Origin of the sequence: Micromonospora sp. NPDC048843, assembly GCF_040649965.1 — a bacterium.
Classification (GTDB): domain Bacteria; phylum Actinomycetota; class Actinomycetes; order Mycobacteriales; family Micromonosporaceae; genus Micromonospora; species Micromonospora hortensis.
Map to the genome: position 1 here is coordinate 1 of NZ_JBEZGJ010000036.1, position 47,802 is coordinate 47,802.

49 protein-coding genes and 5 pseudogenes are annotated in these 47,802 nt (G+C 68.1%); 29 read left to right on the top strand and 25 right to left on the bottom strand.

Annotation, left to right across the window (positions count from 1 at the left end):
- Nucleotides 1-197: 197 nt before the first annotated feature.
- The 3 genes from AB0C20_RS11675 to AB0C20_RS11685 form a co-directional block, all read right to left on the bottom strand.
- Nucleotides 198-1,055: a PhzF family phenazine biosynthesis protein gene (locus AB0C20_RS11675; protein ID WP_357567884.1), complete on the bottom strand. Its 858-nt coding sequence runs from the start codon at nt 1,053-1,055 to the stop codon at nt 198-200.
- A complete protein-coding gene (locus AB0C20_RS11680; protein WP_357567885.1) occupies nt 1,055-1,579 on the bottom strand; it encodes a carboxymuconolactone decarboxylase family protein in 525 nt (174 codons plus the stop codon). The genes AB0C20_RS11675 and AB0C20_RS11680 overlap by 1 nt, the downstream gene beginning before the upstream one ends.
- Before the next feature lie 112 nt (nt 1,580-1,691).
- Entirely contained in the window at nt 1,692-1,988 is a 297-nt protein-coding gene (locus AB0C20_RS11685) for a helix-turn-helix domain-containing protein (RefSeq protein WP_357567886.1), read from the bottom strand.
- Between the two features lie 165 nt (nt 1,989-2,153).
- Between AB0C20_RS11685 and AB0C20_RS11690 the strand changes: the two are divergent.
- Both AB0C20_RS11690 and AB0C20_RS11695 read left to right on the top strand, forming a co-directional pair.
- Nucleotides 2,154-2,375: pseudogene (locus AB0C20_RS11690) on the top strand (hypothetical protein); the annotation flags it as partial.
- A pseudogene (locus tag AB0C20_RS11695) lies at nt 2,366-2,725 on the top strand (transposase); the annotation flags it as partial. The pseudogenes AB0C20_RS11690 and AB0C20_RS11695, both read left to right, overlap by 10 nt.
- A 280-nt stretch (nt 2,726-3,005) precedes the next feature.
- Here AB0C20_RS11695 and AB0C20_RS11700 read toward each other — a convergent pair.
- Together AB0C20_RS11700 and AB0C20_RS11705 are read right to left on the bottom strand one after the other, a co-directional pair.
- Nucleotides 3,006-3,997: pseudogene (locus AB0C20_RS11700) on the bottom strand (LLM class flavin-dependent oxidoreductase).
- Between the two features lie 581 nt (nt 3,998-4,578).
- Nucleotides 4,579-5,142 carry a helix-turn-helix domain-containing protein gene (locus AB0C20_RS11705; RefSeq protein WP_330438287.1) on the bottom strand — a complete coding sequence of 188 codons (564 nt, stop codon included), beginning with the start codon at nt 5,140-5,142 and terminating at the stop codon, nt 4,579-4,581.
- Nucleotides 5,143-5,224: 82 nt separating this feature from the next.
- Here AB0C20_RS11705 and AB0C20_RS11710 point away from each other — a divergent pair, with 82 nt between their 5' ends.
- Complete coding sequence (locus AB0C20_RS11710; RefSeq protein ID WP_330438286.1) at nt 5,225-5,938, top strand: SDR family oxidoreductase; 714 nt, start codon at nt 5,225-5,227, stop codon at nt 5,936-5,938.
- Between the two features lie 627 nt (nt 5,939-6,565).
- On the opposite strand, the gene AB0C20_RS11715 is transcribed toward AB0C20_RS11710, so the two are convergent.
- The 4 genes from AB0C20_RS11715 to AB0C20_RS11730 all read right to left on the bottom strand — a co-directional run bounded on the left by AB0C20_RS11715 (nt 6,566) and on the right by AB0C20_RS11730 (nt 9,961).
- Nucleotides 6,566-7,270 carry a hypothetical protein gene (locus tag AB0C20_RS11715; protein ID WP_330438285.1) on the bottom strand — a complete coding sequence of 235 codons (705 nt, stop codon included), beginning with the start codon at nt 7,268-7,270 and terminating at the stop codon, nt 6,566-6,568.
- A gap of 31 nt (nt 7,271-7,301) precedes the next feature.
- A complete protein-coding gene (locus AB0C20_RS11720) occupies nt 7,302-7,979 on the bottom strand; it encodes a response regulator transcription factor (RefSeq protein ID WP_330438284.1) in 678 nt (225 codons plus the stop codon).
- Nucleotides 7,976-9,052 carry a histidine kinase gene (locus AB0C20_RS11725; protein WP_330438282.1) on the bottom strand — a complete coding sequence of 359 codons (1,077 nt, stop codon included), beginning with the start codon at nt 9,050-9,052 and terminating at the stop codon, nt 7,976-7,978. The genes AB0C20_RS11720 and AB0C20_RS11725 overlap by 4 nt, the downstream gene beginning before the upstream one ends.
- A gap of 93 nt (nt 9,053-9,145) precedes the next feature.
- Nucleotides 9,146-9,961 (bottom strand): helix-turn-helix transcriptional regulator, encoded by an 816-nt coding sequence (locus tag AB0C20_RS11730; RefSeq protein ID WP_330438280.1) that lies wholly within the window; start codon nt 9,959-9,961, stop codon nt 9,146-9,148.
- Nucleotides 9,962-10,064: 103 nt separating this feature from the next.
- On the opposite strand from AB0C20_RS11730, the gene AB0C20_RS11735 reads away from it, so the two are divergent.
- The gene (locus tag AB0C20_RS11735; RefSeq protein WP_330438278.1) at nt 10,065-10,808 is read left to right on the top strand and encodes an SDR family NAD(P)-dependent oxidoreductase; all 744 of its coding nucleotides are present in this window, start codon (nt 10,065-10,067) and stop codon (nt 10,806-10,808) included.
- Nucleotides 10,809-11,266: 458 nt separating this feature from the next.
- The gene (locus tag AB0C20_RS11740) at nt 11,267-11,467 is read left to right on the top strand and encodes a hypothetical protein (protein WP_357567887.1); all 201 of its coding nucleotides are present in this window, start codon (nt 11,267-11,269) and stop codon (nt 11,465-11,467) included.
- A 386-nt stretch (nt 11,468-11,853) separates the two neighbouring features.
- Here AB0C20_RS11740 and AB0C20_RS11745 read toward each other — a convergent pair whose 3' ends face one another.
- Nucleotides 11,854-12,426 (bottom strand): TetR/AcrR family transcriptional regulator, encoded by a 573-nt coding sequence (locus tag AB0C20_RS11745; RefSeq protein WP_330438277.1) that lies wholly within the window; start codon nt 12,424-12,426, stop codon nt 11,854-11,856.
- A gap of 131 nt (nt 12,427-12,557) precedes the next feature.
- On the opposite strand from AB0C20_RS11745, the pseudogene AB0C20_RS11750 reads away from it, so the two are divergent.
- The 3 genes and pseudogenes from AB0C20_RS11750 to AB0C20_RS11760 all read left to right on the top strand — a co-directional run.
- Nucleotides 12,558-12,774: pseudogene (locus AB0C20_RS11750) on the top strand (transposase); the annotation flags it as partial.
- 468 nt (nt 12,775-13,242) lie between these two features.
- Nucleotides 13,243-14,196: an NAD-dependent epimerase/dehydratase family protein gene (locus tag AB0C20_RS11755; protein ID WP_357567888.1), complete on the top strand. Its 954-nt coding sequence runs from the start codon at nt 13,243-13,245 to the stop codon at nt 14,194-14,196.
- Nucleotides 14,193-15,083, top strand: coding sequence for an alpha/beta hydrolase (locus tag AB0C20_RS11760; RefSeq protein WP_357567889.1), 891 nt, complete (start codon nt 14,193-14,195; stop codon nt 15,081-15,083). The genes AB0C20_RS11755 and AB0C20_RS11760 overlap by 4 nt, the downstream gene beginning before the upstream one ends.
- A 222-nt stretch (nt 15,084-15,305) precedes the next feature.
- Here the strand turns inward: AB0C20_RS11760 and AB0C20_RS11765 are convergent, their stop codons facing one another.
- Both AB0C20_RS11765 and AB0C20_RS11770 read right to left on the bottom strand, forming a co-directional pair.
- On the bottom strand, nt 15,306-15,671 hold the full coding sequence (locus tag AB0C20_RS11765) for a VOC family protein (RefSeq protein WP_330438273.1): 366 nt from the start codon (nt 15,669-15,671) through the stop codon (nt 15,306-15,308).
- 170 nt (nt 15,672-15,841) lie between these two features.
- Nucleotides 15,842-16,330 (bottom strand): TetR/AcrR family transcriptional regulator, encoded by a 489-nt coding sequence (locus AB0C20_RS11770; protein ID WP_357567890.1) that lies wholly within the window; start codon nt 16,328-16,330, stop codon nt 15,842-15,844.
- 120 nt (nt 16,331-16,450) lie between these two features.
- On the opposite strand from AB0C20_RS11770, the gene AB0C20_RS11775 reads away from it, so the two are divergent.
- Nucleotides 16,451-17,497 carry an aldo/keto reductase gene (locus AB0C20_RS11775; protein WP_330438271.1) on the top strand — a complete coding sequence of 349 codons (1,047 nt, stop codon included), beginning with the start codon at nt 16,451-16,453 and terminating at the stop codon, nt 17,495-17,497.
- A gap of 203 nt (nt 17,498-17,700) precedes the next feature.
- Here the strand turns inward: AB0C20_RS11775 and AB0C20_RS11780 are convergent, their stop codons facing one another.
- From AB0C20_RS11780 to AB0C20_RS11800, 5 genes are read right to left on the bottom strand one after another with little or no spacing between them, the layout of a single operon-like run.
- Nucleotides 17,701-18,051 (bottom strand): DUF4387 domain-containing protein, encoded by a 351-nt coding sequence (locus AB0C20_RS11780; protein WP_330438270.1) that lies wholly within the window; start codon nt 18,049-18,051, stop codon nt 17,701-17,703.
- Nucleotides 18,044-19,423 carry an acyclic terpene utilization AtuA family protein gene (locus AB0C20_RS11785; RefSeq protein WP_330438269.1) on the bottom strand — a complete coding sequence of 460 codons (1,380 nt, stop codon included), beginning with the start codon at nt 19,421-19,423 and terminating at the stop codon, nt 18,044-18,046. Before AB0C20_RS11785 ends, AB0C20_RS11780 begins: the two co-directional genes overlap by 8 nt.
- Before the next feature lie 17 nt (nt 19,424-19,440).
- Complete coding sequence (locus tag AB0C20_RS11790; RefSeq protein ID WP_330438268.1) at nt 19,441-21,105, bottom strand: FAD-binding dehydrogenase; 1,665 nt, start codon at nt 21,103-21,105, stop codon at nt 19,441-19,443.
- On the bottom strand, nt 21,102-22,046 hold the full coding sequence (locus AB0C20_RS11795; protein ID WP_330438267.1) for a phosphoglycerate dehydrogenase: 945 nt from the start codon (nt 22,044-22,046) through the stop codon (nt 21,102-21,104). The genes AB0C20_RS11790 and AB0C20_RS11795 overlap by 4 nt, the downstream gene beginning before the upstream one ends.
- 14 nt (nt 22,047-22,060) lie before the next feature.
- Complete coding sequence (locus tag AB0C20_RS11800) at nt 22,061-23,332, bottom strand: MFS transporter (protein WP_357567891.1); 1,272 nt, start codon at nt 23,330-23,332, stop codon at nt 22,061-22,063.
- A gap of 95 nt (nt 23,333-23,427) precedes the next feature.
- Here AB0C20_RS11800 and AB0C20_RS11805 point away from each other — a divergent pair, with 95 nt between their 5' ends.
- The 4 genes from AB0C20_RS11805 to AB0C20_RS11820 all read left to right on the top strand — a co-directional run bounded on the left by AB0C20_RS11805 (nt 23,428) and on the right by AB0C20_RS11820 (nt 27,225).
- Entirely contained in the window at nt 23,428-24,117 is a 690-nt protein-coding gene (locus AB0C20_RS11805) for a GntR family transcriptional regulator (protein WP_330438265.1), read from the top strand.
- Entirely contained in the window at nt 24,114-25,196 is a 1,083-nt protein-coding gene (locus AB0C20_RS11810) for a tartrate dehydrogenase (RefSeq protein WP_330438264.1), read from the top strand. Before AB0C20_RS11805 ends, AB0C20_RS11810 begins: the two co-directional genes overlap by 4 nt.
- Before the next feature lie 199 nt (nt 25,197-25,395).
- Complete coding sequence (locus tag AB0C20_RS11815; RefSeq protein WP_330438263.1) at nt 25,396-25,965, top strand: WHG domain-containing protein; 570 nt, start codon at nt 25,396-25,398, stop codon at nt 25,963-25,965.
- Between the two features lie 84 nt (nt 25,966-26,049).
- The gene (locus AB0C20_RS11820; RefSeq protein ID WP_330438262.1) at nt 26,050-27,225 is read left to right on the top strand and encodes a GDSL-type esterase/lipase family protein; all 1,176 of its coding nucleotides are present in this window, start codon (nt 26,050-26,052) and stop codon (nt 27,223-27,225) included.
- Nucleotides 27,226-27,336: 111 nt separating this feature from the next.
- On the opposite strand, the gene AB0C20_RS11825 is transcribed toward AB0C20_RS11820, so the two are convergent.
- Both AB0C20_RS11825 and AB0C20_RS11830 read right to left on the bottom strand, forming a co-directional pair.
- Complete coding sequence (locus AB0C20_RS11825; protein ID WP_357567896.1) at nt 27,337-28,086, bottom strand: alpha/beta hydrolase; 750 nt, start codon at nt 28,084-28,086, stop codon at nt 27,337-27,339.
- A 495-nt stretch (nt 28,087-28,581) separates the two neighbouring features.
- Nucleotides 28,582-30,369, bottom strand: coding sequence for a glycoside hydrolase family 15 protein (locus AB0C20_RS11830; RefSeq protein WP_357567892.1), 1,788 nt, complete (start codon nt 30,367-30,369; stop codon nt 28,582-28,584).
- Between the two features lie 243 nt (nt 30,370-30,612).
- Between AB0C20_RS11830 and AB0C20_RS11835 the strand changes: the two genes are divergently transcribed.
- Nucleotides 30,613-31,848, top strand: coding sequence for a low temperature requirement protein A (locus tag AB0C20_RS11835; RefSeq protein ID WP_330438259.1), 1,236 nt, complete (start codon nt 30,613-30,615; stop codon nt 31,846-31,848).
- 19 nt (nt 31,849-31,867) lie between these two features.
- On the opposite strand, the gene AB0C20_RS11840 is transcribed toward AB0C20_RS11835, so the two are convergent.
- Nucleotides 31,868-32,476 (bottom strand): TetR/AcrR family transcriptional regulator, encoded by a 609-nt coding sequence (locus AB0C20_RS11840; protein WP_330438258.1) that lies wholly within the window; start codon nt 32,474-32,476, stop codon nt 31,868-31,870.
- Nucleotides 32,477-32,802: 326 nt separating this feature from the next.
- Here AB0C20_RS11840 and AB0C20_RS11845 point away from each other — a divergent pair, with 326 nt between their 5' ends.
- From AB0C20_RS11845 to AB0C20_RS11860, 4 genes are all read left to right on the top strand, one after another.
- Nucleotides 32,803-33,363 (top strand): hypothetical protein, encoded by a 561-nt coding sequence (locus tag AB0C20_RS11845; RefSeq protein WP_330438257.1) that lies wholly within the window; start codon nt 32,803-32,805, stop codon nt 33,361-33,363.
- 1 nt (nt 33,364) lies between these two features.
- Complete coding sequence (locus tag AB0C20_RS11850; protein WP_330438256.1) at nt 33,365-34,786, top strand: NAD(P)/FAD-dependent oxidoreductase; 1,422 nt, start codon at nt 33,365-33,367, stop codon at nt 34,784-34,786.
- A gap of 108 nt (nt 34,787-34,894) precedes the next feature.
- The gene (locus AB0C20_RS11855; RefSeq protein ID WP_330438255.1) at nt 34,895-35,200 is read left to right on the top strand and encodes a hypothetical protein; all 306 of its coding nucleotides are present in this window, start codon (nt 34,895-34,897) and stop codon (nt 35,198-35,200) included.
- A gap of 504 nt (nt 35,201-35,704) precedes the next feature.
- A complete protein-coding gene (locus AB0C20_RS11860) occupies nt 35,705-36,268 on the top strand; it encodes a hypothetical protein (RefSeq protein ID WP_330438254.1) in 564 nt (187 codons plus the stop codon).
- A 123-nt stretch (nt 36,269-36,391) separates the two neighbouring features.
- Here the strand turns inward: AB0C20_RS11860 and AB0C20_RS11865 are convergent, their stop codons facing one another.
- Nucleotides 36,392-36,937: a helix-turn-helix domain-containing protein gene (locus AB0C20_RS11865; protein WP_330438253.1), complete on the bottom strand. Its 546-nt coding sequence runs from the start codon at nt 36,935-36,937 to the stop codon at nt 36,392-36,394.
- A 3-nt stretch (nt 36,938-36,940) separates the two neighbouring features.
- Between AB0C20_RS11865 and AB0C20_RS11870 the strand changes: the two genes are divergently transcribed.
- From AB0C20_RS11870 to AB0C20_RS11895, 6 genes are all read left to right on the top strand, one after another.
- Nucleotides 36,941-37,876 carry an SDR family oxidoreductase gene (locus AB0C20_RS11870; RefSeq protein WP_357567893.1) on the top strand — a complete coding sequence of 312 codons (936 nt, stop codon included), beginning with the start codon at nt 36,941-36,943 and terminating at the stop codon, nt 37,874-37,876.
- Nucleotides 37,877-38,151: 275 nt separating this feature from the next.
- Nucleotides 38,152-38,391, top strand: coding sequence for a hypothetical protein (locus tag AB0C20_RS11875; protein WP_330438250.1), 240 nt, complete (start codon nt 38,152-38,154; stop codon nt 38,389-38,391).
- A gap of 153 nt (nt 38,392-38,544) precedes the next feature.
- Nucleotides 38,545-38,871 carry an SDR family NAD(P)-dependent oxidoreductase gene (locus AB0C20_RS11880; protein ID WP_330438249.1) on the top strand — a complete coding sequence of 109 codons (327 nt, stop codon included), beginning with the start codon at nt 38,545-38,547 and terminating at the stop codon, nt 38,869-38,871.
- 163 nt (nt 38,872-39,034) lie between these two features.
- The gene (locus tag AB0C20_RS11885) at nt 39,035-39,394 is read left to right on the top strand and encodes a hypothetical protein (protein ID WP_330438248.1); all 360 of its coding nucleotides are present in this window, start codon (nt 39,035-39,037) and stop codon (nt 39,392-39,394) included.
- Nucleotides 39,357-40,193, top strand: a complete 837-nt coding sequence (locus tag AB0C20_RS11890; RefSeq protein ID WP_330438247.1) for an alpha/beta hydrolase — start codon at nt 39,357-39,359, stop codon at nt 40,191-40,193. Before AB0C20_RS11885 ends, AB0C20_RS11890 begins: the two co-directional genes overlap by 38 nt.
- Nucleotides 40,194-40,268: 75 nt before the next feature.
- Nucleotides 40,269-40,829: a VOC family protein gene (locus AB0C20_RS11895; protein ID WP_330438246.1), complete on the top strand. Its 561-nt coding sequence runs from the start codon at nt 40,269-40,271 to the stop codon at nt 40,827-40,829.
- A gap of 450 nt (nt 40,830-41,279) precedes the next feature.
- Here the strand turns inward: AB0C20_RS11895 and AB0C20_RS11900 are convergent.
- From AB0C20_RS11900 to AB0C20_RS11910, 3 genes and pseudogenes are all read right to left on the bottom strand, one after another.
- Nucleotides 41,280-41,402: pseudogene (locus tag AB0C20_RS11900) on the bottom strand (IS5/IS1182 family transposase); the annotation flags it as partial.
- Between the two features lie 67 nt (nt 41,403-41,469).
- Nucleotides 41,470-41,595, bottom strand: coding sequence for a hypothetical protein (locus AB0C20_RS11905; RefSeq protein WP_330438245.1), 126 nt, complete (start codon nt 41,593-41,595; stop codon nt 41,470-41,472).
- Nucleotides 41,596-41,727: 132 nt separating this feature from the next.
- A complete protein-coding gene (locus AB0C20_RS11910; protein WP_330438244.1) occupies nt 41,728-42,291 on the bottom strand; it encodes a TetR/AcrR family transcriptional regulator in 564 nt (187 codons plus the stop codon).
- Between the two features lie 130 nt (nt 42,292-42,421).
- Here AB0C20_RS11910 and AB0C20_RS11915 point away from each other — a divergent pair, with 130 nt between their 5' ends.
- The 5 genes from AB0C20_RS11915 to AB0C20_RS11935 all read left to right on the top strand — a co-directional run bounded on the left by AB0C20_RS11915 (nt 42,422) and on the right by AB0C20_RS11935 (nt 47,203).
- Nucleotides 42,422-43,147 carry an SDR family oxidoreductase gene (locus AB0C20_RS11915; RefSeq protein WP_330438243.1) on the top strand — a complete coding sequence of 242 codons (726 nt, stop codon included), beginning with the start codon at nt 42,422-42,424 and terminating at the stop codon, nt 43,145-43,147.
- Between the two features lie 58 nt (nt 43,148-43,205).
- On the top strand, nt 43,206-44,270 hold the full coding sequence (locus tag AB0C20_RS11920; protein ID WP_330438242.1) for an aldo/keto reductase: 1,065 nt from the start codon (nt 43,206-43,208) through the stop codon (nt 44,268-44,270).
- 143 nt (nt 44,271-44,413) lie between these two features.
- The gene (locus AB0C20_RS11925; RefSeq protein WP_357567897.1) at nt 44,414-45,259 is read left to right on the top strand and encodes an acyltransferase domain-containing protein; all 846 of its coding nucleotides are present in this window, start codon (nt 44,414-44,416) and stop codon (nt 45,257-45,259) included.
- 581 nt (nt 45,260-45,840) lie between these two features.
- The gene (locus AB0C20_RS11930; RefSeq protein ID WP_330438241.1) at nt 45,841-46,143 is read left to right on the top strand and encodes a hypothetical protein; all 303 of its coding nucleotides are present in this window, start codon (nt 45,841-45,843) and stop codon (nt 46,141-46,143) included.
- A complete protein-coding gene (locus AB0C20_RS11935; RefSeq protein WP_357567894.1) occupies nt 46,133-47,203 on the top strand; it encodes a site-specific integrase in 1,071 nt (356 codons plus the stop codon). The genes AB0C20_RS11930 and AB0C20_RS11935 overlap by 11 nt, the downstream gene beginning before the upstream one ends.
- 126 nt (nt 47,204-47,329) lie before the next feature.
- Here the strand turns inward: AB0C20_RS11935 and AB0C20_RS11940 are convergent, their stop codons facing one another.
- On the bottom strand, nt 47,330-47,743 hold the full coding sequence (locus tag AB0C20_RS11940) for an Imm1 family immunity protein (RefSeq protein WP_357567895.1): 414 nt from the start codon (nt 47,741-47,743) through the stop codon (nt 47,330-47,332).
- Nucleotides 47,744-47,802 lie beyond the last annotated feature (59 nt).

Here is a 47,802-nt window from a genome sequence, read left to right on the forward strand (position 1 = left end):
GTGTCGTGTATTGGTGAGATCGCTTCCACCTGTCGAAACCGAACGTGCCAGGAGCCGTACGACGCACAGATTCGCGGCCGGCCGCACATCAACCCCAAGGTCAGGAAGGCGCACGCATCTGCCGCTGACCGCGCGTCCGAGACGACCGGATCTGCCGATGACCGTGCATCCGATCATCACGTGAAAGGCTCGGCATTTCAGCCGGGAACGATGGGCGGGCCGAGGTCGACCACTCCGCCGATTCTGGCGACGATGCCGGATCCGGTGTGTGTCGCGCTGGCTGATATTGATGATGGCCTCCGGAGCGTGTCGCCCTGGTGGACTTCGATCTCGCCGGTGCCGGATGTGTCGAGTAGGTGGGCGGCGAGGCAGCCGACACTGTTGGCGTTCGCGATGTCCTCGTTGACGCCGACCGCGGGGGCGAACATTCGAGCTGCGGCCGTTCTTAAGGTCGGCGAGAGTGCGTAGGTGAAGCAGCCGAGATATCCGAGTCGGCGACATTCGGTTGCCAGCTGATCGAAGTCGGGCCGCATGGACAGCAGTGTCGGGTGATCCCGGAGGGGGACGAGAAGTCGTGGCGTGCCGGGAGAAGCGACCCGCACGTCGGCGGCGATGTCCGTTCGTTGCAGGCCGAGGGCCGCGATGATGCCACCGCCGGTGGGGTCGGCGTGGTCCGCCAGGGCGATGACGCCTTGGTCGAACCAGGCTTCGACGCCGTTGTGGCGGCGGATGGCGGTCGTGGCGAAGGTGCGGCCCGCGGTGCGCTGGCGCCCGTGGTGCTCGGTGGCGCCGCTGCGGTGCAGCAGGACGGCTTGCGCGGCGATGGTGCCATGGCCGCAGTTCGTGAGTTCCCCGACGCTGGTGAAGAAGCGCACCGCGGGTGTGTCCGGTGTGCTGGCGTCGATGAACGCGGTGTGGGAGGTGCCGGTCCTGCGGACGGTGGCATGCCGGTCGTTGTCGGTGAGCGTGGCGTCGTCGATCACGACCGCGGTGGGGCTGCCGCCTTGTCCGTCGCGGGTGCAGGCATTTACCACTGCCACCGGTGGGCTGACCATCAGGCGGCCGTGATGTCGGCGAAGCGCGGAGCGCCGGGCTCGAGGTCGACGCGAGCGGTGCGGGCGGCGAAGCAGATCGCGTGGTACCACCCGCACAGCATGAGCACGTCGAGCAGTTGCCGCTCGTCGAGCAGCTCCTGCGCGGATCGCCATAGGTCGTTGTCGACGTCGCATGAGTTGTGCAGGGCGTCCGCCATCTGGATGAGCATGGCTTCGCGGTCGACCGTCCAGCAGGGATCGTCAGGGGAGCCGCCGGTGAGTGAGGTGACCTCGGCCGGCGAGAGTCCGGCACGCTCAGCGAAGACCATCAGGTGGACGCCCCACTCGTATTCGCAGCCGCAGCGCGCGCAGGTGCGCAGGATGACGATCTCCCGCTCGCGGAGTGTCAGGGTCAGGTCGCGGCCGAGTTCGTACCTGCCCCAGTTGTTCATCGCGACGGTCATCGGCAAGTTTTTGGCGAACGTTCGGAACAGGCCGATGGGAGGCATTCCGGCGGGCATCATCGTGGCGAGTTGGGCCGCCACGTCCGGCGTGAACGGCGGTTCGAGCGCCGGGATGCGAGCCATGACCCCTCCAGGTGATTCGGATTCAGAAGCACCGTAGCGATTCGGTTTTCGAAGCGCCAGAGGCGGTGCTTCACGGGTTCGGTTCTTCGCCGTCCTCGTCCATGGCCGAGGCCCACGCGTCGGACCAGCGGGCGAGTGGGCGCAATGCCCGGTAGACACCGCTGCCCAGATCGGTAAGCGTGTAGGTCGTGTCCGGCTGCTGGGCGACGAGGTGGGCGTCAAGGAGCTCGGTCAGCCGTTGCCGCAGGACGCTGGAGGACATGTTGTCGCAGCGCTGCTGCAAGGCGCGGAACCCGACCGGCCCGTGCTGCAGCTCCCAGACGATGCGCAGGTTCCAGCGGCGGCCGAACAGGTCGAGGGCGGCCATGAGGGGTCGCCCGGTAGTCGATCCGCGTACCGGCCGGCCCGGCCGGGGTGCAGTCATTGCCTGTGCCGCCCCTCTTGATGCTTCGATCCTCGATACAGTAGCGTCCCGGGCGTTGATTCGATTTCCGAAGCGACGGGGTGCTGGGGCCCGGCCGCCGGGGCGCCCATGGCCGCCGAGGTCTACGCCCGTATCGGCGCGAAACACAGATCAACGACTCGACATGTCTCGGGCGGTGATCGATGGAACCCATGTTCGGGCACTCAAGGGCGGCCCAAAACTGGTCCGAGCCCGGTCGACCGCCGCAAGCCAGGCTCGAAACACCACGTCATCACCGACGCGGGCGGCATCCCCCTCGCCGTCGCACTGACGGGCGGCAACCGCCACGACGTCACCCAACTCCTGCCCCTGGTCGACAAGATCCCACCCACCGATCAAGGGCATCCGAGGCCGTCCCCGACAACGACCGCAGCGGATCTACGCCGACCGCGGCTACGACTTCGACAAGTACCGCCGCGAGTTGCGAGTCAAGGGCATCACCCCGGTCATCGCCGACGCCCACCGGACACGGCTCAGGACTCGGCACCGGACGCTGGGTCGTCGAGCAGACCATCGCCCTGCTGCACTGGTTTCGCCGTCTGCGCATCCGCTGGGAGATCCGCGACGACATCCACGAAGCCTTCCTTACCCTCGCCTGCGCCATCATCTGCTGGCGCCGACTCCAACACTCAAAGAGTTAGGAGTTCTTAGATGCGTACGACAGCACCGACCAGGAAGGCTAAGCGCATGGCACGACTGCACCAATATTCCACAATCGTCACCTGGACCGGCAACCGCGGCACGGGCACCAGCGGCTATGCTCCGCGACCTGCACCTCGCACCCTTCTTCGGCAGAGAGCGTCTCCGGGTGATGTCGTGTCCTGTTTGGCCCTGATGGGCCGATCCCGGCCACGCGGTGTTGAGAAACCAATGGCCTCCATCACCGGGGAAATCAGTCGGATTCACGCCACTGAATTCGAATTATTGGCTGACCTGGTCGGCTGGGCAGTCACGGGACTCCCGAGCATGGCTGGGGTGGTCGTTATGGATGCCAGTGCTGGGGTCGTCGGTTCGAATGCGGACGCACCGGCAGTCGGAGGGTCTCCACGGGTCAACCGCTTCAGGCTCTTTGGCCGGTAGGAACTGATTGCGGAGATCACCGGCGGGGCGGCGTGCTCGGGTGCGCAACAGCGGCAGCAGTTGCTCGCCCTCACGCCTGATCTCGCCGAGGTAGGGCGTGTCGGAGAGCGCGAAGTGAGTGACGCCGAGCCGCTGGTACTTGCGCAGCGAACTCGCCACGTCCTCGGGGGAGCCGACCAGCCAGGTGGTGCCCGCTCGGCCGCCACCGAACGTGCCGGGCGTGGTGTAGAGGTTGCCGTCGAGGACCTCCCCGCGTGCGGCGAGGTCGAGCAGTCGACGCTGACCGACGGCGGCCCGCCAGTTCTGGTCACGTGCGGCACTGGCGCCCTTGGCCATCTGGGCGACCTTGACCTCGGCATCGGCCCACGCCTGTTCGGTGGTCTCCCGCACCAGCGTGGTGACCCGAGGCCCGAACTCCAGCGGCGCCTGCTCGCGTCCCAGTTTCTCGCTGAGGTGCGTGAGTCGCTCGATGCGCTCGGCCACGCCGTCGAGTGGCTCGCCCCAGAAGAGCTGGACGTTGGCCTCGGCGGCGGCCACCTCCTCGGCGGCGGGGGAGGCGCCACCGAAGTAGAGCCGGGGGTGTCTGCGTTCGCCTCGCACGACCGGTCGGAGCGCCAGGGTGGAGCCGGTGACGGCGAAGTGCTCACCCTGGTAGGTGACGCTCTCCTGGGCCCACACCTGCGCACGATCTGCAGGAACTCCCGGGTACGGGCGTACCGGTGGGCCGGGTCGCTCTCGCCGTCGCCGTACGCGGCCAGGTCGTCCTTGCCGGAGACGATATTGATGAGCGTTCGGCCCTGGCTGAGCCTTCGAGCCGACGATGCCGGCAGCACGTGCAGGTGATGACATCCGCTCGAACGGTGGCGGGGGACCCGGCGCGGGTTTGGTCCGCGGCGATCGTGGTTGCTCGGTGGCTGCTCAGCCGACGGGGGACTGAAGTGGATTTAGCGCTACGCAACCGGACCCACCAGGAAGCGCGACGCCCGTTCACATATCAACAACAGCGGATTGTCAGCCCGTGCAAGGCGCGGACCTGGAAGGACGCACTTGTACTCGAATGAACTGGAAGGCTTGCGGCGGACGAGTTTTAGGTAGAGTGCTCGCCGTAGGAGTGTGTGTTCGGAGCTTTGGACTACGGATCAGAAGGTTAGGGGTTCGAGTCCCTTCGGGCGCACAAAAGATCAAGGCCGTGACCAGCAAGAACTAAGGTCACGGCCTTTTTCGTTCCCATTTTCGAGCCCGAACTCCCGTCTAGTGGGAGCGTGGTACTCGCTGGGTGCTCGGCTGTTTCGGAACTGTTTGTGCTGGTTGGCGCATGCTGCGCCATGGTCCCCGGTCGTGATCTTGGATCGCCCGCCCGCCCGCCCGCCGCGTCGTCGCTCGAGGTCGTGGCGTGCAGTTCGCCACGACGCTCTCACGCCGTGAAGATCCCGGCGGTGGCCATGGTCACCCGGCGGTGGGCGGTGGACTCGTCGTCGCGGAACCTGTCGACGGCCCAGGACAGGGCGAGGACCAGCTCGTACACCTCGTCGGTGGTGGTCGTCGCGGCGGCGTCGCCGGACGCCTTGGCCGCGTCGAGCAGGGTGCCGGTCCGGGCCAGCAGCGGGTCGTAGGCCGGCTTCATCGGCGAGTCGGCGTTCTGGTGAGCGGTCGCCAGGCAGTACGGCAGGTCGTGCCAGATGCGCAGGTGCCAGGTGAGCCGTTTGAGCCACTCGGTGAGCGCCGCCCGCGGGGACAGCGTCGCGGCCAGCGTGTCGGCCTCGGCCAACGCGTCCGTGATGCTTTTGGCCATGACCGCCGCGAGTAGGTCGTCGCGGGTGGGGAAGTTGCGGTAGAGCGTGGCGTTGCCGACCCCGGCGCGCAGGGCGATCCCGTCGAGCGAGGTGAGCACCCCCTCGGCCGCGAAGGTCTCGCGAGCCGCAGTGAGGATCGCCTCCCGGTTGCGCTGGGCGTCGGCACGCAGCGGCCGTGTAGCCATGGACACTCCTCCTTGGCTATCCGGGGACAGTCCCCATATAGTGGTTTCCGGGGGAAGTCCCCACTTACTGAGGAGAGTCTAGATGAACGGTCGTACCGTGCTCGTGACCGGCGCCAACGGCGGTCTCGGCGAGCAGTTCGTGCAGCAGGCCCTGGACCGTGGCGCGGCCCGGGTCTACGCCGCCGCCCGCACGCCCCGCTCGTGGGCCGACCCCCGGGTGCGGCCGTTGACCCTCGACCTGACCAGCGTCGACGACGCCGCCCGGGCCGCGCAGGCCGCGCCCGACGTCGACCTGCTGATCAACAACGCGGCGATTGCGCCGGCCGGCGACTCCATCTCCGGGCCCGAGGAGGAGCTGCGCCGCATCTTCGAGACGAACTTCTTCGGCACGCTGCGCGTCGCCCGGGCGTTCACCCCGGTGCTCGTGAGCAACGGCGGTGGCGCCATGATCAACATCCTGTCCTCGGCGGCCTGGGTCAACGTGCCGACGGGGTACGCGGCGTCCAAGGCGGCGATGTGGTCAGCGACCAACGCGCTGCGCTTCGAGTTGCGCGCGCAGGGCACCCAGGTCGTCGCCCTGCTGGTCGGGATGATCGACACCCCGATGTCGGCGCGCTGGGACGTGCCCAAGGTCAGCCCAGCCGACGTGGTCGCCCAGGCCTACGACGCGATCGCGAACGGCTCGATCGAGGTGCTCGCCGACGATCAGACCCGGTACATGAAGTCGCGGCTGAACACCCCGGCCGAGGAGCTCTACCCCTGGCTCGACGAACAGCTCGGCACGTTCGTGCCGTGAGCCCGTCCACCCGGCCACCCGGCCACCGCGGACGTCATCGTCTCCTCCGCGTCCGAGCGCGTGCGCCACACGCGGTCGACAAGGCTCACGTCGCGACCTGGCGAACGACCTGGGCCTGCCGGAGGGCGGCACGGGCGCGATCGGTGAGCGGGTGTCTGCTGGGGGCGCAACCTCAAGGACGCCAGCCAGAAGGTGCGCAGCCAGGCCGGAAGGGAGCTGCGGGCGCTGCAGAGCCACCCGAAGCCGCTGATGCTGGCGCGCTCGGCCTGGCCGTCCGGTGGTGGCTGCTCACCGGCCGGCACGATGGTGCCGAGGGCAAGGTGCGGCCGGGCCGGCATCTACTGCTGCCCATGGCCGGCCTCGTCGGTGTCCAGTTCGTCCTCGTCGGACTCGGTTGGGTGCCGCGGTCTCGGGTGCGGGACGGTTGCTGGCGGTCGCCTGGGTCGCGGCGGGGGTGGTCCTCTTCGCCTCCTTCTGGCGGGGCATCGTGGGCCACTACGAGGGCGGAGCCTGACGCCGGAACGGGCGGGCGGTGCCGGATCACGACGTCGACGTCAGCGCACCGACCGCCGCCGACCCCTCCGCGTATAGAAGGAAGTCGAGCCGGTCGACCGAGCCCTGCGATTGTCAAACGTTGCCACCTGGCCCGAGCAGCAAGCTGACCTGAGCCAACGTGTCTGGCGCCATAGCCCCGGGGCGGCGGAACGCATGCCTGGTTTCGCTGATTCGTCCGGCCGGGGTCAGAGTCCAGTTCTGCGGGCCCCAGCAGCCCTGCTCCTCAAGGAGTACGCGGGCCAGCACCCCGGTCTCCCCAGCGGCGCCGCAGGCGGTCAACATCGCAGCGAGGACGACGTCCGCGTCCAAGGGGAGCTCCGCGTCGCTCATGATCGGCAGCAACAGAAGGAAGGTGTGGGGGTCGAGGCGCGGGGCCGATCCGGCGTCGGCCGCCGTATGCGCGACAGATAGCAACTCCGGCCAGCACAGCCCAGGTCCCCGGAAGCAACCTTCGACAGTCGCCAGGGGCACCGCCGCCTTCCATCCGGGATGGTGCAGCAGGTAGTCGAACCCATGTTCTCCGGGAAGGTTGCGGTAGACGACATGGAGCAGGTGCCCTGCCGAAAGTGGGACTGACAGCACTGGCCACCGGCGCTCATCGCTGACCCGTTCGAAGAACTGCAACAGGTCTGCCTCGCTGACCCCGAATCCCGCACACAGCGGCGCTTCGAGGCCATTGGTGCACTGCAACAGGTGGCTCGCCCAGAACAGCGGCTCGTCTACCAGGTACGCCCCATCGACCAAGGGATCGTCTTCATAGCCTGGGATCTGGGGCATCGGCCGATCTTGGCACAGATCTCGCCAAGCACTACCTGGTCGGGCCGCCGGGCGTGACCAGGCCGGTCTCGTAGCCGAAGACCACGGCCTGGACGCGGTCGCGCAGGCCGAGTTTCTGCAGGATCCGGCTGACGTGCGTCTTGGTGGTCTGCTCGGCGATGAACAACGTGGCGGCGATCTCGGTGTTCGACATGCCGAGCGCCATCAGGCGCAGCACCTCGCGCTCGCGGTCGGTCAGGGCGTTGAGTGCCGTGGCGCGGGCGGGTCGGTGTGGCCGTGCCTCGACGAAGTTCTCGATGAGCCGGCGGGTGATGCTCGGTGCCAGGAGGGCCTCGCCGCCGGCCACGATCCGGACGGCCCGAACCAGATCGTCGGGCTCGCTGTCCTTGAGCAGGAAGCCGCTGGCACCCGCCTGCAGCGCGGCGTAGATGTAGTCGTCGAGGTCGAAGGTCGTCAGCATCAGCACCCGGAGGGTGTGCCCCTGGGCGCGTTCCGGATCGAGCAGGGCCCTCGTCGCGGCCAGCCCGTCCAGCACCGGCATCCGGACGTCCATCAGGACGACGTCGGGGCGCAGGCTGCGGCCGCGTTCCACGCCGAGCTGCCCGTTCTCCGCCTCGCCGACGACCTCGATGTCGGGTTGTGCCTGAAGAATCGCGCGGATGCCCACGCGAATCATCGACTGGTCGTCCACGATCAGCGCCCGGATCACTGCGGGTCCCCGATCGGCATGCGTGCCGTCACCCCGAAGCCGCCATCGTCGCGGACGCCCGCCTCCAGCGACCCGCCGACCAGCCGGACCCGCTCGCGCATCCCGGGCAGCCCGTGGCCGGTCAGTCCGGGTAGCTCCAGGGGCTCAGCCGAGCGCGTTGCCGCGTCGTTCACGACGGACAACACGAGATCGCCGCCTTCGATATCAAGACAGATCACCGTACGGGCGCCGGGCGCGTGCCGGATGACGTTGCTGAGCGCCTCCTGGATGATCCGGTAGGTGGCCAGGGCGACATTTTCCCGCAGCACGGCCGTCCGCACGGTGTCGGCCACGCGCACCTCCACCGGCACACCCGCTCGTTTCGCCGACTCGACCAGGTCTGGCAGTTGGCTGAGGTCGGGTACCGGGGCCAGGTCGACGCCCGCGTCCTCGGCCCGCAGCACGGACAGCAGCTGCCGCATCTCGCGCATCGCCGACCGGGCGTCGGCGGCGATCCGCACGAACTCCGCCTCAGCCTCCGGGTCCAGGTTCTTGATCCGGTACGACGCCGAGGTCGCCTGCATGTGGATCACCGACATGCCGTGCGCGACGACGTCGTGCAGCTCTCTGGCGATCCGGGTGCGTTCCTCGGCGACCGCCCGCTGGCTCTGCTGAACCTCGACATCGCGGCGCGCGTCGGCGAGCTCCCGGCGAATGTCCCGCCAGTGGCGGGTCATCAGCACGGCACCGAGCACGACCGCCGACACCGCCGGGTAGAGGATCATGATCAGTAGCCCGTCCTCGACGGAGCGGCCCCGTGGATCGAGCAGCACCAGGGCGGGGATCAGCAGGACGCTCGACCACCAGGTCACCAACGCGGCCCGCTGGCTGTAGCGGGCCGCCGCCAGGCCGACGTGTGCGATCAGCGTGAGGAGTCCTGGCACGGTGAGCGGCCATGTCGACCACGCGCCGGGCGGGACGGCCACCGCGAACACCGCGACGGCCAGGAACTGCAGTGCGGTCGCCTGACGCAGCCGGACGAGGAGCAGGAGCAGCGCGGCGCTCTGCGCGATGGCCGCGAGAACGGCGGCCACCGGTTGCACGCCTAGCGGATGTCTGATCACGGCAAAGCATTAATGCTCGGCGAGCATCGGACTTGGCGCGCAGACGCCGCGGCGGGGTCACCTTCAGGACGCGGCGAGCGAGGCTAGCAGGCGCAGCTTCTCGGCGTTGTCGCCGGTCTCGTCCGGGTAGTAGAGCACCAATAACAGACCGTCGACCGGCAGTTTTTCGCGGTGCAGCGTGAGCTCGCCGACCACCGGGTGCCGGACTGTGGTCGTACCACCCTGCAGTTGGCGCACGTCGTGGCGCGCCCACAAAGAGCGGAACCGTGCGCTGGACAGCGACAGCTCGCCGACCAGCTCGACGACCCGGGCGTCGTCGGGCGCGTCGCCGTTGGTCTGGCGGAACGCCGCGACGAAGCTCGCCGCGGAGCGTTCCCAGTCGGCGTGGAACTCGCGTTCCTCCGGGTCGAGCAGCATCGAGCGCAGCCGGTTCTCGCCCGGGCGCAATCGGGGTGACAGCGCCGTGGCCAGGGCGTTGGCCGCCAGCACGTCGAACGAGCGGCCCTCGACGAAGGCCGGCACCCCGACCGCGGCCAGCAGGTGGTGCAGCCGCGCGGGCACGCGCTCCGGCCGGCGGCGCGCGCGGGCCCGGGGCCGGGGCGCGGTGAGGTCGAGCAGGTACTGGCGCTCAACGTCGTCCAGGTGCAGGACCCGGGCGAGTGCCTCGAGCACCTGCGGCGACGGGTTCTTGTCGCGGCCGCGTTCCAGCCGCAGGTAGTAGTCAGCACTGATCCCGGCGAGCAGCGCCACCTCTTCGCGGCGCAGGCCCCGGACCTTGCGGCGGGCGCCAGGCTGGATGCCGGCCTGCTCGGGCGTGACCAGCTCACGCCGCGCCCGCAGGTAGTCACCCAGCCGGTTGGTGCCGTCGTCGTCGCGCATGAGGCCGAGGCTAATACCGGCGCGGGCGCGGACAGGGGGTCCTGTCACTCCCCGGATTCGCAAAGCACTTCCTAGGCCCCGGCGATGCTGCGACCTTGGGTTCATGGACATCACGAACCGCACGGTCTTCATCGCCGGGGGCACCTCCGGCATCGGCCTGGGCCTGGCCCGCCGTTTCGCCGCCGCAGGCGGCACCGTCATCGTCGGCGGGCGCCGGGCCGCTTCCCTCGATGGGCTGACCACCGTCGAGATCGACGTCACCAATGCCGACTCGGTGCGCCGCGCCCGCGACAGCGTGCTGGAAAGCCACCCTGGCCTGGACGTCGTGGTCACCATGTCCGGGGTCCAGCTTCCGGAGGACCTGCGCGACCCCGAGCACTTCGCCACCGCCGAGACGACCGTCGAGACCAACCTGCTGGGCACCATCCGGGTGCTCGACGCGTTCACGCCGCACCTGCTCGGGCGCGGCGCGGGCACCTTCCTCACAGTCAGCTCGGGCATCGGTTTCCTGCCGTTTCCGCTCCTGCCCACGTACGCCGCCACGAAGGCGGGCGTGCACGCGTACACGGAGGCGCTGCGCGCGCAACTCGCCGGTACCGGCGTGGAGGTCACCGAGCTGGTGCCGCCGGCGGTGGCGACCACGCCGGAGCACAAGCGGCTGAACCCGCGCGCGCTGGACCTCGAGGACTACCTCGACGAGGTGCTGGGGCTGCTCGGGCAGGACCCGACGCCGGACGAGATCCTCGTGCAGGCCGTGCTGCAGCACCGCTGGGCCGAGCGCGACGGCACCTACGCCGATCTGGTGGCGCAACGGTCCCAGGCGCTCAAGACGCTGCCGGGGCGCTGAGAGCGCCGCTTCCCACCGGTGACGGCGGCAGCAACCGCTCACGCGGCCCCGGACACGACGGTGGGCTCGGGTGCCCTCGGCGGCAACAGATGGCACCGCTCGCACGCTGTCATCGGCTATGTGTGGGCTGCCTTCGCTAACGGAGACCTCTCTGCTGCCGGCGGGTTGACAAGAGAGGTGCCGTTAGATCCACAGTCCCTTGGTGATCGCCGGGGGGGCACCCGCGATAGCCTGCAACCACAGATGCCCGTTGGGTCGAAGGTGAGGCTTGCCCGGCGGGTACAAAATACGAACCAATGAGTCTGTCCGGTTGGCCTCGCATCTCGCATCCGCGGACACGACCAAATCCGCTGGAAGCTGGTGTGGGAGTTCTTGGAGGAGTACCGCTGGGAGGCGGCCGAGACCAGGGCCGGTCTATTGAGGGATGAGCCTGGGCAGTTGGGGACGCGCGTTGGGACGTGCTGCTTGCGGCGCTCGCGGAGCACCTGCTCGCCCAGGCGGATCTTGCCCTGCCTACATGGGTCGACGGGCGTGTCCTGCGCCGGGCGTGGTTCCCAGCCGAACTGGCGATCCACCGGGCCGACGCGCTGGCATGGGCGCCGGCCGCGTTTCGGAAACATGGTGTGTACCTGTCCGTTCACGACTTATCCGCGGCGTGAGCGGATCAGGTGGCGTCCCGATGGGGGAAGGCGGAATGCGCACTCGCGTTTACCCACCGAGGCGAGGACTTGTCCGTCGCGGAGCCGTCGCTGGCATCCCGTCGTCGTGGTGAAATGGCCTCGGACATATCGTTCCCCACAAAGCGTGATTTTTTTTCGCGCGTTTCGAACGATCCCCGTCCCGTTGGGCGGGGATTTTACTGCGCGGGCCAGGACGGTCGTCGGGGCGGTGAGCGGGAAGACGGCAGTGTCAGTTTCGATGGTCCAGGCGTCGTGGTCGCACACGATGATCATGGCGTCGAGCCGCAGGTAGCCAGCGACGCTGTCTGGATCCTGGTCGCGCATCGCCGGGTAGTGCCGACGGAGGCAGCTGTCGTGTCGAATGCTCAGCGGGCCCGCATCCCGTTCAGTAAGACATCGAGGTAGCGGCGGCCGGCTGCAGCTTGCTCCTGAGGATCGGTGGCTGAGTGCATCCTGGCCGAGAAGGCGATTCCGCACATCAATGGCGTCATGTCGGCGAGCGTTATGCCGGGCGCCAGCCGCCCCGCGGTCCTGACCCGTACGAATAGTTCATTGAACAGTGAGGCCAACTGATCGAGCAGATGCGCTGTGCCCGGTAGGGCGGCTGTGGGCGCCGACAGCACCGGGGATAGGGCGGCGTCAGTGAGTTGCGCTTCCACGAACCTGACCAGGAAATCACAAAATGCCGTCCATGCGTCGTCCTGTTCCGCAGCCCGTTTGGCGGCATGGATCAGCGTCTCCAGTCCGTCCACCGACACCGCCTCAATCAACGCCTGTGGCGTTGGGAAGTGCCGGTACACCGTGGCGACGCCAACGCCGGCCGCGCTGGCCACCTCGTTCAGCTGGATCGGGGTGCCGTCCGCGACCAGCTCCCGGCCAATCTCGACGATTCGCTGGCGGTTGCGTACTGCGTCCTTACGGAGCGGGGAAGCGGTCACTACTTCAGCATAAATGGATAACTGGGGCTGTCGTTGGACGGGCGGCGTAAGTCGATGCAGCCGATGGCGGATCGGCTCGGGGGGATCATCAGGGGTCGCAGCATTTCGTAAAGACCTCGACGTGGGACACCAAGGCGGTGCGGATGCGGTTGACCCGTCGCGCGGCGGATCTCGGGCCGGTGGTGCGGGTGGTCGATGACACCGATTCCCCGAAGGGCGGCTGTGGCCAGGAGGTATACGGGGAGGTCGGGCACGGTGGCGAACTGTCAGATCGGGGTGGGTGTCCGCGCGGTCACCGACACCGCGTCGTGCCCGCTGGACTGGCGGAAGTTCGTGCCGAAGTCATAGGGCGACCAGGCTGTTGGCCAGGCTGACCGCCCCGATGTGCTCGCTCGCCGGGCCTGGTGCGGGACACCTGCCGATGAGCATCACCGGCCGAGTGGTCGATGGTGGTGGAGATGCTCGACGAGCTGGCTGAGCACTGACTTCGTCCGCTGTCGCTGGCCGCGGACGCCTGCTACGGCCGACAACGGCCAGTTCCGTGGCGCCTTGGACGAGTGGTCCATTGGCTACGTCGTCCCCGAACTGCGCCGGACCCAAAAGCGGCTGCGCCGGCCTGACTTCTCTAGACGGTCATCCGCGAGTTGCAATGTCCTCGCGACCTGAACCGACGCCTGCCTCACCTGCCACCAACCTTGAACACGTGACGCGGCAACAAACGCCACAGAAACAGACAAATCACTACTAGCGTCAGGGGCTTCCGCACGTCGGCTCGGGACGGTAGATCGGATAACTCATCCGTTTCGTGCTACGGTCATGGAAGCGGATAACTCATCCGTTTCCATCGTCCGCTCGGCCCCCGGAGAGAACATGCAGATACTCATCACCGGCGGCACCGGCTACCTGGGCTCGGTGCTTGTCGAACACTCCGTTGCCGCAGGTCACGAAGTAGTAGCGCTGACCCGGTCCCCGCAGGCAGCAGCAACAGCGACGCAGGCGGGCGCGCGTCCTCTGCTCGGCAGCCTGACCGACACCGCGCTCCTGGAAACGGCTGCGGCGCAAGCCGACGCAGTGGTGCACGCCGCAGCAGTCGACTATGCCGGTGGCGAGGACGCAGTCAGGGCAGAGGCCGCTGCCGTGGAGGCGCTGATCCGTGGGGCGGGTAAGGCTGGGACGGGCAAGCCGTTCATTTACACCAGCACGAACCTGGTCTACGGGCTCGATCCCGCCCAATCTCAGGACGAAGACGCAGAACTGCCGGAGCCGGGCCTGGTGCCGGCCAAGCTCGTCGGCGAACGCCTGGTGCGCGAGGCGGCGGGTCTGAACGCCATGATCATCCGTGTCAGTCTGGTCTACGGTCGAGGCGGCACCATGCTGCTGACCAGTTTGATCGGGGCCGCGACCGGCTCGGGCGCAGCCATCTACATCGGCGCCGGTGACAACGCGTGGACCCCGGTGCACGTGGACGATCTCGCCCGCCTGTACCTGACGGCTCTGGAGCGCCCGACGGCGGGCACCTACAACGCGGCCGGGCCGCGTCAGTTCACCTTCCGCGAACTTGCCGAGGCGATCGCGGACCTGACCGGAACCACCGCGACCTCGATCACCGCCGAACAGGCCGAGAGCGCCATGGGGCCGATGGCCGCGCTGCTTCAATCTTCGGCGCGCATCACCTCCCAGAAGGCGCACGACACGTTCGGGTGGAGCACCAGCGGTCCCGCTCTGCTGGACGACGTGCGCTCCGGCTCCTACCAGGTGGTGAACCCGTGAGCCCCAGCCTGGCCAGCCACGCCGTTGTCGGTCTGCTGCGCGTGACCGGAGTGAAGAAGCGCCAGTTCAAGCCCAGCCGGTTCCTCGCCGAAGTGGCCAACCCGGCTCCACCGCGTCTGCCGGGTGTCACGGTCCGACGGGAAGAGTTCGAAGGCTGGACGGTCTATCGGCTGGCGCCCGTCAATCCGGTACGGCACTATGCCGTCTACCTGCACGGCGGCGCCTGGGCCGCCCCCATCACCACGCAGCACTGGAGGCTGGCCGCCCGGATCGCCGTCGAATCCGGCCGCGAAGTTGTCCTGCCCCTGTACCCGCGCCTTCCCGCCGCTACCCACGCCGACGTCCTTCCAGTCATGCTGCGCCTGTTCCAGCACGTCCAAAAACAGGGGCCGACCGCACTGACCGGTGATTCAGCGGGCGCGACCATCGCCCTGTCCGTGCTCCAGGCTCTGACCTCGCGAAGCGAGGGGCCGGACGTCACCATCCTGATCTCACCCGCCCTGGACCTGACCTTCACCAATCCGAGGATCGCCGACATCGCACCTCGCGACCCGTTGCTGAATCTCGAGCACATCCGGGTTCTCGCGAGCCGCTGGGCAGCCCCGGCCGATCCGTCAAACCCTCAGACCAGCCCTCTCAACGGCCGGCTGGACCACCTCGGACTCGTCCACGTGTACGGCGGGACACGCGATGTCCTCTTCCCCGACGCCGTCGTGCTCAGGGACCGGGCCGGTAACGCGACCGGAACCGATCTTCACCTGCACATCGGTGAGGGAATGATTCATGACTGGCCGATCATGCCGACCCCGGAGGGCCGCCGGGCGGCCGGGGACGTCATCGCCCTTTTGCGAGACGCAGGTGATCACTCGGTCGGAGAGGGTTTGTGATCTTCGGAAACGCCTCGAGACCTGCTTGGCCAGTACCCGCTGATGCTGCGTTTCCCGTACTTCGACATCTACCGCAAGTGGCTCGTCGAGCAGGTCGATCTCGTGCTCGCGATGCAGCTGTGACCGGAGGCCTTCACACCTGAGGAGGAAGCCGACAACTTCGCCTAGTACGAGCAGCTCACCGTCCGTGACTCGTCGCTGGCGGCGGCCGGGTCGTGCGGCTCAGCCGCGCAGGCAGAACGGGTGGCCGGCCGGGTCGCGCAGGACACGAAAGCGTTCCGGCGCCGGTTGTTGTCTTTCTCTGACGGCTCCGAGTTCGATCGCCCGCGCCTCGGCGTCATCGAGGTCATCGGGGCCGTCGACGGCCAGGTCGAAGTGGATCTGCTGCGATCGTTCGCCGGTGGGCCAGGTCGGTGGCCGGTAGTCGTCGACGCGAACCGCGCCGAGGTAGAGCGGACCCGCCTTGACCGCACAGAAGTCCGGGGTCTGGACCGTGACCTCACCGTCCAGCATCGCGGCCCAGAAGCGGGTCAGGTCGGCTGGGTCCGGGCACTCCAGGTTGATCGCAGCGATGTGAGCTACCGGCATGGGTCCTCCAAGGAGCGGGTTCGTCAGGGGCCGACAGTGACCTACCCTAACACCCAAAACGACGCGTCACTCTCTTTTGGTTCAAGCCGTCCGAGAGGGAGGCCGGCCGGCATCACGGACGCCGGTCGAGCGTCCACGGACCGGCGGAAGCCGGTCGGGTCACGCTCGTACTAGCCCTTGATGATCGCCATCAACGCGTTGGTGAAGGGTGCGGGATCCAGGTCGCCACGAATCGCCAGTTGCAGGCTGTAGCTGATGCTGAGGGCCACGAACGCTTCGGCGATCTGCCCGGCCTGCGGGCGCCGGGAGTCGGGCACCAGCTCGGCAATCGCGGCCCGCATCGCGGCGAGTTGTCTCTGCACAACGGCTGCCAGCAGTGGTGATACCGCGGCCTCGGCATAGATCTGGGCGACCAGCCGGGCATGATGGGTGTCACGGGCCCGGGCCCGGACATGGTCGAGGAAACCACCCACGGCCTCGGCGGTGAGCGCCCTCGGCAGCGCTTCGGTTCCCTGCTCGCAGACCGCGATGACGATCTCATCCTTACTCGTGAAGTACCGGTAGATCGCCCCGTTGGAGAGCCCGGACTCGGTCACGATGTCGGCCATCGACGTGTGGGCAAAGCCGTGACTGGCGAACCGAGCCCGGGCGGCATCCACGATCTGCTGGCGGCGTGCGTCGAGATGAGCTTGACTGACCTTAGGCATAAAAGAGTGAACCCTCGCTTTATTTGCTACTGTCGGAAGCCTACCTCACCGCACTGACCCTCAGGAGCCACCGTGCGCTACCAGACCTTCGGCCGTCTGAGCGGACTGCGTGTGTCGCAGTACGCGCTCGGGACGGCGAACTTCAGCACCTCGAACACCGGCGCCGGCCCCGAGGCCTCCCGCCAGATCTTCGAGGCCTTCGTCACCGCCGGCGGCACCACGTTCGACACCTCCAACCTGTATCAGGATGGACAGGCCGAAACTGTGCTCGGCGGGCTGCTCGGGCCTCAGCGGGACGACTTTGTGATCATCACCAAGTACAGCGGGACCAGGCAGGCCCAGCCCCGCCCGGGCACGACCGGCAACAGTCGCAAGATCATGGTCCGGTCTCTCGAAGCGAGTCTGCGCCGCCTGAACACCGACTACGTCGACGTCTTCATGCCGCATTTTCCCGACGGCCTCACCCCGATCGAGGAGATCCTGGCCGGGTTCGACGACCTGATCCGCTCCGGCAAAATCCTGCACGGCGCCCTGTCGAATTTCCCGGCCTGGCGGGTTGCCGGCGCCGCCGTCCGCGCCGACCTGCGCGGCCTGGCCCCTCTGGTCGGCATCCAGACGGAATACAGCCTGGCCGAACGATCTGCCGAGCGGGAGCTACTGCCGATGGCGCAGGCTCACGGTCTGGGCGTGGTCCTCTACTCCCCGCTGGCCGGCGGACTGCTCACTGGTAAGTATCGGCAGGGTGAACAAGGCCGGCTGACCGCCCGGGGCGACGCGATCGAGGGCAGTGCCCAGCGCACCGCCATCGTCGACGCCGTACTGACGATTGCCGAGGAACTCGGCGTCAGCGCGGTCCAGGTCTCCCTGGCCTGGCTGCGTAGCCGGGCCGCACTGGCCCCCACGGCCCTGATCCCGATCGTCGGCCCGCGCACCCTGACTCAACTGGAGGAGTACCTGAAGTCGCTGCAACTCGACCTCAGCGATCAGCACTATCGACACTTGGACGAGGTCAGCGCCATCCGGCCAGGAACCCCACACGAGGACGTCACCGCCGCGCTGGATCATGGTTTCGACGGTGACCGCACTCTGGTCGACCCTTCCCCCGTTCCCGTCATCTAGTGCCCTGACCACAAACGTTCGCCGGGTTGGTTAGGCGGCCTTGGCTGCGGGGTGGCCCGGGGTCGCGGTCAGGTCCGGCTGCGGCAGGAGGCGGCGGCAGCAGACGGACACGTCGCCTCGGAGGCGCGAAGCCAGTCAGAGCAAGGGTCACGTCCACTGCCGCCAACCATCAGCCCATCACGTACGGGCCAACCCGGCCAGCCTCACCGTCGGTCCAGGACGGCGTTTCCCGCACCCTCGGTGGCTGTCACCCGCAGCAAGGCCAGCGGGACGTGGTGTTGGCCGGCATGGATGTCGCGGTCGTGCAGGCTGCCCTGTGCCACGGGGCGCGGGAACGAGATCTTGACAACGTTGAGCTCGGGGATCCGGTAGATCTGGACGGTGTCCGCCGCGACGCCGTAGAGACGCGCGATCACCGGCGCGTTCAGGAATTCGGGATCGCCGACGATGGCGTAGCCGGCCGCGTCGCGCAGGAACACCTCCATAGTGACCCAGAAGGGGCCGGCGTTCTTCGACCGGACCTCGAGTGCGAGGTCCGCAACGGTCTCAGTCATCGGTGTCCTCCGGAACGTTGATGCGAAACAGGCTGGTGGGGGAGTCGACGTCGACGACATGGTTGAGGACGAACTCGTACGCCGCTCCGCGTTCGGTCTCGGCGGGCGAGGTCGCGAAGGCGAGGCTGGGGAGGTAGTCCATGTCGGGGGTGGGTAGGTGCAGCATGAGCGGGTTGGCTATCTTCGCGATGGCGGTGGCGGTCTGCTGGTCGGCGGCGTTGACCAGGAGCATCACGCCGACTTCGCGGGGCGGTCCGGTGGCCGGGTCGATGGCATCCAGGACGGCGTTGTAGCCGTAGAGGCGGATGTCGAAGGCGTACTCGTCGGGGTTCAGTCCTAGCGCGTTGGTGACCCACTCACCGATCATCCGGCGCAACAGCGCGGCCCAGGTGGTGATCTGGCCGAGGATGTGGGGGTCGCGGATGGCGGTGAACGACATAGTCTCGTAGCCGGTGATGCGCGAGCCCTCGAGTTTGATGGTGTGCTGCGCGGCGGGTTCGAAGCGGGAGCCCTCCACGCGTACCCGTCGGTCGTCCAAGGCCCGGTAGGTGGCGTCGGCGACCACGATGGTGCCCGCCGGTTCGCGCATCGAGAAGGGGTCGACCGTCTCGTAGAGCATGTGCGCGGCGACCGAGGTGGTGGTGCAGGCGACGGCGGGGTCGAGCGGCTCGATGGTGAAGCCGGTGGCGTCGATGGTGGCGAGAACGCCACCGGCGCGCGGGTTCGTGGTGCACTGCCCGCCACATTCGACGATCTTGGCGGCGTGCCAGGTCGGGCCGGCCGGCATGCCGGCCATCAGCGGATAGGCGGCGGCGATGGCGGTGTCGGTGGCGCGTCCGGCCAGAACCACATCGGCGCCGGCGGCCAGCGCTTCGGCGATCGGCTCGTGGCCCATCATCGCGACGATGTGCTCGCAGCTCTCCAATGTTGCCAGGTCGAGGTCGCCGGCCGGCGGCAGCGGGTGCACCCGGCCCTGGTCGAGGTGCCCCTTGAGGTCGCCGGCCTGCTGCTCGCTGTAGATCGTCGCTACCCGCAGGTCAAGGTTCTCCTCGGCCAGGATCTGGCGGGTGATGCCGGCGACCCAGTCGACGCCGGAGTCGGTGCCGCTGGTGCCGCAGGAGCCGATGATCAGCGGGATGCGGGCGGTGGCTGCCGCACGCAGCAGCAGCCGCAGGTCTCTGGCCACGGCTGCGGCGGCGGTCTTGGCGATACCGGAACCGAGGTAATAGGGGCCGGAGTCGGTGGAGCCGCCGTCCACGGCGATGACGTCGGCGCCGAGGTCCAGGCCGCGAGTGACGGTCTCGGGCGGAAATCCGGCGCCGAGCATGCCGGTCGGCGCGAGGACGCGAACGGAGTCGCGGCGTGCGGTCATGGTGGTTCCTTCCATGGTCAGGTGAGGGTGGCGGCGAGCGCGCGGCCGGCCTGGCGTCCGGAGAACAGGCAACCGCCGAGGAAGGTGCCTTCCAGGGCGCGGTACCCGTGCATTCCACCGCCGCCGAACCCGCTGACCTCGCCCGCGGCGTAGAGGCCGTGCACCGGCTGCCCGGTGCCGTCGAGCACCCGGCCGTCGAGGTCGGTGTGCAGGCCGCCGAGGGTCTTGCGGGTGAGCACATGCAGGCGTACGGCGATCAGCGGTCCGGCGGCGGGATCGAGCAGCCGGTGCGGCGGCGCGGTGCGCATCAGCCGGTCGCCGCGGTATCGGCGGAAGTTGCGGATCGCGGCAATCTGCATGTCCTTGGTGAAGTCGTTGGTGAGTTGTCGGTCGCGCGCCTCGATCGTGCGGCGCACGTCGAGCGGGTCCAGCAGCGGCTCGCCGGTGAGGGCGTTCATGCCCTTGACGAGTTCGTCGAGGTCGTCGGTCACGACGAAGTCGGCGCCGCGGCGCTTGAACGCCTCCACGGGTGCCGGCGCCCCGGCACGGAGGCGGCCCAGGACCTGACGAACGCTCCGGCCGGTGAGGTCCGGGTTCTGCTCCGATCCGGAGAGCGCGAACTCCTTCTCGATGATCTTCTGGGTGAGCACGAACCAGCTGTGGTCGTATCCGGTCGAACGCAGGTGGGCGAGCGTGCCCAGGGTGTCGAATCCGGGGTAGAGCGGCACCGGGAGCCGGCGGCCACGCGCGTCGAGCCACATCGAGGACGGGCCGGGCAGGATTCGTATGCCGTGGGAGGCCCAGATCGGATCCCAGTTCTGTATGCCCTCGACGTAGTGCCACATCCGGTCCGGGTTGATCACGGCGCCGCCCGCGCCCGTGGTGATGTCGAGCATTCGACCGTCCACGTGCGCCGGGACACCGGTGATCAGGTGAGCGGGCGGCGTCCCGAGCCGTTCCGGCCAGTTGCGGCGTACGAGGTCGTGGTTGCCTCCGATGCCGCCGGAGGTGACCAGGACGGCCTGCGCCGTGTAGGCGAAGTCCTCGGCCGGGACGCGGGAACTGGCGGTTCCACGGGGAGCGTCGCTGGGCTCCAGAATCGTCCCGGCCGCGCCGGTGACAACGCCGGCGCGAGTGGTCAGCGTGTCGACCCGGTGGCGGAACGCCAGCCGGACCTGACCGCGCTCGGCGGCCTGCCGCACGATCGCGATGAACGGCTCGAGCACGCCGGGACCGGTACCCCAGGTGATGTGGAAACGCGGCACCGAGTTGCCGTGCCCGGTGGCGTCGTAGCCACCGCGCTCGGCCCAGCCGACGATCGGGAACAGCTTGATGCCCAGGCTTCGCAGCCACGAGCGTTTCTCGCCCGCGGCGAACGAGACGTACGCCTCGGCCCAGCGCCGCGGCCAGTCGTCCTCGGGCCGGTCGAACCCCGCGCTGCCCTGCCAGTCTTGCCACGCGAGGTCCAGGGAGTCGCGGATGCCCATCCGGCGCTGCTCGGGCGAGTCAACCAGGAACAGCCCGCCGAACGACCAGAACGCCTGGCCGCCGAGGCTCTGCTCGGGCTCCTGATCGAGCAGTAGGACGGATCGACCGGCGGCGACCAGCTCCGCAGTGGCGACCAACCCGGCGAGGCCCGCCCCGACCACTATCACGTCCGCTTCTGCTGTCCTGTTGGTCATGCCAGCTCCCGTACTGCGGTTACCGAGTGGGCGGGGCGGCCATCGAGGGCGGCGACCAGTTCCTTGGCACCCTCCATCCCTGCGGCCAGCCGCGCCTCGGCGGTCTGCCCGGCCATGTGCGAATAGACGGTGATGCCCTCGACGCCGCGCAGGACGCTGTCGGCGGGCAGCGGCTCGACGTCCACCACGTCGAGAGCCGCGCCGGCGAGGCGGCCGGCGCGGACGGCCTCGGCGAGGGCTGCCTCGTCGATGATCGGCCCTCGTGCGGTGTTGATCAGATGTGCGCTGGGCTTCATGCGTGCCAGCGCTGCGGCGTCGACGAGGTGGCGGGTGCGCGACGTCAGCGCGGTGTGCACGGATACGAAGTCGGAGTCGCGAAGCAGCTGGTCGAGCGTGACCTGGATCGTCGGCGCGGCCAGGCTGCCGGTGCACAACACCGTCATGCCGAAGGCCGAGGCGAGCGGTGCCACCCGCCGTGCCACGGCACCCCGCCCGATCAGTCCGATGGTCTTGCCGCGTACCTCGTGGCCGTCGCGGCGGGGCCAGCCACCGGCCGCGACGTCGGCGGCCATCGGCACCAGATGCCGTGCCTGGGCGAGCAGCAACGCGATGGTGTATTCGGCCACCGCGTTGCTGTTGATCCCCGGCAGATTACTCACGCTGATGCCGAACCGGGCAGCGGCGGCCACGTCGACGGTGTCGTAGCCGGCGCCGGTGCGCACGATGGCGCGCAGGCTCGACGCCTGCCGCAGCACCTCCTCCGTCATCGGCTCGTTGGCGATCAACGCGCCGTCGACCCCGGCCAGGGCGGCGATCAGCTGCTCGGGCCGGCGAGGTCCCCGCATCGGGTCGTGCCGGGTCGTGAAACCCCGCCCGGTGAGGTATGTGTCCACCTCGTCGCCGGGGGCGAGGTAGTCCGTGGTGATGAGAACGGTCGGCATCGAATTCCTTCGTGTCATGACAGGAGAGCGGTCGTGCGGCGTCGTTGCAGGCGGCCGAGGTACACGACGACGAGGACGGCAAGCGCGGCCAGTGCCGCGATGTCGAGCAGCATCCCGGTCCAGCCGGTGAGGTCGACCACGGCGCCGATGATCGCCGGTCCTCCGAAGCCGCCCAGGTACCAGGTGACCGCGTACAGGCCGGTGTAGGTGCCGAGCACCCGACTGGACGGCGCCATGTTCCACAACGCCACCGCCGCGTTGATCGTGAACGCGGCGGCGCCGACGGCGGCGAGGCAGAACACGACGACGGTCCCGGTCGGGGTCCGCACGATCGATTCGGCAGCCATCGCGACGGCGAACAGGGCCATGCCCGCGCCGATGGTACGCAGTCGCCCAAAGCGCTCGGCGCACAGCGCCGCCGGGAAGGCGGCGAGCAGGTAGGCGACGCCGCTGGGCAGGCTGAGCCCGCCCGCCTCTCCACGCGTGAGGCCCAGAACCTCCATGCCGTACGGGGTGATCAGCGAGCGCGAGGCGAACCATGCGCCACCGAAGAGCAGAACGGTCAGCAGGAGCAGAAGTCGTCGGCGGTCGCGATCGGTGACCAGGTCCGCGACGATCCGCCGGAACGGCACGTCCGTTCCGCCGTTGCTCGCGGTGGCGTCCTCGGCCAGGGCGGCTTGATATGCCGCTGATCGGTTGTCACGCACCTTGAGGATCAGCACCCCCGTGACGAGCAACAGGATCACCGCCGGGATGACGAACGCGCCGCGCGGATGCTCGTCCACCACGAACAGGCTGATCAGCGACGCCACGATGATGGTCAGCGAGGTCGCGATCTTCACGACGGCGTTCGCCCGGCTTCGCCGCTGTGGCGCGATGAAGTCCGGCACCATCGACTCGGCCAGCGGACGGATCGTGTTGGCGACCAGCGCGTAGAGGACCATCACCACGACGAGCGTGGCGAGCGACGTGGTCCAGGGGAGGAGCAGGAAGAGCAGGGCGGCCACCGGCATGCCCACCGCGAGGTACGGCACGCGGCGTCCCCACCGGGTACGGGTGTTGTCCGACCGGTTGCCGATCCAGGGTTGGACGAAGATCCCCAGCAGGTTGTCCATTCCCATCAGGAGACCGACGACCGCCGCGCTCGCGACGTGGTCGCGTAGCAGCGCGGGGACCTGGTTGTCGTAGAAGTTCCAGGTCGACTCCTGCGCGAACAGCACCAGAGCGATGAGCAGCGTGATCTTCCGGTGGGACACCGCGCTGTCGCGGACCTGCGTTTCGGTCATGTCACCTCCATGTGTCCGGCGTCACGCTAATTTGCTGTAGCAAACTCGTCAATAGTCGCAACAGGCTTTGCTGTGTCATGGGTTAGAGTCCGAACATGACCGTTACCGAGACGCTCGCCGACCAGGCGTACCGTCACGTCCGCACCGCCATCGCCACCGGCGACCTCGCCGCGGGGGAGAAGGTGACCGAGCGGGGCATGGCCGAGCGGCTCGCGATCAGCCCGACGCCCGTCCGTGAGGCGCTGCGCCGCCTGGAACTCGACGGCCTCATCGAACGGATCGGGCCGCGTACCGTTCTGGTGGCCGCGATCCGCGACGCGGCCATCGACGACCTCGCCGAGGTGGAGGTCGGCCTGCGCGGCCTCGTCGCCCGGTTCGCCGCCCGGCACGCCACCGCCGGTCAGCTCGACGCCCTGGACGCGATCCTCGACCGGGCCGACGACCTGCTGATCCTGCTCAAGGAACGACACCGTCACGGGCAGGCGGTCGACCGGCACCTCGCCGAGCTGCTCGACACGATGCAGGAGTTCAACGACACCGTGAACGCGTGCGCCCACAACCCCGTCCTCGTCCGGATGCTCGAGCAGAGCCGCGTGTTCTCCCGCCCCCAGCGCCGGGAGCTGCTGCTGCGGAAAGTGGCCTCGGACGACACGTTCGGCCTGGAGCGGTACACCAGTCACCGCGCCCTCGTCCGGGCCCTGCGCGCCGGCGACTCCGCCACCGCCGAACGCCTCGCCACCGAGGACGCGCAGGGTGGTCTCGCCGCGCTGAGGGAGACGGCGTGACGTCACAGCGCATCGCCGTCATCCCCGGGGACGGCATCGGCAAGGAGGTCGTACCCGCGGGGATCGAGGCGTTGCGCGCGACCGCCGACCGGTTCGGGTTGAGCCTCACCTTCGACAGCTTCGACTTCGCCAGCGCCGACTACTGGCAGCAGCACGGCACGATGCTCCCGCCCGACTGGGAGGAGACACTGCGTGGCTACGACGCCATCTACTTCGGGGCGGTCGGCTGGCCGTCAGTGGTGCCCGACCACATCTCCCTGTGGGGTAGCCTCCTGCAGTTCCGGCGGGTCTTCGACCAGTACGTGAACCTGCGCCCCTGCCGGCTCATGCCAGGCGTCCGCAGTCCGCTGGCCGGCCGCGAACCCGGCGACATCGACTTCGTCGTCGTCCGGGAGAACACCGAGGGCGAGTACTCGAGCGTGGGCGGTCGCATCTTCGAGGGCACGGAGCGGGAAACCGTCCTCCAGGAGACCATCATGACGCGCGTCGGCGTCGACCGCGTGCTGCGCTTCGCCTTCGAACAGGCGCTCCGCCGCCCGAAACGGCACCTCACCTCGGCCACCAAGAGCAACGGCATCTCCATCTCCATGCCCTACTGGGACGAGCGGGTGGCCGCGATGGGCGAGCAGTTCCCCGACGTACGTCTCGACAAGTTCCACATCGACGCGCTGGCCGCACAGTTCGTGCTGCACCCCGAATGGTTCGACGTGGTCGTCGCCAGCAACCTGTTCGGCGACATCCTGTCCGACCTGGGCCCGGCCTGCACCGGCACGCTCGGCATCGCCCCGAGCGCGAACATCAACCCCGAGCGCGATCATCCGAGCCTGTTCGAGCCGGTGCACGGCTCCGCGCCGGACATCGCCGGTAAGGGCATCGCCAACCCGGTCGGCCAGATCTGGTGCGGTTCGATGATGCTGGAGCACCTCGGTCACCCCGAGGCGGCAGCGCACCTGCTCGGTGCCGTCGAGGACGTCCTGGCGTACGGTCCGCGGGAAGCCCCGCTCACCCCCGACCTGGACGGCACCGGCACGACGGCGGAACTGGCCAACGCAATTGCCGAGCGCGTGCGCGAGTCCTGATCGTCTACTCCGGTTGCTACTTCTCAGGATGCGCCGCTGCCTGATGAGGTGGCGCAGGGCGTTCGGTTCGCAAGAGACACGGCGCCAGGCGCACGCCTTCCAGATCTCTCGTTCGGTCCGTTACTCCCGAGCTGCGGGCGAGTTTGCCTATAACTATTAGGCAGGAGCATAATAGGTGTAGGCAGTTAGGGGGAGGGTGATGGAGAGACCAGGGCTCACGCCGGAGCGTCTGACCCGAGCGGGGGCGGAGCTGGCCGATGAGGTCGGCTTCGACGAGGTCACCATCTCGGCGCTCGCCCGGCGGTTCGACGTCAAGGTCCCGAGCTTGTACTCGCACCTGAAGAACTCGCAGGACCTCAGGATCCGCATCGCGCTGTTCGCGCTGGAGGAACTCGCCGATCGCGTCGCCGACGCCGTCGCTGGTCGGGCCGGCAGGGACGCCCTGGCCGCGTTCGCTGACGCCTACCGCGAGTACGCCAGGGAGCACCCGGGCCGGTATGCGGCCGCCAGGCTCCGGCTCGGCCCGGAAACAGCGGCCGCCAGCGCTGGCGTCCGGCACGCCCAGATGGCCCGGGCGATCCTGCGGGGCTACGACTTGGACGAGCCGGCCGCGACGCATGCGGTCCGGATGCTGGGCAGCGTCTTCCACGGCTACGTCAGTTTGGAGCTGGCCGGTGGTTTCGAACACAGCGCCCCCGCTGCGCAGGAATCCTGGGACTGGATCGTGGATTCGCTCGACTCGCTGTTACGCAACCGCAGCACTACCTGACCCGGACAACGGCCGCACCGCCGCAAGCGGTTCGCTGCGCGGCGCGCCGGTGAACACCGAGATTCGGTCGAAAGGCTTGAGGCAATGACCACCGAACAACAATGGATCACCCCGGTCACCGCGGACCTCCTGCGCGGCTTTGTCGACGTGGAGGCGACCGCGCGCGGTCTGCTGCCGCATCGGCTGACCACCCGGGCGCGCCGGCAGATCCCCGACGACCAACTGGCCATGGCCGAGGCCCAGCCCTCCGGGGTGCGGCTGGCGTTCCGTACCCGGGCCACCACGATCGAACTGGACACGCTGCCCACCAAACGGGTCTACCAGGGCTTCCCACCACCGGCGGACGGCGTCTACGACCTGCTGATCAACGGCCGCCTGGCCGCGCAGGCCTCGGTGCCCGGGGGCAACGTCCGGACCGTTACCGACATGTTCACCCAAACCTCGGTGCTGACCGAGGGGCCGGCCGGCACCGCCCGCTTCGCGGATCTGCCGGCGGGTGAGAAGGACATCGAGATCTGGCTCCCGCATACGGAGATCACCGAACTGATCGCGCTGCGCACCGACGCGCCCGTTGAGCAGGCCCCGCCCAGCGGGCGCAGGACGTGGCTGCACCACGGCAGTTCCATCAGTCACGGCTCGAACGCCGCTCATCCCAGCGCCATCTGGCCGGCCCTGGCCGCGGCTGAGGGCGGTGTGGAGTTGGTCAACATGGGGTTCGGCGGGAGCGCGTTGCTCGACCCGTTCACCGCCCGCGCGATGCGCGACATCCCGGCGGACCTGATCAGTGTCAAGATCGGCATCAACATCGTCAACAGCGATGTGATGCGTCTGCGCGCCTTCGCTCCCGCGGTCCACGGTTTCCTCGACACTGTCCGCGAAGGGCACCCGACCACACCACTGCTGGTCGTGTCCGCCATCCTGTGCCCGGTCCAGGAGGACACGCCCGGCCCCCTCGCCCCGGACTTCGAGGGCGGGACCCTGCGGTTCAAGGCCACGGGCGATCCGGCCGAGCGCAGCGCCGGGCGGCTGACTCTCAACGTCATCCGTGGCGAACTCGCCCGGATCGTCGAACAGCGCACGGCCGACGACCCGAACCTGCACTACCTCGACGGACGTAACCTCTACGGCGAGGCGGACTACGCCGAACTCCCGCTACCCGACGAGGTCCACCCCGACCCTGCTGGACATCGGCGCATCGCCGAGAACTTCGCGCGGCTCGCGTTCGGCGACGGTGGCCCCTTCGCCACCAAGACCGGCTGACCGTGTGGGGTTCGGTAGGAGACGTCGGGCACCTGTCCCGCTCGGGCTGCCGAGCATGTGAACGTCCGCCACACGCAGATCTACGAACACGAGTCGCCTACCGCCATAGTGCTACTGGGCGGTGGCGCGGGCGGCTGTGTCGATGAGGTCGGCGACCGGGCCGGGTTGAGAGACTGCCACGGCGTGGGACGCGTCGATCTCGACCGTCGTCGACCCGGCCCGCTTGGCCAGGAAGCGCTGCAGGTCCGGCGGAATGCCCTTGTCCTGGGTGGTGATCAGGGTCCAGGACGGGATGGTCTTCCAGGCAGCCTTGGTCACGCTCTCGGTCTGGGCGGCTTCAGTGGGTGGCCGCTGCGTTACCGCCATCAGCTCAGCGGCGTCGGGGTCGACGTCGGCGGCGAACACCGCCGGGAACTGGTTCTGGTGGATGTACTGCGCCATGGTCGTGCCGCCGTCGTCGAGAGGGGTCGGCACCATCTTGACGGACGTGAGGAGCGCACTTCCCGGGAACTTGGTGATCAAGTCGGCCACGCTCTCGCCGACGTCCGGGCTCACGCTGGCGACGTACACCAGAGCCTTGACGTTGGGGGCGCCATCCGCAGCCTCGGTCATCACACATCCGCCGTACGAATGAGCCGCCATCACGACCGGGCCGGACACCGAGTCCACAACAGCTCGAGCGTAAGCAGCGTCCTTTTGCACGCCGCGGAGCGGGTTTGCGACGGCAATGACCGGGTAGCCTCGACGTTTGAGATTGGCGATCACCCCGTTCCAACTCGATGAGTCGGCGAAAGCGCCGTGGACGAGTACGACGGTGGGCATTCCTGCGTCCTGGGCAGGCTTGTCAGAAGCGGCATTCATCCGGCGGTTCCTTTCAAAGGGCCCCACTATCCACTGAGGGTGGGTAGCGCAGGCTGGACGACGAGGATGTCCGGCGACGTCCCTGCTGGCAGCCGTGTAACGGCCCGCGATTGCCGACGCGGGAGCGGTGCGCCACTATCCAGTATTCAAGGCTGGTTAGGATGCTGTCAGCAGAATCTGGAAAGCCGGGCCGTGTAGGTTCCGGCGGCAACCCAGGCCGTGCCACAGGACGACAACTGCCCCGCTCAATTAGGCATCGCTCACGGGGCAAGCGCACCGCTTATGGACCGCATTATTTGACCCCCGTGTTTAGCCAAGCGTCTGCACCACCATGTCGGCGATTTGCGGGCGTACCCGCTTGCTCCGGCTTCAACCGAGCGCGATCAGCTGGGTCAACCCGGGCGTTCGGGTGGTGGCGTGACTGCGGTCCTGCATCAGTCGCTGGTAAGCCTGGCCAGTGGCATCGTCGGTGCGGTGGTGTCGGCACGTCCGCCCTCAGGATTTGGCGCCGGACTCGACCTGATCGATGGCCCAGGCGGCGTTTATGAGACCGATGTGGGACAGCGCCTGGGGGAAATTCCCGATCAGGCTTTCGTCGCGGAGATCGATCTCCTCGGACAGCAGGCCAAGATCGTTTGCCCGGTCGGTGACGTTCTCGAAGATCTGCTTGGCCTCGTCGATCTCACCGGCCAGGGCCAGAGCCTGGACCAGCACGTACGAGCAGACGATGAAGGCGCCCTCCGATCCCGCCCCTGTCCAGCGCTGCATGAGGCCGTCTCGCCCCAGCTCACGCCTGATGGTGTCCAAGGTGGCGAGGACTCGACTGTCGTCGCCGGGGAGGAACCCGATGATCGACATGATGAGCACCCCGGCGTCGAGGTGGTCGGACCCGAACGCGCCGGTGAACGTCCCGGCCGAGGTGCTCCAGCCGTCGGTGAGAATCGCCGCGTGGATCTCCTTCATGGCCTGCGACCAGTGCGGGACCTGCGCCTGCGCGCCCAGGGTTCCTGCCAGCTTGACGGCCCGGTCCAGGGCTACCCAGCACATCAGCTTCGCCGTCAGGTAGTGCCGGTGCCCCTCGCGTCCTTCCCAGATGCCGGCGTCGGGCTCCCGCCACGTGGCGGCGGCCCGGTCGGCCAGCGACCGCAGCAGGTCCGTCGCGGCGGGCGACAGGTCCGTGAGTTCGTCCCGCAGGACCCAGGCGCACTCCAGGATCTCGCCGAGGACATCGAGTTGCTTCTGCTGCCAGGCGTCGTTGCCGATCCGTACCGGTCGGCTGCCCTGGTAGCCATCGAGGTGCTCCAGGGTGTGTTCGGTCAGGTCCCGCTCGCCACCCGCCCCCAACATGATCGGCACGTGATCCTCCGCGTCCACCGATCCTAAGGAGGCGGCCATCCAGTCGAAGAAGCGGTGTGCCTCGTCGGGACAGGCGGCGACCCACAGCGCCTTGAGGGTGAAGCTGCCGTCGCGCAGCCAGCCGAACCGGTAGTCCCAGTTCGCCTCGCCGCCGACGTCTTCCGGCAGCGAGGTGGTGGCTGCCGCGATCACCGCCCCGGTCGGCTGGTACGTCAACGACTGAAGGACCAGGGCGCTGCGCCGGACCGCCTCCCGGTAGGCGCCCTGGTAGTCCTGGTGGATGCCGTCCCAGGACTGCCAGCCGGCGATGGTGTCCCGCAGTGCCGCGCGCCCGTCCAGCGGCACGGTCAGCGGGTCAGCCGCCCGACGGTGATGCAGCGAGAACACGGCGCTATCGCCTGCGGCGAGAGTGAATTGCCCGGTCACCAGTGAACCGTCGACGGCAAGATCACGATCAGCGGTCAGGACCAAGCGGTCGGCGCCCCCGGATATCTCTATCCCCATCGGCGTTTCGGCAACCATGGGGCTCACCAATCCGTACTCCGGCCGGGCCGCGATTTCGACCGCCACCTCCACCACGCCAGCGACCACCTCGACCTGCCGCAACAGGACGTGCGGGGACGTGTAGCCGATCCGGTGACCACGTTCCCCGGCACCGAGGCTGAGGGCGTCCGTCAACCTCAGCACGCCGCTTTGGGTTTGGAACTCCGTGCGGAGCACCATCGTGCCGTCAAGGTAGTGACGGGAGGTCGTGTACCGCCCGAGCGGTCGGATCGACCAGAAGCCGCCGGTAGCGCCGAGCAACTGCGCAAAGACGCTCGGCGCGTCGAACCGGGGCGGGCACCACCAGTCCACGGACCCGTCCGAGGAGACCAACGCCGCGCTGTGACAGTCGCCGAGAAGTGCGTAATCACTGATCTTCGCCACGCCCGGCGCGTACCCGCGGTGGTACTCCGTATGCCCGGCGTCGCGCGACGCGGGGTGGTGTCGGCTGAGGCGGCGTACTGACAAATGCGGTCGAGTAGGTGGTTATCTCGGACGTGGAGGGTCTTCGGTCGCTTCAATGAGGTGGCTTCGGGTGCCCACCAGGTGTCCCTGCGGTGATGGGGGCCGACGCAACCCTCTGGCGGGCGGCTCGTTGGTGCGGCAAGGGGCGGACGGAGGCGGATTATGGCGGCGGGGCGGGGTGCCGAGCTGCTGCGTCCTGCCACGAGTTCGGGTCGGGCGACGTTCCTGGAGCTCTTCTTTGATCTGGCGTTCGTTGTTGCTCTTACTCGGGTGTCGCAGCGGTTCGCCGACGTGGGTGATGACACGGGCTGGGTGTTGGTCGGGGGGGTTGGTCGTACCCTGTTGCTGTTCTTGGCACTGTGGTTGATTTGGTCGCATACCACCTGGATCACCAGTCGGTATGAACCAGAGCAGCCGATCATCCAGGCCGTCGTGGTCGGCACCATGTTCGCCGGCCTGATCATGGCGGTGACGTTGCCGCGCGCCATGGAGGAGCGTGCGTTGCCGTTCGCGGTGGCGTACCTGGTGGTGATGGTGGTGCGGCCGCTGGTGATCGCCGCCGCGCTGCGTGGCCACCCGCGGCGGTTGGTGCCGTTCCGGCTTGCCGGGTGGGCTTTGGTGAGCGCGCCTCTGTGGCTGGCCGGCGCGTTGGGTCCGGACCGTCTTCGTCTGCCGTTGTGGGCTGCCGCCCTCGCCGTCGACTATCTCGCCTGGGGCCTGGGCTGGCCGCTGCCGTGGCTCGGGGTCTCGAAGGTGTCCCACTGGCGGATCGCGGGGACTCACCTCGCCGACCGTTACCAGCAGATGTTTCTCATCGCCCTCGGTGAGTCGATTCTGGTCATCGGCGCGGTTTTCAGCGGCGCGGACTATTCCGCCGAGCGCGCATGCGCCTTCGCGGTCGCGTTCGCCACCAGCGCGCTGCTCTGGCGAATCTACTTCTACCGCGCGGGTCTGCTGCTGAGTGATGCGTTGGCCCGGGCGGTGATGCCTGGGCGCTTGGGTACGGCGTCGGAACGGACGCATCTGCTGATCGTGCTCAGCGTGCTCGTCACGGCGGTCGGCTACGAGTTGGTGATCGATGATCCGTATGGGCCGTCGCAGCCGAGTTGGCTTCTGTTCGTGGTGGGCGGTCCGGTGTTGTTTCTCGTCGCTCGCATACGGCTGGACTATGAGATCTTCGGTCGGCTTTCCTGGTCCCGGGTGATTGGCTTGGTCGTCCTGTTGCTGTTCACGCCGCTGTTGGCGCGGTGGGCGCCGATGGTCGGGCTGAGTGTGGTGGCCGCCGTGCTGGCCCTGGTCGCGCTCCTCGACGCGTTGCGAAGCCGGGGACGGCCGCTGGAGGTCGCGTCCTCGCCGGTCGGGCGGGCGACGGCCGGCGATCCCGACGCGGAAGCCTGACCGCGCGCGGCCACGTGGACTAGCCTGCGGATTCGGTCGGCTGGCGCTCGGCAGTGATTCGGAGAAGTCCTTCGACGCCGTGGAGGAAGGTCTCGGACACCTTCGCGGGGTCGAAGAGGCACCCGGCTGCCATGGCACCGTCGCGGAGCATGACGAAGTGACGCGCGGCGGACTCTGCCGTCTCCTCCTGGACCTGCGCCATCAGCGTGGTGAGCGTGTCCAGGAACCATTGCCGGTGGGCGATGATCTCCTGACGCACGGGATGTTCCGTGTCGGGATACTCCGCCGCAGCGTTCAGAAACGCGCATCCACGGAACCCCGGGGACTGGATGCTCTCCGCGATGGAGTCGGCAATGGCCAGGAGTGGGGCGACCGGCCGTGAATTGGTGGTGATGACCGTGTCGACCGCGCCGCGATCCATCTCATGGACTTCACGCAGGTAGGCGAGGATGAGATCGTCCTTGCTGGGGAAATGCCGGTAGAAGGTGGCCCGGGTCACCTTCGCCTCGGCGATGATCCGATCTACGCCGACGGAATGGATGCCCTCCGAGTAGAAGATCCTGGTTGCCGTGGTGAGGAGCCGTTGGCGCGCCTCGGAGGGGCGGGCACCGGGTGCGGTGGGCGTCATATCGTCATCGTAGCGGATAGAACGTTCGGTCTAAGGGGCGCGAGCGGCCGCAGGCTCGACAGCACCAGTCGATGGCGACGGGTGGGAAGCGACGCCGGGGCAGGTTGATCGTGCCGGCCCTCGCCGCCAGCGCCGGCGGCGAGGGCGCGTGTGATGCGGCGATCAACTCGGTCGGCTGGCCGCCAGCGGGGGCGTTGCGTGCAGCAGCCGAGCAGGGCCACCGGAGTGGACAGAACGTTCGGTCTTGACGATACGGGTTGCGCCTGTCATGCTAGACAAGACAGAACGATCGGTCTCTTCAACCCCCTCCGTTGAAAGGGTCACCCGTGACCACCATTGCTGCTTCGCCCGGTATTTCCCAGACGGCTTCCGCGCTCCGGCGGCTGTACTTCGTCCGCTTCGCGTTCGCCATCGTCTGGGCTGGCGTGACGATCGCTACCGCTAAGGAGATCGGTCCGCTCGCGGTGGCGCTGTTCGTGCTCTACCCGTTGTTCGACGTGGGTGCCGCCATCTACGACCTCCGTGCGTCGCGGGGCACGGGCTCGCCGACCCTGCTGTACGTGAACATCGCGGTAAGCCTGGTCACGGCGGTCGGCGTGGGTGTCGCCGGGGCGTCCGGTATTCCCGCTGTCCTGCGGGTGTGGGGCGCTTGGGCGGTCGTCGCTGGTCTGGTTCAGTTGATCGTGGGGGTCACTCGTCGAAAGATGGGCGGACAGTGGCCGATGATCATCAGTGGCGGCATCTCCATTCTGGCCGGTGGGTCCTTCATCGCCGGTGCCTCCGCGGACAACCCGTCGCTGACCAACGCTGCCGGCTACGCCATTCCCGGTGCCATCTTCTTCCTCATCGCCGCCATCCGCCTCGGCCGCGCCGCGAAGGGCAACTGACATGACCACAACCGAGTACGACGTCATCGTGATTGGTGCCGGTCCGGTCGGTGAGAACGTGGCCGATCGGGTCGTGCAGGGCGGGCTGACCGCCGCGATCGTTGAGCGGGAGTTGGTCGGTGGTGAGTGCTCGTACTGGGCGTGCATGCCGACCAAGGCGTTGCTGCGCAGCGCGTCGGCGTTGCGGGCGGCTCGTCATCTGCCCGGTGCGCGGGAGGCGGTGACGGGCGACCTGGACGTCGCGGCGGTGCTTGGCCGGCGGGACTCCTTCGCGTCGCACTGGCAGGACGACGGGCAGGTGTCCTGGCTCGAGTCGGCTGGCATCGCGCTGCACCGCGGTCAGGGGCGGATCAGTTCCGCCCGGGTCGTCGAGGTGACCGGCGTCGACGGTGTCACCACGACGCTGACCGCCCGGCACGCCGTGGTCGTCGCGACCGGAAGCAGCGCTCTGTTGCCGGATATCCCGGGGCTGCGGGAAGCCCTGCCCTGGTCCAGCCGCGAGGCGGCTTCGGCCCGGCCGGTTCCCCGTCGGCTCGCAATCATCGGTGGTGGTGTGGTGGCGGCCGAGATGGCGACCGCGTTCGCCGCTCTGGGATCGTCGGTGACGGTGCTGGCCCGTGACGGTGTGCTGCCGTCGGCGGAGCCGTTCGCCGGTGAACTGGTCACTGAGTCGTTGCGCGAGGCCGGTGTGTCGGTACGCCTCGGCGCGGAGGCCGTCGCCGTCAACCGCGACGACAGCGGAACCGTCCACATCAGGACCGCCTCCGGCGAGCGGGTCGAGGCCGACGAGGTGTTGGTGGCGATCGGTCGTACACCGAACACCCAGGACATCGGCCTCGACCGGGTCGGGCTGGCGCCGGGTGCCTGGCTGGCGGTCGATGACACTCTGCGCGTCGTCGGCGGCGGCGAGTGGCTCTATGCGGCGGGCGATGTAAACCGGCGGGTGCTGCTGACCCATCAGGGCAAATACCAGGCGCGGGCGGTGGGCGACGTGATCGTGGCCCGGGCGAAGGGCGAGAAGGTCGAGGACGGCCGGTGGGGCCGGCACGCGGCGACGGCCGATGAGCGAGCGGTGCCGCAGGTGATCTTCACCGACCCAGAGATCGCGTCGGTCGGGCTGACCGCGGCTGCGGCCGAGGCAGCTGGGCTACGGATCCGGGTCGTGGACTACGACCTCGGGGCCGTCGCCGGAGCTTCCCTGCACGCCGATGGCTACAAGGGACACGCCCGCATGGTCGTCGACGAGGACCGGAAGGTGATCATCGGCCTCACCCTCGCCGGCCCGGACGTCGCGGAACTCATCCACGCCGCGACCATCGCCATCGTCGGCGAGGTCCCGCTGGACCGGCTGTGGCACGCGGTTCCGGCCTACCCGACCGTCAGCGAGGTGTGGCTGCGGCTGTTGGAGACCTACGGCCGCTGAACTCCGGAGGCGAGCCACTGAGCTGGCTCCTGAATAGCTGCCGTTACCGGCAAAAAAGAACGTTCGGTATTCCCAATCCAGGTTTCTTTCCACTTCGAGGAGAGTCCCTTGCCCACCAAGATCACTATCGTCATCGATAACCCTGCAAGCCCCGACGACTTCGAGCGGGCCTACGCGGACGTGAAGGCTGCCGCAGCGAAGTTCCCGAAGCTGCGGCGACTCGAGTCTGCGAAAGTGTGGCCGAAGGAGGATGGCACCGCTACCCCCGCGTACCGGACGCTCGACCTCTACTTCGACAGCTACGAGGACGCCTCCGCAGCGGTCGCGACGACCTTTGCCGCTGATGTCTTCGGCACCCTCGTGGGGACGCAGGTCACGTTCAAGGGGCTGTTCTCGGACATCGAGCAGGCTTAAGGATTACAAGCTCCCCGGGCGTAGGCAGAAACGACGCCTACGCCCGGGGTTCCTCAGCCGACGTCGGCCTCACCGCCGGCACCCGCCGGCAGACCCCGGGACTCGCCGGCAGCGGCACTGCCGCGCGCATTCCGAACATCAGCTGAGGTTGCGGCAACCACGATCAGTTTCCCCCGGCGGCGGCGGTCGGGGAGGGGAGGGGAGTGGCTAGCGATCCCTATCCCCCGGAGTCTCTCCCGCGAGGAGCGGGACGGTCGCATGATGAGTAGATGACGTTCCTTGTCACCGGCGCGACCGGTACCGTCGGCGGTCATCTGGTTGACGAAGGCAGGTTGCCGTCCGCCTCCCTTCGGGCGTGACAGGCCGCAGGACCTACCCCGAGCGACGACCTGGAGGTGCTGACACGCCCACCCGCACGTCCACTCGGGGCGTGGCTCGCTGACACCGCCAAGTGTGTGCCTGAAAGCAGTCCTGATCGTCCGAGAAGTTCCTGAAAGGGCCATCGTGAGTTCCGTTGCTGCTTCGCCTGGCCATTCGGGGACCGCTTCCGCCCTGCGGCGGCTGTATTTCGTCCGCTTCGTGTTCGCCGTCGTCTGGGCGCTCATCCTGTTCACGACCGCCAAGGACATCGGCCCGCTCGCCGCCATCCTGCTCGTGCTGTACCCGTTGTTCGACGTGGGTGCCGCCATCTACGACCTCCGCTCGTCGCGGAAGGCCGATTCACCGGCCCTGCTGTACGTGAACATCGCGGTCAGCCTCATCGCCGCCGTCGGCGTGGGTGTCGCCGCCGCGTCCGGCATTCCGGCGGTCCTGCGGGTGTGGGGCGCGTGGGCGATCGTGGCCGGCCTGGTTCAGCTCATGGTGAGTGTCACCCGCCGCAAGGTGGGCGGCCATCTGCCAGTGATCATCAGCGGCGGCCTCTCGGTGCTGGTGGGTGCGGCATTCATCTCGCTTGCCGGCGCCGACAACCCGACGCTGGCCTACGTGGCGGGCTATGCCATCGCGGGTGGCGTCTTCTTCCTCGTCTCGGCGTTGTGGCTCAACCGCACGGTGGCGAAAGGGAACTGACGCGGACGCGAAATGCGTTCCTGCATCCCCGACTGAGGCGTCGCCGCATTGCCGCACATTGCGGCAGCTCCGCGGCCGGCGCGCACCACCACCCCGGGCTGACCGACCTCGTGGCTCGGATCTTCAGGGTTGGAGCGTGCGCAGCATCAGTGCGAGATAGCGCTGGGAAGCCGTCGCAGCGTCGGGCCCAGCGGCCAGGACGACGCCGTGGTGGGCGGCGATCAGCAGCCGGAAGTCGGCGACGGTCAGGTCGGCGCGGACGGTGCCCATCGCCTGTGCCTGCTGCAGCAGCCGGGCGATGACCCGTTCGGTCTCCTGTCGTTCGTGGTCGAGCCCGCGTCCGGTGACCACCGCCTCGACGTAGGCCCTGGTGAAACCTCTGTCCTGCAACTGGTATGCGCAGAGTGTGCGAATCAGTTCCCGCAGCGCACGCGCCGGATCCGGGTCGCGCAGGGCTTCGGCGTGCATGGCCGCGCAATCGTTCCATTGGTCGGCGTAAGCGTCGGTGATAAGGCGGTCCCGGGTGGGAAAACGCCGGTAGACGGTGGCGACGGACACATCGGCGCTGCGGGCGATCCGAGCCACCGTGACGTCCTCGCCCTTCTCGGCGAAGGCGCGCCGTGCCGCGGCCAGGATTCGGTGTCGCTTCTCCTCGGCGTCCCAGCGCATCAAATGAGCGTACGCGCGGACGTTTCTCCGCTTGAGGAAGTGCAACAACCGTACGCCGCAATTCCTCAGTCCTTTGCCGGGCGCACGACGAGGGTCGGACCGTGGTTCCTGCACCGACACGCAAACGAAGGGGAGATCATGGAAACACTGGACGGCACCACAAGCCTCGTCACCGGCGCGAGCCGGGGCATCGGTCGGGCGATTGCCCAGCGGCTCGCCGCGGCTGGGTCGCTGGTGGTAGTGCACTACGGCACGAGCGAGTCAGCCGCGCAAGAGACCGTCGCGCAGATCACCGAGGCGGGCGGCGCGGCGTTCGCGGTCGGCGCGCAGCTCGGCGTGGCGGGTGACGCCGATCGGCTCTGGGCTGGCGTGGAGGCCGGGTTGGCCGAACGCGGCGCGCGTCGCGGCATCGACGTGCTGGTGAACAACGCGGCGATCGGCGGGGCCACGCCGACGCTGGCCACCGCACGGCCGGATGACTTCGACGAGTTGTTCGCGATTAACGTGAAAGCGCCGTTCTTTGTGGTCCAGCGTGGCCTGAACCTACTCCGCGACGGTGGCCGGATCGTCAATGTCTCGTCCGTCGCCACCCGAGTCGCGATACCCGGCACTCTTGCGTATGCCATGACGAAGGGCGCGATCAACACGTTCAGCGTCACGCTGGCACAGGAACTGGGCGGTCGGGGTATCACGGTGAACGCGGTGATGCCCGGGACCACCGCCACCGAGAACAACGTGGCCTGGTTCGACGCCCAACCGGCGATGCGCGAGGTCGTCACCGGGCTCTCGGCCCTACGTCGTGTCGGAGAGCCGGCGGATGTCGCGGACGTTGTCGCCTTCCTTGCCTCTCCAGCCGGGCGATGGGTGACCGGCCAGGTGATCGACGCCTCCGGTGGGACGCATCTCGGCCTCTCCGTCGACCAGGGCCCGCCGGAGTAGATGCGACCGGTTTCGCCTGCCGCTGGTCGATCAGACGGAGACCGCGGTGACCAGCTTACCGGCGGTGTGCCGGTCTCTACGGCCGCGATCTTCATGTCAAGTCTCTTTTGTGTTTTTTATAGCTCACAGGGGAGGGCGTTCTGCTTTGTCTTGGGCTTGTCGGTAGTCCGGGGAAACCTGCGACCGTGGTGATGACAGTGCTGGCCCAGTCGTACAGTCGCCGCGCTGATGGGTGAACTGTGCCGTCGATCCGTGGACCACGCGCATGTTCGGCTTTGACCCAGAGCGCGGGAGCGCTTCTTGAGAAACGTCACGACGACCTGTCGGGTGGGGTCGAGTTCTGGTTCGTGCGGCCGGACCACATCGACGACGTACTCCGGGTGAACATCAAGCCCAACGGCGGACTCATCGGCGACGCCCAAGCCTCGCTGATAGTCGCCACCGACGCCGACTTCAGCAGTGGCACGCTGCGAAGCCTCGTAGAAAGCGCCGCCCTTGACCTTGGCATGCCTTGATGCGATAGGTCACATGGAACGTCGAGGACCCCCGCTCCGCGCCACGAGGATGGCATCACGGGACCTGACCAGTTACGTGCCCGGAGCTTACCTGGTCGCGGTAGCTTGGTCTCAGACGCGTAAGGACTTGTCGATCATGGCCGATGACGGTTCGTGGCGGCGACCGCTTTGCATCGTCTGAAAAAACTCGGAGAGGAGGTATTGAAGACTTGGCTCATCACAGGCTGCTCGAGCGGCTTCGGCCGGCGGCTCGCGCTCGCTGGAGCACAGCGCGGAGATCAGGTCATCGCGACGGCCCACGATGACAAGACGATCGAGGAAATCGCCGAGCCTCTCGGTGGCCGGATGATCACTTTGCCACTGGACGTGACCGGTGCGGCGGCTGCCAAGGTGGCGGTCGCAACGGCGGTCGAGACCTTCGGCGGGTTTGACGTGCTCGTGAACAAGGCCGGCGACGGCCTGTTCGGCGCGATCGAGTAAGGCACGCCCGAGGAATATCGGCCGATGTTCGAGGCGGACGTCTTCGGTCTTCTGGCGCCGGCATCGTTCGGCGGCGGAGGACGTTATTACAGCGCCGCCAAATTCGCCGCGGAAGGGGATACCCGAAGCGCTCGCCGACGGGCTGAAACTGTTCGGCATACGCGTGCTGATCGTCGAGCCCGGGCCGTTCCGCACCGATTTCCTTGGCCGTTCGATCACGATGGCGGACAACGTTATGCCGGAATGCGCCGCGGGCTCGCGCAAGCACTATCGGGCGGTCGACGCCGATGAAGCCCCGCTTTATCTGCGGCTCGGCCCGATCGCGCACTCGGTCGCTGAGCGAAGCTGGCTGGCTTTCCGCAGCGATATCGACGCCTGGTGCGACATCATGATTGCCACCGATTTCGACCAGCCCCTGAGCGCTGGCGGCGAGCTCTGTGTGAACGTCAACATTTCTCGACTGGAAAGCGATCATGATCGCAACTTTGAAGGGGTTCACCCAGCAACTGGTGCCGGTGAATGACATCAAGATCAACGCCGTCACGGGAGGTTCGGGCCCGCCGATCCTTCTGTCTCACGGCTGGCCGGAAACGTGGTGGGGATGGCACAAAGTGATGCCGCTGCTGGCCGAGCATTTCAGCGTGGTGGCCATCGATCTGCGCGGCGCGGGCTTCTCCGACTGCCCGCTCGACGGCTATGACAAGGCGACGATGGCGCGCGACGCGCACCAAGTCATGGTTGCCCTTGGGCATGAGCGCTACGCCGTGTGCGGACATGACTTCGGCGGAATGGTCGCCCTGTCGCAGGCCGTCATCTATCGAGAGGCTGTTACCCACCTGGCCGTCCTCGACGCTCCGCTCCCCGGCTGGACCGGATGGGAGGCGGCGATCGCAAGACTCTGGCACTTCAGCTTCCACATGAACCGGGATCTACCCGAGCGCCTGATCCATGGCCGTGAATATGACTATATTTCGACCTTCATGTCTGAGCGGTTCTACGATCACAGCACCTTCGATCCGGCGGACATCGACGTCTACGCGAAAGCGATGGCGCTTCCTGGCCGCACCCGCGGCGGCATGGAATGGTATCGGACCCTCACCGTCGACCATGCGGCCGCGCTCGAGTACAAGAAGCAACCGCTCGAGATGCCGGTGCTAGGTCTGGGCGGGGATCAGCGCTTCGGTGCACAGATGGTGCCGATGCTCAGAGAGTTCGCCAGCACTGTGACGGGCGGCTCGATTGCGCGGTGCAGCCACTTTGTCGCGGACGAGAGGCCGGATGAAGTCGCGGCCGCTCTGATCGAGTTCCTCAAGGCCAAGTGAAACTCTGCGACCGGCGCCGTCGTGGGGCCGGGCGGGCAGCGACACCGGGGGCAAGTTGGGACAACACCTGTACTGATGGCGCTCGATAAGGAAGGAAAAACCGTCATGACCGCACCTGTCATTCGCGGCGTTAATCATATCGGCATCACGGTGCCCGACATCGAAGCCGCAAAATCGTTCTTCATCGAAGCTTTCGGCGCCCAGGTGATCTATCAGTCCTTCGGACCGGATGATCCGCCTCGGCAGGGACCCGAATTCGAGCGGGCCGTTGGCGCTTTCCCGGGAACGGTCGTGCGCGCGCAGGCGATGGTCAAGATCGGAAACGGACCCGATTTCGAACTCTTCGAAATGCACGGTCCCGAACAAGCCCAGCCGATCCGGGCGAGCGACTTCGGCATCACGCACTTCGGTCTCTACACCGACGACATCGACGCATCGGTTGAGCGCTTCGAAAGGGCCGGAGGCACGCCACTCACCGCGCCTCGCGCTATTCCCTATACAACCGAAGAAGGTCCTGGAAACAAGGTCTGCTACTGCCGCATGCCCTGGGGCACGACGATGGAATTCATCACCACTCCGGACCGTATGCCCTATCATGACCAGACGGATGTGCGCAGATGGCAGGACGAGGACTGAGCAGGGCGCGAAAAGGGATCCGCATCAGTCAAGTCACGGCGATGCTGACACTGTCGTAAGATTTGACGAGTGCGCAGCCGCGACGGCTGCCATGACGGATAGACCGCGCCGGCCGTCAGCCCATCCGGGCAAGCTTGGCCTTCGTCAGCGCGTGCCGCTATGCGCTGCGAGCCGCGAAGTTCGTACGACTACGGGTGCGCGTGAACCGTCGAGAGTATCGGGGCGGACAGCGAGAACGCTGACGCCAGCCGCATCATGTCGGCAATTGGCTGATCCGCCTCTATCGGTGAAGAGTTCCCGATGTCGCGCAGCGTCGAGGCCGTGTGGTTGATCCCGCCTGGGTGACATAGGCCTTAATAGTGCTTTGTTACAGAGCGTTTCACATTGCTGGCAGTCGGGTGTGCTGAAGGTGCGGCGTTGTTGGCGGGTGGCGGGTTCGCCTCGGGCTGTTAGACGGCGGAGCATGCCGCCGAGGGCGGCCCACCGGATCATGGCCTCGGAGGTGCTGGGGTAGGTCTCGTAATCGCGGGCCAGGCGGCGGTGGTCGGTGATCCAGGCCAGGGCTCGCTCCACTCGGGACGTCGGTCGGCCCGAACGTGGTCTCCCCAAGGGTGTGGTCGAAGGGGAGGGCGGTTGATCGTCAGAGGCCGTCCGCGAGGTGTGCCGGCTGCTGATGGACGCTGCAGAGCCGGCCCTCGGCGTTGACTGCCGGGGCCTCGCGCAGCCAGCCGAGTTCGTCGGAGTAGAGGGCCACGGGTGGTTCCATCGGCGGATGGCCACGTCGCCGAGGTCGGCGTCGTACTCGCCGGGCGGGTGTGACGGCGATCCAAATCTGGTCGCCGAGCAGCGTCGGCGAGGTTGGCGTAGGCGTCGAATGGGTTCTCACCAACACCCCTTCTCAGCAGGACCTGAGTCCGTCGACGACGATGGTTAGCATGCGGTCGAGCTGGGCGCGCTGGTCGGCCCCACCCGCAACGGACAGCACACCGGCGAGGATGCCGCCGACGTCGACCGGATCGATGTCGCTGCGCAGTTCCCCCGCTTCGGCGCCGGCCGCGAGCACCATTCCCAGAACCTGCTGGACCTCGTCGCACACCGGTCCGGTGCCGAAACGGTTGGAAGCGCTCATGGCGACCAGGGCCTCGCAGATGCCGCGCCGTTCGCCCGCCCACTCGGCGAAGCGGCGCATCCAGGCGTGCAGAGCCTGGGCGGGCTGCTCGGTGGCCAGCAATGCTCGCGCATCCTCGCGTAGCGGGCGGATCTGGTCCCGGTAGACCTCTTCCACCAGATCTTCCCGGGTGGGGAAGTGGCGGTAGAGGGTGGCATTGCCCACACCCGCGCGTTTGGCGATCGCGTCCAGCGAGATCGCCCGCCCGGAGGCGAAGGCTTCGGCGGCGGTAGCGATCAGGTGTGCGCGGTTGCGCTGGGCATCTGCGCGCAGGGCGGTCGGTCGAGGAGTCATGGGCCCTCACAGTTGCTGGTTCGGCTCGCGGCGGGAGTGAATCGGGGACTTCCCCGGTTAGTGTACGGTGGTCTAAGCGGGGACCTCCCCGCTAACTGGCGACAACCGTCCTCTCGACGAAAGGCAAGCCATGCCCGCAGCGCTCATCACCGGAGGCACGACCGGAATCGGCAGGGCGACTGCCGAACTGCTGCACGCCCGTGGCTACCAGGTCGCGGTCACCGGACAGAACCCCGAATCCCTCGCGCGAGCGAGGCGGGAGCTACCCGACGACGTCCTCGTCGTCCGTGCCGACGCCCGCGTCCTAGCCGACACCGACGCTCTCATGACAACGGTGTCCGACCGTCTCGGGCATCTCGACCTGCTGTTCCTCAACGCCGGGATCTTCCGCCCCGCACCGGTGGCCGGCGTGACGGAGGAATCGTTCGACGAACAGGCCGACGTCAACTTCAAGGGCCAGTACTTCACCCTCCAGAAGGCTCTGCCGCTCATGAACGACGGCGGATCGATCGTCCTCACCGTGGGCATCGCAGCCCATCGCGGTAGCCCCGGCGCGACGGTGGGAGCAGCGACCCGCGGAGCTCTCCTGGCGATGCTCCCCTCGCTCGCGCTCGAACTGGCTCCGCGCAGGATCCGAGTCAACGCCGTGAGTCCCGGGGCGACCGACACGCCGCTGCTCGACAAGCTGGGAGTCCCCCAGAGCGGCCGGGATGCCATGCGCGCGAACATTCCGTTCGAGCGGTTCGGGTCCAGCCAGGAGGTTGCGGAGGTCGTCGCCTTCCTGGCCTCGGCGGCGGCCGGCTACGTCACCGGTCAGGACATCGTCGTGGCCGGTGGCCACGGACTCGGTTCCTGACACCCGGCGCACTGCACATCTCCCTGAACGTCCGGAACCACAACCACAGGAGAAGACCATGGCACTCACCCTTGACACCTACCGGCAACTGGGGCGCTCCGGCCTGCGGGTCTCGCCGCTCGCGCTGGGCGCGGCCACCTTTGGCAACGAATGGGGCTGGGGGGCGGAGCGGGACGAAGCGCGGAAGTTGTTCGACCTCTACGTCGAGCGCGGCGGGAACTTCATCGACACGGCGGTCACCTATACCAACGGCACGTCGGAGCGCATGCTCGGTGAGTTCGCCCAGGACCAGCGCGACAGCCTCGTGCTGGCCACGAAGTACACGACCCTGCGTCGGCCGGACGACCCCAACTCCGGGGGCGCGAGCCGCAAGAGCCTGTTCGGGGCGGTCGAAACCAGCCTGCGACAGTTGAACACCGACTACATCGACCTGCTTTACCTCCATGTGTGGGACCCCACCACGCCGGTGGAGGAGATCCTTCGCGGACTGGACGACCTGGTCCGGCAGGGCAAGATCCTGTACGTGGCCATCTCCAACACCCCTGCCTGGCAGATCTCGCGCATGCAGACGATCGCCGATCTGCGGGGCTGGTCGCCGCTGGTGGCGCTGCAGTTGGAGTACAACCTGGTGGAGCGGACCGGTGAGCGTGACCTCATCCCGATGGCGCAGGAGTTGGGGCTGGGCACCGTCCTGTGGTCGCCGCTGGCGGGAGGTGTGCTCACCGGCAAGTACAGCCGTGAGGACCTGGCCACCCCGCCGAACACCGACAGCGGAAGCGTCCGGAAGAGCTTCAACGTGGCCCTCGGGGGAGTGACCGAGCGCAGCCTGGCCATCGTGGACGTGGTCAAGGAGGTCGCCGATGAGCTGGGCCGCACGCCGGCTCAGGTCGGGCTCGCCTGGACCCTGCAGAACCCCGGGGTGACAGCGCCGGTCATCGGGGCCCGGACCACCGAGCAACTGCGGGAGAACCTGGGAGCCCTGGAGGTCGACCTCAGCCCGTCGCACCTGGCCCGTCTGAACGAGGTCAGCGCCATCGACCTCGGCTTCCCCCACGCGATGCTCGCCAGTGACCACATCCGCGCGCAGACCCGCGGCGATCTGAAGATCCAGGCCCGCCGCTGACCGGGCGCCGAGCGTCCGGGGCGGCGGTCCTCCTGTCCCCGGACGCTCGGCTGGGCCGGCCGGCTGCTCAGCCGAGCATCTGCCGCGAACCCGGATCTCGCGCGGCGCGTTCCCACCCAGGGCCTCCATGGAGTGGCGCCGGGATCCGCACCTCGTGGTTGCGGGTCAGCCACGCCTTCCACTCGGCGCTGGTCGAGCCTGCCCTGGACGAACTACGCGCCGTCGCCGACGGGCTGCGGTTCGCCCCGCCCACCCGCACCGTCGTCTCCGACGTCACCGGCGCCGTCGCCACAGCGGCTGAGCTGACGTCGCTGGACTACTGGGTGCGCCACGCGCGGGAGGCCGTCCGGTTCCGCGACGGCGTCCGCACCGCGCTGGACCGCGGCGTCGACACGTTCGCCGAGCTGGGCGGCACCGGTGCGCTCATTGCGATGGTGCACCAGTGCACGGACGAGACTCCCATGGCGACCGTGTCACTGCTCGGTCGCCCAGCGGACGACGGCGGACCGGGGGAGCCGACCAGGTACGCGACGGCACTGGCCCGGCTGCAGGTCACCGGCCACGTCCCGCCGCCCGCCGTACCGAACGCGGAGCCCGCGGACCTGCCCACGTTTCCGTTCCGCCGGGCCCGATCCTGGCGGGCCGCACCGGTCGCGGCACCGGGAGCGCACCCGGTACTGGCGGTCGAGCTCCCGGTGGCGAGCACCGGTGACCTGCTGCTCCACGGGACTCTGTCGGTGGCCGCACAGCCGTGGCTGGCCGACCACGTCGTCGCGGGCCGGGTGGTGGTGCCCGGCGCGGCGATGCTGGAGACCGTCGCTTACGCCGCTGGCCGCCCAACCCCGCGGGCTGGCCCCGGTGTGGCGCCAGGTATCAGCCACGATGTCCACGTCCGGGGTGCTACTACGCCACACGCCCGTGGTGGAGGCGTCGCCGACTTCTTCGAGATGCTGGACGAAGCTGGCGTTCCCGAAATTATCCAGCGATAAATTTCTCCACTTGGGAGCGCCTGAGTGGACCGAAGGACGCCGCTACATGGGCGTGGAACTACTGGTCAAAGCTCGCCCCAGCCCAGCCCAGCCCAGCCCAGCCCAGTCCAGCCCAGCCCAGCCCAGCCCAGCCCAGTCCAGCCCGACCGACACAACACCGCCCAGGCCGACCCACCCGAATCGACGCATAGCATCAGACCGGATTCCGATGGTCGTCTCCTACACCACCAACGCGGACGTGACCGAGTCTTGGGCAGGAACCTGGTCCGCTCATTCATACCTTCCCGGCCCTCTGTTGTTGCGCGTGATCTTGATGTCAGCAGCGGCCGGTGAAGGGCCAGTAGGAGGCGGCCGAACGGATCGTGCCTCGTCACGTATTGCCTGAATGTGATTGTTCGGTCATGACACAACTTATCCGACCGAAGGAACATCTCGTCGGTCCACTCGTACCTGCTGCCCTGCCCGCGCGTCCGGGTCCAAGCCCGATGCCGATGCCCGCTCTACCTGCCCGAGTCTGTCCGTCGGCGATCACGGACGCGCCCCTGTTGCTGTGGATGGCTCTTCCGGCACGCTGTGGCCGGGTGAGCGCGCAGCACCTCCTGCGAGCGCTGGGTTGGCCCCCGCACCACCGCCTCGACGTTCAGACGCGCCACGGCATGCTCGTCATCTGCTCGGCCAGCGACGGCCTCCACCGGGTGGGCAGCCGAGGTGACCTACCCTTGCCGGCGAATGCCCGGCACATGTGCCGCATAGAGCCCGGCCAACCCGTGCTGCTCGCCGCCATCGTCACGCACGACCTACTCGTTGTGCATTCCGTCAGCACCGTCGTACGCCTGCTCGCCGACCTGCACACTCACCTGGCGGGAGTCGGCAATGACCGCTGACCCCGCCGCCGTCGCTGCCGCACGACAGGTTCTGGCTCACCTGGGCGTCACGCTGACCGACCTGCAATCGCATCCCGCGACGCCGTCCGTTGTGCCGACGGTCGCCGAGTACCTGCCCCGTGTTGTCGCCGCTGCCGGGCCTGGAGCACGCCGCACCTACGGCACCTACTGGGAGCGGATGGCCGCCGCGTGGCCCGAGTGGCCCGTGGACTCCGTCACCGCCAGTGATGTCGAGGCTCTGAAACAGGCGATGATCGCCAGCGCCGCGTCGCGGCGCAACAGCCGCAACGGCCGGCACGCTGGTGAGCACCTCATCGCCGCCGCCCGCGCGTTCTACCGACGTGCCATCGCCGACGGGCTGATCGACGCCGCCGCCAGCCCCGCGCACCGCGTCGCGAAACCCCGACGCTTACCCGGCACCCGCCGCGCCTTGACCGCATACGAGTTGGAGGAGATCAACGCGATGGCGCGCACCAGCGGAAACGACGTCATCCTCGACGCGCTGCTCCTGCGCCTGCACACCGAGACCGCGTGCCGCCGCGGCGGCGCCCTGGCCCTACGGCTGGTCGACCTCGATACCACCAACGGGCTCGTCCGCCTCATCGAGAAAGGACCCACTGTCCGCTGGCAGCCCGTCACCCTCGATCTCGCCGGACACCTGCGAGAGCACGCCGACGCCCGCGGCGCGGTCCTGCCGACCGATCCGCTCCTGCGCGCACGCAACGGCCAACCGATCACCAGCCGCCGCTACGACCACCTGTGGAAGCGCTTAGGTGAGCGCCTGCCCTGGGTAGCCGTGCATGGCATCTCGACCCACTGGCTGCGGCACACCACGCTGACCTGGGTCGAACGGCACTTCGGCTACGGCATCGCCCGCGCCTACGCCGGCCACACCGACAGCCCCGGTTCCTCCACCACCACCTACATCAAGGCCGACCTCCATGATGTCGCCAACGCGCTGTCCGCCATGACCGGCCAACCCCATCCGCTGGCCCGTCTGACAGATCACGCCGAGCGGTGCTCGCAGACGAACTGCGCCGTCTCACCTACAACCGAGTAAAAGATGGGGAGCCGCGTGCGGTGCTCCGGGTGAGGCCGCTCCGCGGTCACCGCACGCGGCGAGGCCCCTGCGAGCCGCGCCCTACCCCGGCTGCGGCACTTGCCTCATGAGCCGTCCACGCTCGAGCTATTCGACAGTTTCCCAGGCCAGCGCCTGGGGTCGTTGCCCGTCGTCAGTGAGGAACTGTCGTGCGGCTTGCCGGGCGGTCGCGTTGGTGACGCGGGTACGGTCGGGCCAGGCGTCGGTGGGCGTGCCGGCGTAGTCGAAGGTGAACGCGGGCCCCGGTTCAAGGTCTGGCTCGTATCCCCAAGCGCTGCTGCCGTCAACGGCGACGTGATAGACGAACGACCGTTCAGCGTGCCCGACGCAGATGTCGAGCATGACAGGGAACTCGCCGCCGCTAGAAGCAATGAGCGTGACGCAGCAGGGCAGCTGCTCAGCGTGGGCGTGACTGATCGTGTCCAGTGCGGCGTCGAGTTCGGCAACGGTGCTGACCGATGCCGCGCCGTCGCCGCGTCCCCAGGTGATGTCGACGCTCATCGCCGGATCCCTTCTCCTGTTCCGACGTACAGCTTATGGAGCCACGTGCGGTCGCCGTC

Coding starts and splice junctions, on each gene's coding strand:
- AB0C20_RS11820 (WP_330438262.1), top strand. CDS start 26,050: ATGACCACCGAACAACAATGGATCACCCCGGTCACCGCGGACCTCCTG.
- AB0C20_RS11675 (WP_357567884.1), bottom strand. CDS start 1,055: ATGGTCAGCCCACCGGTGGCAGTGGTAAATGCCTGCACCCGCGACGGA.
- AB0C20_RS11910 (WP_330438244.1), bottom strand. CDS start 42,291: ATGACTCCTCGACCGACCGCCCTGCGCGCAGATGCCCAGCGCAACCGC.
- AB0C20_RS11870 (WP_357567893.1), top strand. CDS start 36,941: ATGAGCGTACGCGCGGACGTTTCTCCGCTTGAGGAAGTGCAACAACCG.
- AB0C20_RS11780 (WP_330438270.1), bottom strand. CDS start 18,051: ATGACTGAGACCGTTGCGGACCTCGCACTCGAGGTCCGGTCGAAGAAC.
- AB0C20_RS11865 (WP_330438253.1), bottom strand. CDS start 36,937: ATGCGCTGGGACGCCGAGGAGAAGCGACACCGAATCCTGGCCGCGGCA.
- AB0C20_RS11755 (WP_357567888.1), top strand. CDS start 13,243: ATGGAAGCGGATAACTCATCCGTTTCCATCGTCCGCTCGGCCCCCGGA.
- AB0C20_RS11800 (WP_357567891.1), bottom strand. CDS start 23,332: ATGACCGAAACGCAGGTCCGCGACAGCGCGGTGTCCCACCGGAAGATC.
- AB0C20_RS11805 (WP_330438265.1), top strand. CDS start 23,428: ATGACCGTTACCGAGACGCTCGCCGACCAGGCGTACCGTCACGTCCGC.
- AB0C20_RS11835 (WP_330438259.1), top strand. CDS start 30,613: ATGGCGGCGGGGCGGGGTGCCGAGCTGCTGCGTCCTGCCACGAGTTCG.
- AB0C20_RS11735 (WP_330438278.1), top strand. CDS start 10,065: ATGGACATCACGAACCGCACGGTCTTCATCGCCGGGGGCACCTCCGGC.
- AB0C20_RS11795 (WP_330438267.1), bottom strand. CDS start 22,046: ATGCCGACCGTTCTCATCACCACGGACTACCTCGCCCCCGGCGACGAG.
- AB0C20_RS11685 (WP_357567886.1), bottom strand. CDS start 1,988: ATGGCCGCCCTCGACCTGTTCGGCCGCCGCTGGAACCTGCGCATCGTC.
- AB0C20_RS11935 (WP_357567894.1), top strand. CDS start 46,133: ATGACCGCTGACCCCGCCGCCGTCGCTGCCGCACGACAGGTTCTGGCT.
- AB0C20_RS11785 (WP_330438269.1), bottom strand. CDS start 19,423: ATGACCGCACGCCGCGACTCCGTTCGCGTCCTCGCGCCGACCGGCATG.
- AB0C20_RS11920 (WP_330438242.1), top strand. CDS start 43,206: ATGGCACTCACCCTTGACACCTACCGGCAACTGGGGCGCTCCGGCCTG.
- AB0C20_RS11940 (WP_357567895.1), bottom strand. CDS start 47,743: ATGAGCGTCGACATCACCTGGGGACGCGGCGACGGCGCGGCATCGGTC.
- AB0C20_RS11825 (WP_357567896.1), bottom strand. CDS start 28,086: ATGAATGCCGCTTCTGACAAGCCTGCCCAGGACGCAGGAATGCCCACC.
- AB0C20_RS11705 (WP_330438287.1), bottom strand. CDS start 5,142: ATGGCTACACGGCCGCTGCGTGCCGACGCCCAGCGCAACCGGGAGGCG.
- AB0C20_RS11710 (WP_330438286.1), top strand. CDS start 5,225: ATGAACGGTCGTACCGTGCTCGTGACCGGCGCCAACGGCGGTCTCGGC.
- AB0C20_RS11895 (WP_330438246.1), top strand. CDS start 40,269: ATGGCGCTCGATAAGGAAGGAAAAACCGTCATGACCGCACCTGTCATT.
- AB0C20_RS11905 (WP_330438245.1), bottom strand. CDS start 41,595: ATGGAACCACCCGTGGCCCTCTACTCCGACGAACTCGGCTGGCTGCGC.
- AB0C20_RS11790 (WP_330438268.1), bottom strand. CDS start 21,105: ATGACCAACAGGACAGCAGAAGCGGACGTGATAGTGGTCGGGGCGGGC.
- AB0C20_RS11850 (WP_330438256.1), top strand. CDS start 33,365: ATGACCACAACCGAGTACGACGTCATCGTGATTGGTGCCGGTCCGGTC.
- AB0C20_RS11715 (WP_330438285.1), bottom strand. CDS start 7,270: ATGCCCCAGATCCCAGGCTATGAAGACGATCCCTTGGTCGATGGGGCG.
- AB0C20_RS11840 (WP_330438258.1), bottom strand. CDS start 32,476: ATGACGCCCACCGCACCCGGTGCCCGCCCCTCCGAGGCGCGCCAACGG.
- AB0C20_RS11730 (WP_330438280.1), bottom strand. CDS start 9,961: ATGCGCGACGACGACGGCACCAACCGGCTGGGTGACTACCTGCGGGCG.
- AB0C20_RS11915 (WP_330438243.1), top strand. CDS start 42,422: ATGCCCGCAGCGCTCATCACCGGAGGCACGACCGGAATCGGCAGGGCG.
- AB0C20_RS11815 (WP_330438263.1), top strand. CDS start 25,396: ATGGAGAGACCAGGGCTCACGCCGGAGCGTCTGACCCGAGCGGGGGCG.
- AB0C20_RS11765 (WP_330438273.1), bottom strand. CDS start 15,671: ATGCCGGTAGCTCACATCGCTGCGATCAACCTGGAGTGCCCGGACCCA.